Consider the following 57,671-nt stretch of genomic DNA (forward strand, 5'->3'; position numbering starts at 1 on the left):
ATCGCCTGGACGTGGAGCGCACATCCTGCCAGCGCCGCCTGCTCGCTCAGCCTCCCGACGACGTCCCGCACGAGCGCCGTCAAATCCACCGGTTCACGCGTCAGGACGAGCCGCCCCACCTGGACGCGCGAGAGGTCGAGCAGGCTGTCGATCAACACGTTGAGTCGACCGAGCTGACGCTTGAGCGACGTAAGCGAGGACGACAACCAGGACGAGGATACCGTCTCTTGATGCTTTATCGATCGCGAGAGCGCGTCGAGCTTGAGATGGACGCCTGTCAGCGGCGTCTTCAGCTCGTGGGCGAGGATCGCCGTGCGCCTCTCCGCGGCCTCTGCCGCCGCCCGCGCCCCTCGCTCCCTGGCGAGCAAGAGCGCGTGCTCGAGCGAGATGGCCGCTTGCGTCGCGAGCAGCTCGAGGGCGAGGAGCCGCTCGGGCGTGAACGCGTGCGTGGTGAGGTTGTTTTCGAGGTAAAGCAGGCCGATCACCTCGGCCTGCCGCAAGATTGGAACGCAGAGGATCGACCTCGGCTTCTGTCGGACGATGTGCTCGTCGTCCGAAAACCTGCCGGCCTTCGTGGCGGCATCATCGAGGAGCACCCGCTCTTTGGTGAGCCGCACGTAGTGGAGGAGCGAGGCGGGGACGAGCGGCGAGGAGGACACCGGCAACGAATGCAGGACCTTCGTCACGGTGCCTTGTCGCTCTTCGATCGCGGCTTCCGCTTCGATCGTCAGATCACTGCCCCGTACGAGGATGAGGCAGCCCTTCTGGGCACCTCCCTGCTCGAGGACGAACTCGAGCAGCGTTCGCAAGAGCTTCTCCAGGAGGATCTCGCTCGAGATGGTCTGCGACGCCTTGACGACCGAGAGCAGGTCGAGGTGCTCGGCGCGCGCCGCGAAGGTGGCGGTGGGCGCGAGCGGCCGTTGCTCCAGGAGCTGCGGATACAGCGTCTCGAGCTGCTTCACCTTGCCGTCCGCCCCCCAGCGCACGTAGCAGGACCGGGCCTCGCGCAGGTACGTATCGGCGATTCGCTCGAACCCTCGCGCTCGGTAGAACCGAGACGCGAGCTCGTAGGCGAGCGCTTCATTGTGGACGAAGCCGCTGTCGCGCGCCGAGCGGATGGCCTCTTCATAGAGGCGCATGCCGTCGAGGTCCCTGCCCTCGATGCGCGCGACCTCGGCTGACACCAGGGCGTAGCGGCTCTGGAAGTTCTCGGGGCAGTTGTCGGCCCAGAGCTTCAGCTTCCGCAGTTGCTCCTCGAGGGTCTGCGCGAATTGCCGCCGCTGCTCCTGAGGTGCCTGCGCGTGGAGCGCCGTCAGCGTGAGCGCGTGGTAGAAGTGATGCGCCGCCTCCATCGCCAGAGACGCCACCTGGTGCTGCATCAGCGCGGCGCTGGCTGCGGACTCCAGCGCTTCGGCGTGCCGTTCATGGGTAAATGCCGCGATCTGCTTCATGATATGAACAACGGCGATTCCGAGGCCGAAGCCCGCCTTGTTGAGGATCGCGATGCTGTTCTCCTCGTCGAAGGCGCCGTCGCAGAAGCTCGTGGCTGCCTGCGTCGCTCCCTTCAGGCTCGCCGCAAACTGCTCTTCGAGCCGGACTACATGGTACACCACGTCGTTGTGGGTCTGCCGGGCGAACGCGGTGTACTTCCGCGCGACGTCAATGACGCGATCGAGCGGGTCGCCGTTCTCCAGGAGAAGCCATACCATGTTGTACGTCAAGTAGCCGGCGCAGATGAGATCTCCAACGTTGAGGCAATCGAGGAAGGCCTGGTCCATGAGCGGGAGGCTCGTCGCGTAGTGCCTGCGCCAGAAATTGACGACGCCCGCGTGATGAAAGAGCAGCTTCCCCTTGAGCTTGGTCGTGACGCTCTTGAACCTTTCATTCAGCCTGAGCGCCATCTCAGAGAACTGGAACGCGCATGGAATGTCGTCCAGGATCGACACCACCACCATGGAGTAACAACTGTAGACGAACGAGGACTCTTCGGCGTGTCCGCACCGCAGGGAGACGTTCACTCCCTTGGCGGTGAGCAGGGCCCAGAGCGCCGGTCGCACGGAGTAGATGAGGGGGCTCGATTCGGCGACCAGACCGATGAGCGCCCGCACGCTTTCGTCCGTGGCTACGGGCGCGTCGACGAGATCGGCGATGCGACGCCCGCGCAGGTTGATCGGGACCTGGCGGATCTCGGCCTCCACGGCCGCCTGGATCTCCTCGTCGATATCCGGGAGCGTCACCCCGTAGAGCCGCAGGGCCTCGAGCATGACCGTCGCCGCGTCGCAGTGTCGTCCGGCCATCTGATAGAGCCGCATGCGCAGCCGGTAGGCCCTGGCTCGGTCGGGGGTCGCGTGGGCGTTCTGGAGAATCAGGTCGACCAGCTCGTCGGCCCGCTGGAAGTCGCCGGCGAGGTACTCGCATTCTGCGAGCTCCAGGTAGAGCGTGAACGTGTCCTCGTACCGTGCGCTCCAGGCGTCCGGGGGCAGCAGTGATGTCGCCTGGGCCAGGTAGCCGCGAGCCGAAGCGAAGGCGACCGAAGCCTTTGCCTTGAGCCCTGCCAGGAGGTTGAGCCGGCAGAGCGCCTCCCTCTCGCGTGGGTCGGTGAGGAGGTGGGCGCCGTAATTGAGCTGATTCGCGACGTCGAAAGCTCGCTCCTCGAGGGACTCTCTGGGCAGATGCGACACGAGGAGCCGGCCGATCTTGAGATGCACTACGGCCCGCTGCTCCTCCGGGATGAGCCAATAGGCCGCCTCCTGGACGCGGTCGTGGAGGAACTTGTACGTGCCTTCCTGGCGGAGGACGAGCCCCACGCAGACGGCCTCCCAGACATCCGCGTGCAGCTCCTCCTCCGAGCGGCCGTACGCTGTCGTCAAGAAGCCGACCTCCGCGGCGTGCCCGAGACAGGCGAGCTGCTTCAGCGCTTCCTGCGTGCCAGCAGGGAGCCGCGCGAGCTTGTCGACCATCAGGTCGACCACGTTGTCGGTGAAGCCTTTGGCGCGGATCTTCGCCATGTCCCACCGAAAGGCGCCCGCATGCGAATCGAATTCGATCAGCCGCTCTTCGTAAAGAGCGATGAGGAACTGGATCGCAAAGAAGGGGTTGCCGGCCGTCTTCTCGTGGACCAGGTCCGAGAGCGGCGCGGCGTCTTCATGCCGGCAGCGAAGCATGTCGCTGACGAGCGTGGCCAGGTGCTCGCGGGAGAGCGGGCCGAGCACGATGTCCCGGACGCGCCCGCCCTCCCTCCTCACGTTGTCCAGCGCCCTCATGAGCGGGTGCGAGGGGGGCACCTCATTGTCGCGATACGCACCGATGACGAGGAGGTGGCCCGTCTCGGGGTGCGTCATCAGATCCTGGAGGAGCTCGAGGCTCGCCGAATCGGCCCACTGGAGATCGTCGAGGAAGAGCGCGAGAGGGTGCTCCTTCTGGGCGAACACCCCGATGAAGTTCCGGAAGGCGATACGAAACCGGTTCTGCGCCTCGACCGGCGGCAATTCGGGAGCCGGCGGTTGCCGGCCGATGACGAGCTCGAGCTGCGGGATCAGCTCCACGATGAGCTGTCCGTTGACCGTAAGGGCCTCGAGCAATCGCTGCTTCCAGGCCGCGATTCCCCTGCTGTCGGCAAGGATCTCGAGCACGATCTCCTGAAGTGCTTGAACGATCGTGGAGTAAGGGATGCCGCGCTTGGACTGGTCGAATTTTCCCGAGGCGAACAATCCACGCCCCCGGATAACAGGCTTGTTCAGCTCGTGAACCAGCGTCGACTTGCCGATGCCGGAATAGCCGGATATTAGCACCAGCTCAGGAGATCCGGTGTCGAACACGCGCTCGAAGGCGCCCAGCAGCGCCGCGATCTCCTCGTCGCGCCCGTAGAGCTTCTGCGGGATCTCGAGGCGGCCCGACGCGTCCTGCTCGCCCAAGGGGAAGGGCTTGATGCTCCCACGGCAGGTCCATAGCTCGAAGCACCTTTCCAGGTCACAGCGAAGGCCGCGTGCGGTCTGGTAGCGCTCCTCGGGCATCTTCGCGAGGAGCTTGATCACGATGCGCGCGACCGCCTCGGGCACTTCGGGGACCACGTCGGACGGCGCCGCGAACGCGCGGGCGATGTGACCATGAATCCATTCCAGTGGATCGCGAGCCTGGATTGGGAGCTTTCCCGTGAGCATCTGGTAGAATGTGACACCCAGGGAATACAGATCGCTGCGGCTGTCAATCCCTCGGTTCATCCGCCCTGTCTGCTCGGGCGATATGTAAGGTAGTGAGCCCTCGATGAGGCGCGCTGGCTGCGCGGCCTGCTGGTCGCGGGGGAGCCGTGACGCGAGCCCGAGATCGGCAATCTTCACCTCGCCGGTGGTGGAATTGACGAGGATGTTGGCGGGCTTGAGATCTCTGTGGACTACGCCTCGCTGGTGAATGTCGGAGACGGCCCCTGCGACGCGAACAGCAATGTCGAGGAACCTGCCGATCGCCATCGGCGCCCCGAGCAGTCGATCGAGCGGCTCCGCGCCGGAGTCTTCCATGACGAGGGCGAGCCTCCCCTCGTACCTCTCGAGGGCGAGGGGCCTGACGACGGTCCCGACATCCAGCGTCTTGCCCGTCTCGTACTCCCTCTTGAGGCGATCGAGGTCCTTCGGCCGGCAGCTTCGTGGGTCGAGCACCTTGAGGACCACCGGGTGGCCATCGGCGTTTCGAACAGCGCGGTACACGGCAACCCCGCGGCCCTCGGCAACGGTTTCGCCGATCGTGTAGGGAAAGTGAGGGGGCGGGCTCGTCATGCGGGCGCTCGGTGAGGTAGCCGCGGCAGCGGCAGCATGAGCCCTCCCATGACGGAGTCTAACACTTTCTGACACCCACCATGGCGAGCCTTGCAGGCCAACACACCCGCTTTCGCCTCCAGCGGCGGCCTCGGCCGCGTGCCGTACCAGAGGCGCCGCCGCCGAGCAGCCGCCGCCAGATGCCACTCCTCTCATGATGCCAGGAGCTCCAACAATGTTCCGAAGGTCAAGAACCTCGTAACGATCGCCGGAGCCGGGCTCGGATCGAAGCCGGGCCGCACGCGCACGGCCCGACGTGCGGAGCTATGGATAGCTGACGGTGATCTCGGCGAGGAAGGTCCTGCCGTTCTGCCGGCTCGTGGCCGAGAGGTAGCTCTCCGCGGCCGGGTAGTCGTACCGCGTGTCCATCGCGTTGTAGATGCCGATCACATAGCGGCTGTGGAAGCGCTGGAGCTCCCCTGACACCGTGAGGTCCGCGACGATCGCGCCCGCTGTTTCGTCGGCCGAGCTGCGGCCGATGCGCCGGGGCGCCTCCAGGTTGATCCGGAGCGCCGCGGCGGCGAGCCGCTCCACCACCGGGACGACGCCGCGAAACGACGCGAGGTGCTCCGGCGCGTTGATCAGCCGCTCGCCGCGCCTGAGCTCGCCGCGCTGGTAGCCGTACGTCGCCGCGAGCATCCAGCCTTGGCGCCACTCGCGGCGGAGCTCGACGTCACACCCCGCCACGAACGCGTCTCGACGGCTGTTCACGTAGCGCACCACGCCGGGCACGCCGGGCCTGTCCTCGGCGGAGGTGATCCGGTCCGACAGCTTGCTCGCGTGAACGGCGCCGAGCGCCGTCCAGTCGTCGCCGAGGCGCTGCGAGTACTCGATCTCGGCGGAAGCGATGGACTCCGGCTTGAGCACGAGGCCCCGCTCGGGGTCGACGGCGGGCACCTGCGTCTTGCCGTCGGTGTAGAACTGCTCGGAGATGCTCGGGGCGCGGAAGGCGCGTCCGCCCATGATCTTCAGGACCCCTCCCGGCGCGGGCCGGAGGATGACCGCGGCGCGCGGCACGACGATCGGCGCGAACGTGCTGTAGACGTCGAGGCGCGCGCCCCACGAGAGGCGGACCCACGGGGCCGGCGAGCTGTCGAGGATCAGGTAGCCGGCGCCGAAGCGGTACGGCACGGGCTTCGTGTGCGCGCGGCCGTCCGCGAGCACGCTGCTCAGCGTCGCCTCGGAGTGCTCCTGCACCTCGCCGCCGCCGGTGACCCTCAGCCAGGGGAGCGGCGTCCACGCCGCCCTGAGCTCGCCGCCCAGCCAGGTGCCGTGCTGCTGCTCGAAGATCGTCCCCTCCTCGAACGCATAGGCGCCGTGCCAGACGAAGCGGTTCACGTGGGCGCGCGCCATGAGCTGAAGGTCGGGCGTGAGCCGCGGCTCGAAGCGCACCTCGGCCATCATGTGCGCGTCCTCGTAGCTCGTCCCGAGGTCGTTGAGCCGCGTGCCCACGTAGCCGATCGGGACGAGCTGCTCGCGCGCGTGGTACATCCACTGCGCCGTGAACGGCCCGTACCAGGCGCGCCCGGACGTGCCGCCGGCCCGGAAGGTCTCGGCGCGCTCGGCGATCTGCACGCGCGGGCCCTCGCCGGGATCCCGCAGCGCCACCGGGACGTCGAACCCGTCGGAGCGCGCCCCGGAGACGCTCGCCTGCACGCCCGCGTCCCTGCGGGCGTTGTAGTGGAACCCGGCGCGCGCGTGGCCCACGCCGTCGTAGTAGGTGCCGGCCGCCACGTGCGCGCTCGTGGGCTCGTCGCGCCCGCGCGGGACGAGGTTGACGATGCCCGAGAGCGCGCCCGTGCCGTAGAGCAGCGAGCCAGGGCCGCGGACGACCTCGATGTGATCCACGTCGTGGAGGTCGTCGCGCGCGTCGGAGCCCACGAACGAGGCGTTCAGCACGTTGTCGTTCGTCGAGTGGCCGTCGGAGAGGACGAGGAGCCGGTTGCCGTAGTCGAGCGGCTCGCCGAGCCCGCGGATCCCCGCCGAGTAGACGACGTGATCGTTCGAGAGGTAGATGCCCCGCGTGCCGCGCAGCGCCTCGGCGATGGTCGGGTACCCGAAGGCGCGCAGCTCGTGCTGCTCGATGACGCTGATGGATGCGGGCGCGTCCTCCAGGCGCTCGAGGACGCGCGAGGCCGACGACACCTCCCGGAGCGGCGCCAGCGTGACGTCGCGCAGCTCCGCCTGCTGGCCGGCCGTCACGTCGATGGTCCGCTCGACGGGGGCGAAGCCCCGCAGGCTGACGCGGACGCGGCGACGGCCCACGGGGACGCCCTGGATCACCGACGGCGTGAAGCCCATGGGGCGGCCGTCGATCTCGACGAGGGCGTCGGGCTCGTCGGCGCGCACGAGGATCGAGCCGGTGAGCGGGCTGAGCGTCGCCGTGATCGGCACCGTCTCGTGCGCGGCGACGGTCAGCGGCTGCGGCGCCGCCTCGAAGCCCGGGCGCGAGAAATGGAGCACGTGGCGGCCCGGCGGCAGATCGAGATCGCACGGGGCGGTGCAGGCGGGCGGGGCGCCGTCGTGATCGACGTGCACCGTGGCCTCGCTCGCGCCGCGCACGTCCACCCGCACGGTGCCGACGATGCGGCGGAGCACGATGAGGACCTCCTTGCTCTGCCCCAGCTTCACCGGGACGTCGTCCACGGCCACGGGCTCGTAGCCCGCGAGCTCGACGAGGATCCGGTAGCGCCCCTCGGACATGGCGAGCCGGCGCGGCGCGGTGCCGCGCGCGCCGAGGTCCTTGCGATCGACGTAGATCCTGGCCCCCGGCGGCGACGTGACGATCTGGAGCACGGCCACGCGCGGCGCGATCCGCTGGAGCGCGGCCTGGAGCTCGGCGACGACCTCCGGGTCGGCCTCGCCCTCGAGCGCGTCGTCGTAGTACCGGTGCGCGTCCGCGAAGCGGCCCAGCTCCTCGTAGGTGAGCGCGATGTTGAAGACGACGTTGCGGTTCGGCACGAGCCGGTTCGACGCGAGGAAGTGCTCGAGGGCCGTCTGGAACTGCCCCTGCTTGTAGAGGTCGCGGCCCAGGTCGAAGTGGAGGTCGGCCTCGTCGGCCTGGCCCTCGCCGTCGGCGCGGGCGGCGGGGGCCTGGAGCAGGGCGCCCGCGAGGAGGGGCACCGCGGCGAGCCTCCACCGGCGAGCGCGCGTGCTCGAGGGCGCTCGACGCATGCAGCTAGCGGTGCTCGCGCAGGCGCGTCGCCTTCGTCGGCGCCGGCTCGCTGCTGGCCGGGTACGGCGACGACGGCGCGAGCACCGCGCGCGGGCGGCCCGCCCTCGCCGAGCCGAGCGGCGCGAGCGCGGCGCCGGCCGTGGCGAACCCGCTCGCCGCGGCGGCCGCCGCTGTGGGCGGCGAGGCGACCTCCGACGGCGGGAGGGACGAAGGCCCGGGATCCTCGCTCGAGGGCGCGGGAGGCTCGCCCTGCGCCGGCGCGACCTGCGAGGCCGCCTCGCCGGCGGGCGGCGCGCCCGCGGCCGGCGCCGCGCCGCGCCCGAGCCACGCGGTCGCCGCCATGCCCCCGAGGAGCGCGACGAGCGCCGCCGCCGCGAGGGGCGCGATCAGGCTTCGCGGGCGCCGCCCCTGCGGATCCCCCGAGGCGACGCGCTCGCCCCGTCTGGACGGCGCCGCCGTCGGCGCCAGCGACTCGTCCGGGGGCAACGCGTGCACGGAGGGAGGTCCGGCAGCCGACGTCTGCGCGGGCGGCACCGACGGCGAGGCCGCCGCGGTGAGCGTGAGAGGAACGACCGACACCCGCGCGGGCGGCACCGACGGCGAGGCCGCCGCGGTGAGCGTGAGCGGCGCGACGGACACCCGCGCAGGCGGCATCGATGGCGAGGCCGCCGTCGCGAAGGAGGGTGGAGCGACGGACGCCTGCGTGGGCGGCATCGAGGAGGCGCGCTCCTTCGCCTGCTCGCTCAAGCTGTGCCGGGACCCGCGCGTGGGGCCGATCGGCCCGGTCAGGGTCTCGGCTTCCTCGTCGATGGCGCGCGGGCGATCCGGCGGCGGCGGCGCGTCGACGGCCTCGTTCCCCATCGCCCTGCGCAGGATGCGCGCCACCGTCTGGCGCGCGGACTCCGACGCGAGCGGCTCGAGCAGCGTGGCCAGCTCGGCGATCGTCTGGGGACGGCGCGCTGGATCCTTCTCGAGGCACATCAGGATGATCCACTCGAGCGCGAGCGGGATCTCCGGCCGGTGGCTGCGCGGGGGCACGGGCACGTCGGTCACGATGCTCACGAACAGCGCCGAGACGGACTCGGTCTCGAACGGCAGCCGTCCCGTCAGGAGCTGATAGAGCGTCATGCCGAGCGCCCAGATGTCGCTGCGGGCGTCCACCGTCCGGGTGCTGCGGATGTGCTCCGGGGACATGTAGCGGGGAGAGCCGAGCACCACGGCGGATGCGGTCAGCTGGGCGTTCAAGCCGAGCACGCCCTCCTCGGACGCCTTCGAGATGCCGAAGTCGAGCACCTTGATCAGGGTCGAGCCGTCCTTGCGGTTCGCGAGGAAGAGGTTGCCCGGCTTGAGGTCGCGGTGGACGATCCCGAGCGAGTGCGCCTCGGCGAGCGCCTCGCAGGCCTCGATCACGTAGCTGACCGCGTGCTCCACGGGCAGCGGGCCCCGCGATTCGAGCAGCGCCTCCAGATCGATGCCATTCAGGTACTCCATCACGAAATAGGGCAGATCGTCGTCGGTCTGCCCCACATCGATGACGCGGGCGATGTGCTCGCTGGCGATCGCCGCCGCGGCCTGCGCCTCCCGGAAGAAGCGCTCCGTGGCGCCGGGCGTGGTGCGCCCCTCGGGCAGCAGGAACTTCAGCGCGACGCGGTGGCGCAGCGAGATGTGGTGCGCCGCGACGACGATCCCCATGCCGCCGCGGCCGAGCACGCGCTCGACGCGGTACTTGCCGCCGACGACATCCCCGACGCGCGGAATCCTGCGCCATGAAGCCGGTTCCGCCGCGTCCGAGCCTGCGTGGGCCATCGGCCGTCAGTATACACCAGCACCTCTGGGACCCGGCACAATCTCGGCCGCCCGCCGGCGCCGTGTGTGATACGCCCGCTCCCAGCCCCACCCGCGCTGTCGGGCGGCGATCCAGGCGGGGTGTGGCGCCGCGCGCTCGCAGCAGCGGTGGCGCGGCGAGCGGTGGCGGACGCGGCAGGGGGCGCGCGAGCCGGCGGGGCCGGCCGAAATACGCCGAGCGGGCTCCGGCATTGCGCACCGCGTGGTGGTTCGTCTTCCGTGGATGACGCGCATTGCTATGGTGGCCACCGGTCTCTCAGCGAGGTCTCATCGTGAATGAATTCACCGTGATAGGCCCCCTCCTCGGCGGCGCGCTCATCGGCGTGGGGGCGTCTCTCCTGCTGCTCTTCAACGGGAGGGTCGCTGGCATCAGCGGCATCGTCGGAGGGCTGCTCTTCCGGAAGCCAGGAGATACCGCCTGGCGCGCGGCGTTCGTCGCGGGCCTCCTCCTCGGCGGCCTCGCGCTCGTCGCCGCGCATCCGGTCGCCTTCCCCTCGGCGGGGGGCGGCGGCTCGCTCGGCCTCGTGATCGTCGCGGGGTTGCTCGTCGGCTGGGGCGCGCGGCTCGGCAACGGGTGCACGAGCGGCCATGGAGTCTGCGGCCTCAGCCGTCTGTCGGTCCGGTCGCTCGTCGCCACGCTGACGTTCATCGCGACCGCGGCCATCACGGTGTACGTCAGCCGGCACCTGCTCGGGGGGGCGCGATGAAGCAGGGCGCAGCAGCGTTCCTCGCTGGCTTGCTGTTCGCCGTGGGGCTCGGCGTCTCCGGCATGACCCAGCCGTCCAGGGTCATCGGCTTCCTCGACGTGGCCGGCGGCTGGGACCCGAGCCTCGCGTTCGTGATGGCCGGCGCGGTATCCGTGCACTTCCTGGCCTACCGCGTCCTTCGCTGGCGGCGGCGCGGGGGCGGCGCCGACGCGGCCGGCCTTGCCCGCGCGCCGCTGTTTCCCCTCCTGGCCGACCGCGCGGACGTCCCGACCCGCGCCGACATCGACGCGCGCCTCGTGGCTGGCGCCGCGCTGTTCGGCGTCGGCTGGGGTCTCGCCGGGTACTGCCCGGGGCCGGCGCTCGTCTCGCTGGCGACCGGATCGCGCGCCGTGCTCGCGTTCGTCGCGGCGATGGCCGCCGGCATGGCGATCGAGCGTTTCGCCTCGGCCAGGGCGAGGGGCGAAACAAGCGAGCAGACGACGGAATGAACGGCACGTGAAACAACGCTTGTGACGGGCGGAACGGCGCACGACGCGTGTCGCGCCGGACGGAACATCGTGTGTCGCGCCGGGCGCCGAGCGTCACGGGTGCGCCGCGAGCCGATCGGGATCTGCAGGCCAGAGCAGGCGGCGCGCGTTGTCGCGGTAGATCTTCTGCAGCACGGGCGCGGGCAGGTGCATACCGTAGATCCTCCAGGACCCCTGGCGGCCGTTCGCGGCCTCGGTATCGAAGTAGTCGTCCTCGGTCTCGAGGAAGCGCGCATAGACCTCGTAGCCCGCCGTCTTGGCGCTCTTGAGGTCGGTGCCGAAGAGCACGCGATCCTGGTAGCGCACGAAGAAGCGGTGCGCAGCGCGCGGCTGCCGGCCCAGCTCGCTGATGCTGGCCGACATGTCGACCTGCAGATTGGGGAAGCGAGCGAGCCAGCCCGCGAGCTGCTTCAGGTCTTCGGACGAGCTGGCCATGTGCGCGCCCACGAAGGTGACGTCGGGGTGGCGTTCGATCACGCGGTTGCGCTCCTCGAAGAGCCGCGCGCGTGTTGGAAAGCGCGTCCGGTCTGCGAACGACCAGCTCGGGAACTCGTGCAGCTCGTGCCAGCGCTCGTTCTTCGCGTCCAGCGGGGCGAAGAACGCCGCCGGGTCGGCCACGTGCCAGAGCACGGGCCGGCGGTGGCGCGCGCACGTGCGCCAGACCGGCTCGAGCTCCGGGCTGTCGAGCGCGACGCGCCGGCCCTCGGGCGTGCGCACCGTGAGCCCGAGCTCCTTGAAGATCTTCAGTCCCTTGGCCCCGGCCTCGAAGTCGGTCGCGAGCTGCGCGGCCACGCGCTCGCCCCAGCCCGGCGCGCCCACGAGCGTGAGGTCGAGGTTGGCATAGGTCAGAAAGCGCCCCGGATAGGCGCGGTCGAAGCGCTCGAGCTCGCGCACCAGGCGCTTGCCCGAGGAGCCATCGAGGTTGACCAGGGTCTCGACGTGGAACGCGTCCATGCGCGCGACCTCGGCCGCCACGTCCACGACACGGTGCAAGTGCGTGTGGACATCGACGGCGGGCACGGCCAGGTGGGTGATCGCGGTGCGATCGAGCGCCAGAAGCGGTACGGGCTGCCAGTCCGCGAGCCGCAGCGCCCCGATGTCGGCGGGCCGCGACGGCGCCGCGCATGGCGCTGCCGGGCCGTGAGCGCACGCGGATTGCAGGAGGAGAACGAGCATGAGCGCTGCGATGTCCGCGCTGGACACGAGGCGGCCTCTGGACGCGAGCATGACCGAGCATAGCGCGCAGGAGGCCGCTCTCGGTGAGGAGCGCCTCGGGGCAGATCACCGAATTGACATGAGTTGCTGCGGGGCGCAGGCGGAACGGAAGGAGGCAACGTGAGTCGCCTTCACTTGGCTCTTGGTTGCGCGGTGTTCATGGTCGCAGCGTGCGGCAACGATGTGCACGAGGCGGGCCCGACGGGTGGTGGTGCCGGCAATGGCTCTGGAGGCAGCGGTGCCGGCGGATCCGTCGCGAACAGCTGGACGAGCGCGCCAGGCCAGACATCCTACCTGGTGGTGGACGGCTATGCCGGGGCCGAAGGCAGCTACACCCTCTCGGTCGACTGCGCGTGTCGATGATCTGACCGCTCCCATCGCGCCGGTCCTGCCCGTCGCGCAGCGATCCGCGAAGCGCTCCTCGGCTAGCGGGAGGGCGCTCCCCCGGCGGCCGCGTCGGCACGCACCGGCGAGAGCTGCCTCTCTGCGCTCATCTTGCGGATGCAATGGCCGAGGGCAGCTCGAAGGTTCTGCTGGGTGTTGATCTGCGAGAGGTCGAGCCCCAGCGCGACCATCGTCTGGGCGACGTTCGGCTTGATGCCCGCCACGATGCCCTCTGCGCCGAGGAGCCGGATCGCGGTGACGAGCTCGATGAGGTGGCTCGCGACCTGCGTGTCCACCATCTCGACGCCGGTGAGATCCAGGATGGCGAAACGCGCCTGCTTCTCGACGATGCGCCCGAGCAGGCTCTCCATGATATCGGCCGTCCGCACGCTGTCCATGATGCCCACCATCGGGAGCGTGAGCACGCCGCTCCACACCTCGATGATGGGCATCGACAAGGTGCGGATCACCTGCCGCTGGTTCTCGATCTGCTGGAGCTGCGACCGGAGCTCTGCCTCGGCGTTCTTCGCCTCCGTCACGTTGAGCGAGATCCCGAGCACCCCCTCGATCTCGCCGGCGTCCCCCCGGAACGGCACCACCCAGCTCTCCCAGTGATAGCCGTGCACCTCCTCGTAGGAGTGAGTCTGCTCTCCGACGAGTGAACGCCGCACGCTGTCGGTGATCGGGTAGCCTTTGTACAGCTCGAAGACGCTCATCCCGACGAACTGGTTCGGCTCGATGTTGCACTGCCTGAGGCCCTTGCCTTCGCTGAACAGCAGGACTCCCTCCCGGTCGGTCGTCCAGATGCCGATGGACACGTGCTCGGCGAGGTGGTCCAGGACGCGCGCCTTGAGGTTGTTGCGCGGGCTCGGCTCCGGGGTGCGGGTGAGGACGCCACGGAGCGAGCCGTACACCGCGTCGCCCGACGGCGACCGGGTCGCGCTGCACGCGAGCGTCCTGCGGCCGCCGTGCGCGTCGCGGAAGCACACGGCCAGCTGCACGGGATCGCCGGACGCCCGCAGCCGGCCCCAGGCGGCCTCGAACGAGCTGGCATCGGCCTCGTCGTCGACGAGCGATGCGAGCGTTGCCCCCCGCGCCGCGACCGGCCCCAGGGCGCGCTCCAAGGCGCCGCTGATCCGCCGCAGCCGGCCATCCAGCTCTGCCACGAACAGCATGTCGGGACAGGACGAGAAGAACGCCTGGAGCGAGTCTACAGGAGATTCCGGGTCTGCCACATGACCTCCCGCCCTATGGCCGGCAACATCCCATGGTACTTATCAGAGGCCCATCGCGCATGTGAAGCGCGTTCGAGCGAGCATGCCGCGAGCCCGCCTGCCCCTGTCGGTTGGGGCACAGTGTGCTTGTCGTACCATGAAGGCCCCCCTGCCTGCACCTCACGGCGCTCCTCGCTGGCGCCTGCGGAGGTGGCGAGGCACCTCGCTCGGGTCCCACCATCTCCCGCCGGGGCCGGCCCCACGCCATAGAAGTCGCGCAACGCGCTCGAAAGCGACCGGACGACCAGCTCGTTGCCGCCCTTCCGACGAACGGTCACACGCAGATCGAAGTCACCATAGGACGCAATCTCTTCGGCGAAATCCTCGACGTGCCGGCCAAATTTCCGCGCCTGACGTGCGTATACGGTCACGAGCGTCGCGTGGCTCTCCGCGTTTGTGCGCTTCAAGTACAGTCCAACGATGCCGAGCACCAGAAGCACCATCGTCGCTCCCCAGGCCAGATTGGGATTCACGGTGGCGACATCCTTGAATGCACCCTGAGTCGGCCCGGCGATGGAAGATCCCGGCGTCCGTCCCGGCGCCGCCTTGGCTCGTGCACCAGGCGCCGCGCGCTCCGAAGCTGGCCTCAACGCGCTGCATCCACGCGCAGGCGCGGACGTGAACGCCGCGGTGCGCCCACATCGTGCGGCGATCCACGCTCATGACAGCGACAGAAGCGCCGATCCCGGTGTCACGCGATCGATTCAATGAAGTGGTTGACAGCGACCGACCTCTTCTGATTTAGCACATCGGGGGCATCGTTCACATAGGGAGGGCGGGACGTGCTATTGAAAATTGACACGGCGCTGCGGACGGACGCCGGCGCGGTGGCCGCCGATGACGGCTATGATGCCGTGATCGTGGGCTCCGGGATCGCCGGCGCGATCGTGGCCAACGAGCTAAGCCGAGCAGGAAAGCGGGTGCTGCTGCTGGAGGCGGGGGCGGGGACGAACCGGTCGATCTCCGGCTATGAGTCCTATCTTGCCAACTTCTTCGCGGCGTCGTCGAAGGACAACCAGGCGCCGTTTCCCGAGAACCCCAACGCGCGGATGCCGCGCAGCCCGGAGCTCCGCAAGCTCCAGCCCGGCGAAACCGACGCGGCTCCCTACGTCGTGCAATCGGGACCCTACGTCACCGACACCAACTACACGCGCGTGTTCGGCGGGACGACCATGCACTGGGAGGCGAAGACCCCCCGCATGTTGCCGGACGACTTCAAGGTCCGCACGCTGTTCGGACAGGGCATCGACTGGCCGCTGAGCTACGAGGACATCGAGCCCGACTACCAGGTCGCCGAGCGCGAGGTCGGCGTCTCCGCCGACGTCGGGGAGCAGACGTACCTGGGGCTCCGCTTCCCCGAAGGCTACGTGTACCCGATGAAGGGCTTGCCGCTGTCCTACCTCGATCAGAGGGTCGGCAAGGGCATCGACGGCACCGAGGTCAAGCTGCACGACCAGGCGTATTCCATCCGGATCCGCGCGTACCCGCAGGCCCGCAACGGAGTTCCCAACCCCGCCTACGACGGCGGCAAGGGCTACGTGCCGGTGGGCGCCGTCAACACCCATCAGGTGGAGGAGGGGGAGCGCTGCCAGGGCAACACCAACTGCGTGCCGCTCTGCCCGGTGCAGGCGCGGTATCACGCCGGCAAGACGCTGGCGAAGGCGCTGGAGACAGGGCGGGTCGACCTGATGGTCCAGGCGGTCGCCTCGAAGGTGGTGATCGATCCCGAGAGCGGGCGCGTCACCGCGCTGGAGGTCAAGGTCTACAAGGACCCGCAGTCGTCAGAGCACGAGACGGTGACCGTCAAGGGCAAGATCTTCGTGCTCGCCGCCGGCGCCATCGAGACGCCGCGGCTCCTGCTGGCCTCCGGCGTCCGGAGCAGCAGCGGGCTGATGGGCCGCAACCTGATGGACCACTCCTACCTGCTGAGCTGGGGGCTGATGCCCGAGGTCTGCGGGACCACGCGCGGCACGAGCTGCACCGGCGGCATCATCGACCTGCGCACGGGGCCATTCCGGCGGAGTCAGGCGGCCTTCAGCGTGGACATCCACAACGACGGCTGGGGGTGGGCGACGGGCTCGCCCTTCACGGATCTGGCCGAGCTCGTGGACCAGCACAACCACTTCGGGGACGAGCTGCGCCGCGGGCTCGTCGACCGCATCTCGCGCCAGCTCCTGTTCGCGTTCATGCTCGAGGTGCTGCCGAGCGAGAGCAATCGCGTCACCGTCGATCCGCGCTACACAGACCGCCTCGGCAACATGCGCCCGGTGGTCTCCTTCACGGTGCCGGAGTACACGATGCGCGGCGCCGCCTACGCGCGGCAGTTCGCCAGGACCATGTTCGCGCGCCTGGGCGTCGTGGATTTCTCCCGGTACGACCCCGGCGACTACGGCTATGTCGCCTACGAGGGCGAGGGCTACGCCATCCGGGGGGGCAACCACCTGGCCGGCACACACATCATGGGATTGGACAAGCGCACTTCGGTCGTCGACACCGACCAGCGCTCCTGGGATCATGAAAACCTCTACCTGGTCGGCGCCGGCAGCATGCCTTCGGTCGGCACCGCCAACGTGACCCTCACCCTCGCCGCGCTCTGCTACCGGAGCACGCGCGCGATGCTCAAGCAGCTCCACTGACGCGAGGTCCGCCCATGATCAACTCCAGACGATCCGAACCTCCCGCGCCGCGCAACAAGATCGAGACCCTCACCGAGCTGCACCATTACCTGCAGCACGCGCTCCAGCTGGAGCACGCGACGATCCCGCCGTACCTCGCGGCGCTCTACTCGATCAAGCCGGGGACCAACCCGGATGCCGTCCACATCCTGCGCGTGGTGGCGGTGGAGGAGATGCTCCACCTGACCCTCGCGGCGAACCTGCTGAACGCCGTCAAGGGCGCGCCCGATCTGACGGTCAAGGGCTTCGTGCCCAGCTACCCCGCCTACCTGCCGGACGGCGAGACCGACTTCCAGGTCCACATCGCCCCCTTCGGCATCGAGGCCATCGAGACCTTCAAGAAGATCGAGCGGCCGAAGAAGGCAGGCGGGCGGCTCGTCCGCAAGGCCGCCCCGGCCGGCGCCACGGTGCTGGGCGCGCACCCCGAGGACTCCGAGATGCAGTACTACAGCATCGGCGAGTTCTACGCAGCGATCGAGGACGGCCTCGTGCGCCTGGAGGCGGAGGCGCAGGCTCGGGGCGAGACGATCTTCACCGGCGATCGCGGGCGGCAGATCACCCCGGAGTACTACTATTCCGGCGGCGGCGAGCTGCTGCCCGTGATCGATCTGGCGAGCGCGCGCCGGGCCATCCGCCTTATCATGGAGCAGGGCGAGGGCACCGAGTCCAGCATCTACGACCGGGAAAAGGAGCTGTCGCACTATTACCGCTTCGAACAGCTCACCCAGGGGCGCTACTACCAGCCAGGGGACCAGCCGGGCCAGCCGACCGGGCCGGCGTTCACCGTCGACTGGAAGGGCGCATATCCCATCAAGACGGACGTCAAGCTGGCCGAGCTGCCGGCCGGCTCCGAGCTGCACGACATGGCGGTGGCCTTCAACCGCGCTTACGCGAAGTTCCTCGAGACCCTGACGCGGGCCTACAACGGCGAGCCGGCGCTGCTGATGAGCGCCGTGCCGCAGATGTTCGAGTTCCGCAACCTGATCACCCAGCTGATCCGCAACCCGCTGCCGAACAGCGAGTTCACCGCCGCGCCGACCTTCGAGCTCCACCCTGACGCGGACGCCCCTGCCGCGGTCGCCGGCGCGAGCGCGGCGTCGAGCCGCCTCGATCGATTCCTCGCCTTCTCCGCGGAGGTGACCGCCTTTGCCGTGTTCGATCTGCATGGGACAGGACAGGCCGAGGCGTATCTGAAGTCCGCCGATGATGTCGTCGGCGCCGCCGTGGTGGACGAGCTGCTCGCGATCCACGGCGGGGCGGGGCAGGGGAGCGACCGCCAGGCGCGTGACGCCTTCCTGCGCCGGGAGATCTTCGGCCACGAGAAGCTCGGGCCCATCGCCCGCAACATCATCAAGATGTGGTATTCGGGCGTCTGGTACGAGCTGCCCACGGCCTGGACCGAGGCCTACGGCCCCGCGCCGAAGGACGTGACGTTCGTTGTCTCGCCGTCCTCGTACGTGGAGGGGCTGCTGTGGACGGCGATCGGCGGTCACCCCGCCGGAGCCAAGCCGCAGGGGTTCGGGTCGTGGGCCGATCCGCCGCGCATCCCGTCCTCCGAGGACACGCCGGCGCGCAGGTCGCTGCCTGTCGTCGGCGAGCGATAGCGCGCCGCGGGGGGGCAACGTGGTGTCGGGAGGGATCGGCCGAGTCCGAGGCCGACCGAGGGCCCGTCGGCGAATTCGAGGGTTGCGTCGAGCCGGTTCGGTAGGCGATAGAAGTCCCGGAGGAGGAGCGCATGGTCGGGATGGGGAGGGAGATCTGCGGCGACCTGAGGATCGCCGAAGACCGCGAGTGGCTCGTCACCAACGGCATCGGCGGCTATGGCTCCGGGACGGTGGCCGGCTCGCTCACGCGCGGCTACCACGGGCTGCTCGTCGCCGCCCTGCGGCCGCCCGTCGATCGGCGGCTGATGCTGGTCAAGGTCGACGAGACCGTCACCTACCGCGACGCGGCCTGGGACCTCGCGACCAACCGCTGGGCGAGCGGCGCCGTCGCGCCGAGCGGCTTCGTCAACATCGAGCACTTCGCGCTCGAGGGCTCGATCCCTTGCTGGCGCTACGCCTGCGCCGACGCGCTGCTCGAGAAGCGCGTCTGGATGGAGCACGGCAAGAACACCACCTACGTCGCCTACACCGCGCTCCAGGCCCGCGAGCCGTTGCGCCTCACCGCGCGCGCCATCGCCAACAACCGCGTCTTCCACAACACAGGCACCGTCGCGTGGCCGGCCGAGGTCAGCGCCGCTTCGGGCGGCGTCCGCGTCGTCACGGCCGGCGACGCGCTGCCGCTGTTCCTCAAGCTGGAAGGCGGCGCGGCCACCCCCGCGACGGAGCTCTACCGCGGCTTCGCGCTCCCGGCCGAGACGGCGCGCGGGCTCCTCGATCGCGACGACCACCTCCACGTCGCGACCTTCGAGGCGACCCTCCTGCCGGGCGAGACGGTGGTGTTCCTCGCCGCCGCCGGAGACGGCACCACCGCTGTCGATCCGGAGGCCCTCCCGCGCCGCCGCGCGCGCGATCGGGCCCTCCTCTCGGCGTGGAGCGGGGCGCGGCCGCCGGGCGCGGCCGCCGCCCCCGGCTGGGTCTCGCAGCTCGTCCTCGCCGCCGACCAGTTCATCGTGGACCGCGCGCAGGCCCCCGGCGGCAGCCCCGGCAAGAGCGTCATCGCCGGTTATCCCTGGTTCGAGGACTGGGGCCGCGACACGATGATCAGCCTCCCCGGCCTCGCGCTCTCGACAGGACAGGCGAGCATCGCCGCGCCGATCCTCCGCACGTTCGCCGCCTTCGTGGATCAGGGGATGTTGCCCAACCGGTTCCCCGACGGCGCCGCGCACCCCGAATACAACACGATGGATGCCACGCTCTGGTACTTCCAGGCCATCCGCGCCTGTCACGAGGCGACAGGCGACGACGGGCTCCTGCGCGATCTGTTCCCGGTGCTGCGGGAGATCGTCGACTGGCATATCCGGGGCACGCGTTATGGGATCCAGGTTGACCCGGGCGACGGCCTGCTCCGCGGCGGACAGGACGGCGTCCAGCTCACCTGGATGGATGCCAAGGTTGGCGATCGCGTGATCACGCCGCGCATCGGCAAGCCGGTCGAGATCAACGCCCTCTGGTACAACGCGCTGCGGGCGATGGTCGCCTTCGCCGCCCGCCTCGGCGAGCCCGCCGAGCCGTATCAGGGGATGGCGGCGAGGGCCCTCGCGTCCTTCGAGCGCTTCTGGAACGAAGCTGCAGGCTATTGCTACGACGTCCTCGATGGGCCCGGCGGCGCCGAAGCGGCGCTCCGGCCGAACCAGATCTTCGCCGTGTCGCTCCCCGAGAGCCTGCTCTCCCCCGAGCGACAGCGCGCCGTTGTCGACGCGTGCGCGCGGGCGCTCCTGACCTCGTATGGGCTGCGCTCGCTCGCCCCGTCGGATCCGGCGTATCAGGGGGTCTACGGCGGCGATCAGGAGCGCCGCGACGCCGCTTACCACCAGGGCATGGTCTGGGCCTGGCTCATCGGCCCGTTCATCGAGGCGCACCTCCGCGTTTATGGCGATCCCGACGCAGCCCGCCGGCTGCTCGCGCCGATGGGCGACCACATCAACGCCGCCGGCCTCGGCTCGATCAGCGAGATCTTCGATGGTGACGCCCCCTTCGCGCCGCGCGGCTGCATCGCTCAGGCGTGGAGCGTCGCCGAGGTGCTCCGCGCCTTCACGCTCCTCGACCAGGCGGCGTTGCCCGGAGCTCTATCGCCGTGAGATCCTGATCATCACTCGCCCTTGCAGACGTCTGCGCAGGTGCTTGTCGCATCACTGCACGCGAAGGACGCGCAGTCCGAATCGGCGGAGCAGGGCGCGCCGGCGGCGCCGAGCGGCGCGCACGAATCGCCCTCGCACGCCGTGCCGTCCGCGCAGTCCTCGTCCGACGCGCATGGGCCGCCCGCCTGCTCGCGCGCCTGGCACGTCCCGTCCTGGCTACAGCGAAGCTCCTCCTGGCAGTCAAGGCTTCCCTTGCACGATTCGCCCATGGCGAGCCGTGGCGCGCACGTCCCCGCGTCGGGCGGTGAGGGCTGGTCGCACCGGAGCGCCTCGTCGCAGTCGAACCTCGACGAGCATGGCTCTCCGGCCGCAGCGCTCGCTTTGCACGCCGACGTCGCCTGCCCGCTCGCGTCGACGGTGCGCACGCAGCGGTCCCGGGCGCAGTCCCAGTCGTTGCCGCACGTCCCGCCCTCCGGCACGGCGCCGTCCCACGCCTCGCGGCAGGACGGCGTGAACTTGGCGTTCACCCCCAGAAGCACGCCCAGTACTTCAATCTCGGCGCAGGGGGCCGCGTCCACCTCGGCGAGGCACGCCCCCGCCTTCTCCGGGACGAAGGTGCCCTTCACCTCGCCTCCGTTGCTGACGGCGACGAGGATCGCCTCGAGCTGCGAGGCGCACGCGTCGGCGGAGCTCGCGTCCAGGCCATGCGCGGCCCGGGTCGCGGCGTCGCAGCACGTGAACGTGCGGTCGCAGAGGGCCTTCGCATAGCTGGAGAGGAAATCGCCGCCTGTCCGCGCCGGCGCATCGTCGTCCCCGCATCCGGGCACGGCGGACATCGCGGCGGCGACGGCCGATAGGAGCGTCGCGAACAAGGCAGATCGATGCATGCGCATGAAGAACCTCCTTGGCCCGATCGTAAAGGGATCGCCGGAGCCAAACCAGCGTGAGCACCATGACGAGCTTCGGAATCTTCTCGCTGGTGGGTGTCGAGATGGTTGGCTGTTACACGAGACCCAGCTGAGCCGGCGCCGGGCGAGCGCGTCTGTTGCGCCCCTTCAGTCGTCGTCCGCTCCTCCGGGCTGATCGCCGCCCCGCGCGGGCGAAAGCGGCCCGTCGCGGAGCTCTTCCAGCACCTCCGCGAGGCTCGACGCGACGTCGGCGAGCGCCGCGTTCACCCGGTCCGCGTGTGTCCTGAAGCTCAGGATGCACATCCGCAGCAGGAACCGCCGCCCGGCCACCACCCCCGTGAGCAGCACCCGCTGCTTCGCGTTCACCCGCGCGAGGAGGCGCCGGTTCAGCGCGTCGAGCGCCGGCCCGTCGTCGACGCCGGGCGGGCGCGCCCTGAAGGCGAGGAGCGACAGCTCGGGCTCTGCCACGACCTCGAGATGCGCCATCTGCCGGAGCGCGTCGGCCGCGCCGCGCGCGAGCGTGAGCTTCTCGTCGAGCTCGGCCCGGAAGACGGAGGCCCCATGCATCTTCAGCGGCAGCCACACGCGCAGCCCGCGCGCGTCGCGCGACAGCTCGGGGCTGATCGCGCAGAAGTCCACGAGATCGTCCTCTGCCTGCATCGGCGGCATGTACGACGCGGAGAGCGCGTGCGCGCGCCGCAGCGCCTCGCGATCGCGCACCGCGAGGCAGCCCGTCCCGTACGGCAAGAAGAGGCTCTTGTGCGGGTCCAGCGTCACCGAATCGGCGCGCTCGATCCCCCGCATCGCCGCGCGCCCTCGCTCGGTGAGCGCGAAGAAGCCGCCGTACGCCGCGTCGACGTGCAGCCAGAGGCGCTCGGCCTCGGCGAGGCCGGCGAGGGCGGGCAGATCGTCGATCGCGCCGGTGCCCGTCGTGCCCGCGGAGGCGACGAGGAGGAAAGGCGAGAGGCCGCGCGCCCGGTCGCGCGCGACCGCCTCCGCCGCCGCGTCGGCCCGCATGCGAAAGCGCCCGTCCACCGGGATCTCGCGCACGGCCTCCGGCGGAAAGCCGGCGAGGAGCGCGGCCTTCGTCACCGAGTGGTGCGCTTCCTCCGAGGCATAGAGGGTCCCTCGCAGGAAGTCCGGCGGGAGGCGCTCGCGGCGCGCGGTGATCACCGCGACGAGGTTCGCGAGCGAGCCGCCCGTCGTGAGAATCCCCCCGGAGCCCTCGGGCAGGCCGAGCATGGCGCAGAACCAGGCGATCACGTTCGCCTCGATCTGCACGAGCAGGGGGGCGGCCTGGAAGACGCCCACATACCTGTTCACCGCGTCCGCGATCAGATCGGCCACGGCCGCGTGAAAGAGCCCGCCGCCCGGGATGTACCCCATGTAACCGGGGGACGCCGTGTTCAGGCTCATCGGGATGAGCTTGCCGAAGAGCTTCCGGAGGAGCTTTTCATAAGGCACGCCGCGCTCCGGCAGCGGCTCGCGGAGCGAGCGCGCGACCCGCTTGCCTCCCCGCGTCGCGTGCATCGGCTGCTCCGGCAGGCTCTCGATGTGCTGGACGATGCGGTCCATCGCGAGCTCGACCATCTCGCGCATGGCGTCGCCCGGCAGCTCGAGCGGGTGGGGACCTGACGGCGGGCGTTTCGGGCGGGCCAACGCGCGCCATCCTACGTCATCGCGCGCTCCACGGCGGGCGGCGTTCGGGGCGAAGACGTCGCGAAAACGTCCGGCGAGGCGAGCCGGCTCGTCAGGAGGGCGCCGGCCTGCGATCGACGCCCGAGCTGGATCCTCCGCGAGCTCGCCGGAGCGTCACGCGCGTCCGTACCCTCGTTGTCCATGAACCACCACGGCGCGCATCTCGCGCTCGGCGTCTTGCTCCTTGATGGTCTCGCGCTTGTCGTGGCTCTTCTTCCCCCTCGCCAGCGCGATCTCGACCTTGGCCAGGCCGCTCTTGAAGTAGAGCCGGGTCGCGACGGCGGTCATCCCCTCGCGGGCGATCGAGAGGTCGATGCGCTCGATCTCGCGCCGGTGGAGGAGCAGCTTGCGCGCGCCCTTCGGCACGTGGCCGAAGGCGGCGCTGGCCATCGCGGCGATGCTCACGCCCTGCAAGAACACCTCGCCCCGGAGGACCGTGCAGAACGAGTCGGTCAAGTCGGCCTTGCCGGCGCGAAGCATCTTCACCTCGCTCCCCTTGAGGACGATGCCCGCCTCGAACCGGTCGCCGAGGTCGTAATTGAAGCCTGCGCGCTTGTTGCGCGCGATCAGCGTCTCGCCAGGCCTGGCCTTTTCCTTCGGCACGACGGCATCTTAGCACGACACCGCCCGCGCCCCGGCGACCACGGTTCCCGCCGGCCTCTGTCAATCGCAGCGGCAGTAGAGGCACCCAGGGTGGTGCGGACCGGTTCCGCAATATCCAGCCCACCCGGTATTACTGCACGTGCAGGGGTCATGAGGGCGGAGACAGTTGTCCAGCTTGCACGACTGGTCTGGCGCTTCGAACGGCGAATCGACGCTCGAGGTGTCCGCCGATGCGCCGTTCGCCGGAGCTTCGGCGGATGCCAGATTGTTCGTCGCAGGCTCCTCCACGTGTGCCGCGCGGCCCGCGGCGCCAATCCCTATCGAGGAGAGAAGCGCCACAATCGAGATGATCCATCGCGTGTTCATGGTCAGTTCTCCTGCGCACGGCGTTTGTCGCTCATCGGTGCGCGCGATGGGAAACGTTGATAATCGCCGCGTTTCAGCGGCGAGCGCGCCTCATCGACGCTGAACAAGTTGAGCGATGGGCCCCTGATCGCAAGTGGCCGCGCGAGCGCGGAGGGCGTCCGAGGGCGGATCGAGAGGGCAAAAGGGCTCCGCCGGGAAGACAGGGAGGATCCACGCGGACGATGGGTCGCGAACTGGCGATGCCACAGCGCAGCCGGGCCTGTTCACTCACCCTTCGATGCCCAGCGCGGCGAAGCGCCGGGCGAACGAGAGGCCCGACGGGAGCAGCGGGCGGGCCTCGGCGAAGGCCGCGCGCGCATCGGCCTCCCGGCCGGCGCGGCGGGCGCCGCGCGCCAGGAAGTAGAGCGCCTCGAGCCGCTCGATCGGGAGCAGGCCGCGCGACAGCGCGAGCGTCTCCTCCCAGCTCGCGCCGCCGGGCGCGCCGATCGCGAGCGCCACGGCGTCCAGCAAGGCCTGCGCGTTCGGCGCCGCCGGGCCGGGCGGGCAGCTCGCGCGGATCCACGCGACCGCCGCCGCGGCCTCGGCGTCCTCGCCGCGCGCGGCGTGGAGCCGGGCGAGCATCAGCGAGAGCTCGACCACCGGGCGCTCCATGAAGCGCTCCTCGAGCGCGCGGCCCCGGCGGGCCAGCTCGAGCGCCTCGTCGTCGCTCCCGTTCCAGAAGAGCTGCTCGGCGAGGTTGCCGGTCGCCGCGCGCTCGGGCCACGGGTTGCCCACCTCGCGCGCCAGATCGACCGCGCGCCGGAGATCGTCGATCGCGCGGTCCAGCGCCTCCATCGCGGTCCACAGGAAGAACCGGTTGCAGTACGCGACGCAGAGGTGGACGCTGTCCTTCGCCCCGGCCGCGAGCGCGATCACCTCGTCGAAGCGGGCCTCGGCCTCCGCGAGCCGACCGGCCACCACCAGCGCGCACGCGAGCAGGAGGAGCGCGACGACGCGCGCCTCGTAGTCCCCGTCCGCCTCGGCCATCGCCGCGCCGCGGCCGAGCTGCTCGACCGCCTCGGGCACGCGCGCGTGGCGCCAGGCGCAGCGCCCCTCGGCCACGAGGAAGCGGCGCGAGAGCCGGCGGTCGCCGAGGCGCGCGACGATCGGCCGCGCCTCCTCGACGCGCGCCGCCGAGCCGGCGAAGTCGTTGTCCCAATCGAGCGCCGCGGCCTCCTCGAGCAGGGCCTCGCAGAGCAGCGCCTCGGCGCCCATCGCGCGCGCGGAGGTGGCCGCCGCGGCGAGGTCCTCGAGCGCCTCGCGCGTGCGCGAGATCGGGTAGCGCGCCGCGCCCCGCAGCGTGAGCGCGCGCGCCCTGACCAGGCCGCCCGAGCCGCCGAGCGCCTCGCCGGGCACACCTCCCGGTGCTTCTCCTGGCGCCTCGCGCGCGTCGATCACGTCGATCGCGCGCGTTGCATGGGCGTCCGCGGCCACGTGCTCGTGCGCCGCGAGCGCGGCCTCGGCGAGCCGGATCGACGCCGCCGCGGCCTCCGCGCGCGCGCCCACCGCCGCGGCGTGCAGGGCGAGGCGCTCGAGCGCGTCCGCGCCTCGATCCCGCGCGTCCCGCCACACCTCGAGCGCGGCCTGGTGGACGCGATCCCGGTGCGACGGGTCGAGCATCCCGTAGAGCGCGTCGCGGAGCGCGGCGCTCCGGAAGGCGAACCGATCGGGCGCGCGCTGCTCGAGCAGGCCGTGGTCGCGGAGCGCGCGCAGGCCGGCGCGCGCGTCGACGGGCGTGGTCGCGCCGCCACCGCGCTCGAGCGCGCGCTGGACGCGCTCGATCTCGGCGGCGCTGAAGGTGACGCCGAGGACCGCGCACAGCCGGGCGCACGCCGAGATCTCCCGCGGCAGGAGGTCGAGCTGGCGGGTGGCGAGCCACTGCCACGCGGGGGAGGGCGGGATGCGGTCGAGCGCCGCGGTGGCGAGGTAGAAGCTGCCCGTCCGCGCGCGGCGCACCATGCCGGCCTCCTTGAGCGCGGCCGCGAGCTCCACGAGCGCCGCGGGGTTGCCGCCGGCCCACCCGTGGAGCCGCTCGAGCGCGGCCGCGGGCGGGTACTCCGCGGGCGCGAGGAGCGCGGCGGCGAGCCGGACGCCGGCGGCCGCGTCGAGCGGGGCCAGGGTGAGCGCGTCGCTCCGGGCGGCGCGCGCGCCGAACCCCCGGCGCGCGGCGGCGAGCCGCGGATCCGCGGCGACGAGCACCCAGCAGGGCCCGCGCTCGCCGTCCAGGGTGGCGACCTCGAGCGCGTCGAGGAGGCCGTCGGGCGCCCAGTGCGCGTCGTCGAGGACGACCGCGATCGGCCCGCCGCGCGCCCGCGCGCGCAGCGCGGCGGCGAGCGCGCGCGGGCCGTGCTCGTCGCCCGGCGGCGCCCCGGCGAGCGCCTGGCGCAGGAGCTCTTGCAGCGGCCGCGCCGGGTCCCCCGCAGCGGGCGGCTCCGCGGCGGCGGCGATCACCGCCGCGTCGGGCCGGAGCCGGCGCACCAGCGCGGCCGCCTCGGCGAGGAGGCGGGACTTGCCGAGGCCGCGCTCGCCGAGGAGCGTGAACAGCCCCGGCGCGCCGCGCGCGAAGCAGGCGCCGGCGCTGCCGGCGAGCGCGTCGAGGACGTCGTCGCGGCCGACGAGAACGAGCGGCGGTCCCGCGCGCGGCCGCAGGAGGTCCACCTCCGCGCCAGCGCCGGCGCGGGCCGGCGGGAGCGCGCGGGCGGCTGCCTCGGTGAGCACCACGAGATCCCCCGAGCCCCCCGGGATCCAGGTCTCGGGCTGCTCCACCGCCGCGCCGTAGACGGCGGGGGGGCCGTCGCTGCGCGGGCGGCTGCGGAGCGGGGCGAGGTGGACTGCGGCGCGCGCTTCCCCGCCGCGGGTGAGGTCCTCGGCGGCGGCGAGCGCGGCCGCGAGCGGCGCCTCGACGTCGGCGCCCGAGAAGACCGCGACGAAGCGCCGACCGCGGCGCCGCGCCACGAAGCCCGCGCGCCGCGCGACGGCGGCGCTCACCTGCGCGGCGTCGGCGGTGGTCTCGACGGCGACGAGCGCCATCAGCCGGCGGCCCTCCGCGATGAGCGCCGCGGCCGGCGCCTTCGCTGTGGCCGCGGCGAGAGTCTCGGCCGGCGCGGGCGCGGCAGCGGCCACGGGCGCGGTGGCGGCCACGGGCGCGGCGGCGGCCACCGGCGCGGCGCCCGGCGCGAGGCGGCGCGCATCGTCCAGCCCGCGCAGGCGCGCGGCTTCCAGCGCACGCCGGAGGGCGTCTGCGCTCGGCGGGCGCTCGGCCGGATCCTTGGCCAGGCAGGCGAGGACGAGCGCCTGCACCGCGTCGGGGACGCCCGCCTCCTCCGGCAGGCGCGGCGGGCGCAGGTGGAGGTGGCCGTGCTCGATCGCGCTGCGATCGCCGACGAAGGGCGGCCTCAGCGCGAGGAGCTCGCGGAGGATCACGCCGAACGCATAGAGATCCGTCCGCGCGTCCGCCGCCGCCTCGCCGCGGATCAGCTCGGGTGCCATGTACTCGGGCGTCCCCACCGCGAAGCTCGCGCCGGTCCGCTCGGCGCCGGCCCACGCCGCGCCGTCGCCCGTCGCGGAGGCGGCGCCGCCGCCGAGCGCGCAGGCCCGGCCGAAGTCGAGCAGCGTCGCGCGCACGGCGGGCCCGGTCGCGTCGATCGCCACGTTGTCCGGCGTGAGATCGCGGTGCACGACGCCGCGCGCGTGGACGGCGGCGAGCGCCTCGAGCACCGCCGCGGCCACGGCGAGCGCGCCGTCGGGGTCGGCCGCCGCGCCTGGGCGCGCGGCGCGCTCCTCGATCCATCGGGCGAGCGTCGGCGCCCGCACCCGCTCCATCGCGAGGTAGGGCCGCCCGTCGTCGAGCTGCCCGCGCGCGTGGAGCGCGGGCGCGGGCGGCGCGCCGGCGCGCGACATCGCCGCTGCCTCCCGCGCGAAGCGCGCCCGCGCGAGCTCGGTGCTGGCGCGCGCCACCTTGATGGCGGCGGCCGCGCCGTCGTCGCGGCGCGTCGCCTCCCAGACCACCGAGAACCCGCCGCGGCCGAGCTCGCCGCCCACGGCGAAGCCCTCGATGCGCGACGGCGCCCCGGCGCCCGCCTCCGTGACCGCGGCCGCGGGCGCCGTGAAGCCGTCGCGGGGACACGGGCGCGAGGCGGACACCCGGATGTGGCAACGTGGGCAGCGAGGCAAAGGACCTCTCGAGCGGCGGCGTCCAGCGCGGCGAGGGGCGAGGGGCGAGGGGCGAGGGGCGAGGGGCGAGGGCGAGGGCGAGGGCGAGGGCGGCGAGCGATGAGATGAGCAGGAGAAGCGGAGTCCGGAGCGCGCCCGGCGGTGCTCCGCGCGCCCCGGCCGCGGCCCGCATGCTACGCTGCATCTCTTGTGAAGTGCGACGCCGCCGAGCCTGTGCCGATCACCACGGTCGTGGCGCGGGGGTGCTCCTCCGGGGACCGGCGCGCGCTCTCGCCGGGGGATCGCGTCGGCGGCTACATCGTCGTGTCGTTGCTCGGCCACGGCGGCGCGGGCGCGGTGTATCGCGTGGTCCCGGCGGAGGGGGGCGGCGCCGCGCGCGCGCTCAAGGTGCTCCACGCCGATCTCGTCTCCAGCCGCGAGGCGGCGCTCCGCTTCGCGCGCGAGGTGCGCGCGATCGGCCGCATCCGGCACCCCAACGTGGTCGCCGTCCACGACGTCGGCGAGCTCCCGGACGGGAACCCGTACTTCGCGATGGATCTGCTCGACGGCGTGGACCTCCGGTCGCACCTCGCGGCCGCCGGGCGCCTGTCGCTCGACGAGACGCTCTCGATCCTCGAGCCGCTCGCGGCCGCGCTCTCGGCGGCGCACGCGCAGGCGATCGTGCACCGCGACATCAAGCCCTCGAACGTGTTCCTCGCGGACGAAGGCGGCGCGCGTCGCGTCGTGCTCCTCGACTTCGGCGTGGCCAAGCTGCTCGACGAGCCGGGCCCGGGGATCACCGGCTCGCGGCAGATGGTCGGGACGCCGGCGTTCATGGCGCCCGAGCAGATCCGCGGCCTGCCGACGGATCAGCGCACCGACGTCTACGCGCTCGGCGCGCTCCTCTACGCCCTGCTCACCGGCGAGCCGCCCTTTCCGGCGAAGTCGACGCTGCTCCCGCAGCTGCACCTCCACGCCCGCCCGGCGCGCCCGAGCGCGCGCGCGCCGGTCGCGCCCGCGATCGACGAGGTGCTGCTGCGGGCGCTCAGCAAGGACCCGGGGCGGCGCCAGCAGGGCGCGGCGGCGCTGCTCGCCGAGCTCCGGGACGCGGCGGGCCGCGCTGGCCTCCCGTCCGGCGCCGAGCGGCTCGCGATCGCCCTCCACGTCGAGGCGCGCGCCGACGCGGCGGCGCTGGAGGACGCGGATCCGGGCCTGCTCGACGACCTGGAGACGATCCTCCCCGCCGCCCAGGCGTGCCTCGCCGAGCATGGCTTCCGCGCCGCGGTCGAGGCCGGCCACGCCGCGCTCTACGTCGCCGAGCCGGGCGCGCTCCCCGGCGGCGATCGCGCCGCGCGGCGGTCGGCGATCGACGCGGCGCGCGCGCTCCTCGGCGCGCTCGAGGCGCGGTCCGCGCGCGATCCGCGGGTGCATGTCGCGCTGTGCCTTCACGCCGCCCCGGCGCGCTTCGACGGCGCCGCGCCGGCAGGGGGTCCGCTGCTCGACGTCGCGGCGTGGCTCCCGGACGGCCTGCCCGCCGGCCTCTTCGCGACGCCGGCGCTGCTCGACGGGCTCGGGATCGAGGCGGCGCCGGCCGGGGCCGTGGCGCGGCTCTACGCGCGCGCCCTCCCCGCGGTCACCAACTCCCGGTGATGGGGACGTCGCCGGGAAGGCCGAACTGGAGGGCGCGGTCAGCGCCGTCCCAGCCGTTGCCGTTCATGTCGAGGAGCCACATCCCGTCCGACGGCCGCCATGCGCCGACGAGGCTCCGTCGGGTGCCGCTCCAGCGCCCGACGACGGGGATATCGCCGGCCTGGCCGAGGTAGATGGGCACCTCGCCGTCGTATCCGTTGCCGTTGAGATCGAGGTGGAATTCCCCGTTGCGGAAGACGCCGACACGCGTCTTGCCGGAGCCGGTCCAGTCGCCGACGAGGGGCACGTCGCCGCGCAGGCCGAACTGGAGCACGCGGTAGGAGCCGTCCAGTCCATCGCTGCTCAGGTTGAGGAACCAGTACATCATGCCATCGGGCAGCACGCGGACGACGCCGGGGCGCGTCTTGCCGCTGCCGTCCCAGCTCCCGACGACCGGGGTGTCCCCTGGATTGCCCCATTGGAGGACGCGATCGGACGGGTCGTAGCCGTCGCCGTCGAGATCGAAGTACCAGACGCCGGCCCGGAAGACACCGACGCGTGTCTGGCCTTCGCCGGTCCAGTCGCCGACCACGGGCACGTCGCCGGGGAGCCCGAACTGGATCTGCCGATCGGCGCGGGGCGACCAGCCGTCGCCGTCGAGATCGAGGAACCACATCCCGTCGGCGTCGCGGAACACGCCGGGCTTCGCGTGACCGTCTCCGGTCCAGTCGCCCACGACAGGCGTGTTGCCGGCGACGGAGAAGCTGATTGCGGCGTCGCCGTCCCACCCGTTGCCGTTGCGATCGAGCACGAAGCTGTTCAGCCCCCGGAAGACCCCGACGCCGGTCCGAACGCGCGAGATGGGCGGCAAGATCGGGCTGTCGCTGCCGTCATCGCTCTCGCCCTCGAGCGCGCCGTCCGCCTCGCCGACGGAGCCCTCGATCGCATCGCCGCCGTCGATCGGCGCTTCCCCGCAGCCCGCCGCGGCGGTGACAGCGGCGATCAGAAGAAGCAGGGTAGTGGACTTGGCCGACATCGAATTCATAAATTTCATCCTCATCTCCAATGTTCCATCGGTCATGGGCGCGGATCGTCGCCATGACGACACACGCCTATCTGCGAACAGCGATCGCCTCGCGTCACCGCGGCCCCGAGATCAGCTGTCCCACGTCCGTTGTCCTAAAGCGTCTATCTCTCCGCCCAGCCACCCTGCGTCACAGAGCGGCGGTCACCCGCACAGGAGACGGGTCCAGATCGGCGTTTTCGGCGCGCAGGCGTACTCCGGTACGCCGAGCACCGAAAACGTCGAGATGGGCCCGTATCCGAAGCGGGTGCCCGCCGCTCTCGATCACCAGGAGCCGGTGAGGGGGACGTCGCCGGGGAGGCCGAACTGGAGGGCGCGGTCAGCGCCGTCCCAGCCGTTGCCGTTCATGTCGAGGAGCCATGTCCCGTTCGATGGCCGAAAGGCGCCGACGAGGCTGCGTGCGGTGCCGCTCCAGCGCCCGACCACGGGGATATCGCCTGCCTGGCCGAGGCGGATGGGCAGCTCGCCGTCGTACCCATTGCCGTTGAGATCGAGGTGGAACTCCCCGTTGCGGAAGACGCCGACGCGGGTCTGGCCGGTGCCGGTCCAGTCGCCGACGAGGGGCACGTCGCCGCGCAGTCCGAACTGGAGCGCGCGGTAGGTGCCGTTCAGCCCTTTGCCGCTCGCGTCGAGGTACCAGTACATCAATCCATCGGGCAGCACGCGGACGAGGCCGGGGCGCGTCTTGCCCCTGCCGTCCCAGCTCCCCACGACCGGGGTGTCCCCCGGACTGCCCCAGTGGAGGACGTGATCGGACGCGTCGTAGCCGTCGCCGTCGAGATCGAAGACCCAGACGCCGGCCCGGAAGACGCCGACGCGCGTCTGCCCGGAGCCGGTCCAGTCGCCGACCACGGGCACGTCGCCGGGCAGCCCGAACTGGATCTGCCGATCGACGCCGGGCGACCAGCCGTTGCCGTCCAGATCGAGGAACCACATCCCGTCGGCGTCGCGGAACACGCCGGGCTTCGAGTGACCGTTGCCGGTCCAGTCGCCCACGACAGGCGTGTTGCCGGTGACGGCGAAGCTGATCCCGGCGTCGCCGTCGTATCCATTGCCGTTGCGATCGAGCGCCCAGGCGCCTGCGCGAAAGATCCCGACGCCGGTTGCCCCAGGCGTGGTCGGGGGGCGATCGTTCTTCGATAGGTTGTGGACCGTGACGACCTCCCGGTACGTGACGTCGTCGTCCCAGCACTGCCCGAAGATGTCCCCGTCGCTGGAGCAATTATCGGCGCAGGGGCCAAGGACGTGGAACTCGCACTCCTCGTTGGACTCGTGGCAAGTCCGCCCTCCCTCTATCGCCGTCTGGTTGATCGTCGCGCCGATGCACGCGAACCTCTTCGGCTCCAGGCCGAAGAGGTCGCCGAAGTACGTGGCTTCCTGGGCTGTGTAGTCGATCGCTTCCTCGGGGGTGATGGTCCCGCGCGGCGCGCGCAGCGAGAAGCGGACCGGTCTGCCGAGTTTGTTGGCGTGCGCGAGCAGGCACGCGCTCACCCAGCGCTGCTCTTGATCGGTGAGCGCGCTGTCGCTCCAGGACGGGGCAAGGCCGTGGAGACCGTCGAACTGATAGCGCGCGTTCTGTCGCAGATCCTCTACGACGAGCTTTTGCCCCTCGCTCAGGGCGCAAGACGCCACGTACGCCATCGCTCTGCTGAGCAGCTCGCCCTTCTCGCCGGTCACGCTCTCGAGGATCAACTCGGACCCGTCGGCGAGGCGGGCGCGCTTGAGGCGGTCGAGAAGGCGGAGGAAGTCGGGGTCCCGCGTGACGCTGGCTTTGAGGCCGTTCAGCGAGATGACGTCACGCTCCGGGGCGCTGCCGCCCGGCTCCGGATCGGGGGCCGGCGCCGGAGCCGGCGGCTCATCGCCGCTGAGCACGGCTTGCGCCGCTTCGCCGAGCGCGGGGAAGTCTTCGTCCGCCGCCGCGACGCAGCCGAGCGCAGCGGGGCTCGATCCGAGGAGTGCCAGGAGCAGGTACCGGGGCGTGCCTTGCATCGTCATGGTGTCGCGGATCTCCATTGCAGCGCCCGTGCCGGGCGGCGGGCCTCGCGGATCCCCGGCGCTTCCGGCGGCGCTCTCCGCGCATCGCGCCCCTTTCCCTGTAGGGGCGCGCCCACAGGTGTAGGCGCGCGCCTACGCGCCTACTCCTCGCGCCCCGACAGATCGTGCCGGCGGAGCAGCTCGTGGAGGTGGCTCCGGTCCATGCGCGCCGCGCGCGCGGCCGCCGAGAGGTTGCCCCCGTGGGCCCGCAGCAGCCCCCGGAGGTACGCGCGCTCCCAGCGCGACGTGGCCTTCTCCTTGGCGGCGCGGAACGAGAGCGCCGGGTCGAAGGCGTCCTCGGCTGCGGGCGGCGCGGCGCTGTCCGGCGCGCCGCCCTCGTCGTCCGCCCCGTCGCGCCACGGCGCCGCGTCGCCGAGGAGGACCGCGCGCTCCACGGCGGCCCGCAGCTCGCGCACGTTGCCGGGCCAGTCCTGCTGCGCGAGCGCCTGGAGGAGCTCGGCGGGCGGGCTCGGATCGCCGTCCGTGACCAGCTGCTCGTAGAAATGGGCGACGAGCAGCGGGATGTCCTCGATCCGCTCGCGCAGCGGCGGGATGCGGATCCGAACCACGTTGAGGCGGTAGAAGAGGTCGGCCCGGAAGCGGCCGCGGTTGACCTCCTTCCGGAGGTCCCGGTGGGTCGCCGCCACGACGCGCATGTCGAGCGGCACCGGATCGAGGCTGCCGACGCGCTTGACGACGCGCTCCTCGAGCGCGCGGAGCAGCTTGGGCTGCATGTCGAGCGGCAGCTCGCCGATCTCGTCGAGGAAGACGGTGCCGCCGCGCGCCGCCTCGAAGGCGCCCGGGCGCGACGCGACCGCGCCGGTGAAGGCGCCCTTCACGTGCCCGAAGAGCTCGGCCTCGATGAGGTTCGGCGGGATCGCGGAGCAGTCGACGACGACGAAGGGCCCGCCCGCGCGCGGGCTGCTCTGGTGGATGGCCTCGGCGACAAGGCCCTTGCCGGTGCCGGTCTCGCCCTCGATCAGCACGGTGGAGGTGCTCCCGGCGATCCTGGGCAGGAGGGCGAACAGGCGGCGCATGGCGGCGCTCTGCCCGAGGGCGCGGCCGTAGCGCTCCTCGTCGCTGAGCGGCTGGCGGACCTCCTCGTCGAGGTGGTCGAAGCGCAGCGAGGTCTCGCCGACGCCGAGCACGGTCCCGGCCTTGAGGTAGGCGGAGCGGACGCGGTACCCGGCCATGGTCGTGCCGTTCTTGCTGTCGAGGTCGCGGAGCTGGAACCCCTCGGCCGTGGCGGTGATGGCGCAGTGATGGCGGGAGACGGTCGGATCGGTGAGCGTGAGGTGCGTGCCCGGCGCGGTGCCGATCACGAGCTCCGGCTCGTCCGAGTCCCGCGTGAGGCCGCGCTCCGGGCCCTCCAGGACCTTGAGCCGGAAGCGCCTGAACACGAGCTCCGTGGAGCGAGACACGAGCGCGCGGGTCTCGTCGGGCGAGGAGGGCGATGGCTGGCCGTGCGACATCGGGTCGAGGCTACCACGGCGCCGAGCGGCGGCTCGCCGCGGCGGACCCGCCTTGTACGCCGCGACCACCCGCTCGCGGAGATCGTTCGAGATCGGCGCCGCCGTCTCCCGGCCTGGACGGGCGCGAAGGAGAGGAACGAATAACGGTCGGTCAGGGCGCCTCGGAGAGCCACGGCGTACACCTGCCCTCCGAGCACGCCGCCGTCATTCCTTCCGGAATCACGGGCGCGCAGGGAGGGCACGCGACGACCTCTTCGGGGCAAACGAGGGCGCCGAGATCCCCGCTCTGGTTGAGGGCGACGATGCCTTTCCCGTCGCACGACTCGCAGCACCCGACGCCGTCGCGCAGGGCGCAGTCCGCGTCTTTCGTGCATTCCGTCAGCGGGGATTCGCGCACGTCGACGACGACGCAGCGCCCGCCATCGCATGTGGCCGCGAAGTACTGGGAGGTGCTCTCGGCCTCGCCGACCTCCGGGCATCGCTCGCACTGCGTGTCTCCGCACCCGCTGGCATTCCAGAAATCCGCCACCGCGTCGCGGTGGAGGGCGACGAACGCGCTGGCGTCGACCGGGTCGCAGGAGGCGCAGCAGCGCGGCGGCGCGAGGACGCAATCGCCCGGCGCCGCGCATGCATCCATGTCCGTTGTGGTGCCCTGACAGGTCTCCAGGCACGCCGCGAGCGACTCGAAGCGGTTCTCGTTGCCCTCGCAACCACCATAGGTGAAAGGAACACACTCGCCGGTGCTGGGGTCGTGCCAGTAGCTCGGGATCGCCGCGTCGCAGGGCCCGGTCTCCTGCGGCAGCGTACAGCGGTCCGGCGATTCGCCGCCGGCGCCGCTGCTCGCGACCGAGCCGCCTCCGCTGCCAGCGACCGAGCTGCTCGAGCCGCCGCCGCTGCCAGCGACCGGGCCCCCGCCGCCCGGGCCTCCGCCGCCCGATCCGCCGTCGTTCCCCGCGCCGCTGCAGCCCGCCGCGAGCAGGAGAGACGTGAGCAAGCCCAGACCGAGGGACAAGCGCCGGTACATTCCAAGGACATCGCGATCGGCGCGCCGTCGTTCACCTGAGCAGAAGACAATCGATCGTAGGAGTTGCATCCGGAGTCGATGGCATGTCAGGCGGCGGTGTGCCAGGCGACGCTGCGCGTCGTGACGACGAGATCGAGGCGCTGCGCGCCCCTCTCCCGAGCGCCGCCTACGTGGAGGTGCCGTGTCCCACCTGTCGACCGACCCGCCGGCCGGAGGGCTCGCTCGTGGTGAGCCAGAGATCGCTTCCCTCTGCTGCTCACTTCTTCGGCGCGACGGCGATGGTGCCCTTGATCATCCCCATGCCGCACTCGAACTTCAGCTCCCCTGCCTTCAGCTCGGGGAGGTCGATGGTCACCGGCTGTCCGGTCGGCCCTCGTCGGGGAGATTGACTTTCGGATCGCGTTTGGATTTCTTAGCCCCATAGCCGGGCGACACCGTCCGACCCAGGGGGAGGCGACGTCTTGCCGTACCGCGACAAGCTGGATGCTGCTTCGGGCACGGGGAAGCTGATCACGGTCCGCCGCTACCTCGATCCGGTCGCGGCCCAGATGGACCGCACGCTGCTCTCGGCCAACGGCATCGAGTCCCACGTGTTCGAGGCGGCGAGCTATAACCCGATGCTGAGCGGCGCCGCCGGCGGCACGCAGCTGCAGGTGCGCGAGGGCGATCTCCGGCGCGTGGAGAGGCTCCTCGAGGTCCACCCAGGGGAGGCGGCCACCAACGACGACGAGGAGGCTGCCGCGGTCCGCTGCCCGCGCTGTGAGCTGCCCTACTGCTTTCACGAGCGCCTGCGCCTCGAGGGATCGAGCGCCGGCACCGCGCTCGCGATCCTCGCCGCGCCGCTCATGCCGTTCCTGCCGAGGCGCTGGCACTGCCACAAGTGCGGCCATGTCTGGGACGATCCGAAGGAGGGGCCTGCCGCGATGACGAAGCTCGAGGAGGGCGATCCGCGGCCGGTCTTCCGCCTGCGGCGCGCGCACTCGGGCATGGGCCTGTTCCTCGGCCTGCTCGCGGGCTTCTGCGGGGCGATCCTGGTCGGGGCCGCCCTGCCGCGCGGCGCCGATGAGGGGCTCGCCTTCGCCGTGCTCGTCGGGGCGCCCTTCGTCGGCTGGGCCGTCGGTCATTGGTGGCAATACGATCTCTGCTCCGAGCCGGGCTGCCGCACGGCGCTGGCGTCCGATCGGAGCGAGTGCCCGCGCTGCGGCGGCGCCATCGCCGGCGTCGTTCGGTCGGCTGACGCGCACCACGCGGCGGCCGCGGATTTCCGGCGCGAGCTCAGCGCGCTGCGGGCGGCGGACCTGGCGCGCGAGGGCGAGAAGAAGAAGAGAAGGAAGAACCGGCCAGCCGGCGCTGCCGGTTGAGGGCGAATGGCCCTTGCCCCTTGAACGCCTTGGCCGCTTGGAGGATGTCGCCCGCATGCCTGACAGCGCTCTCACCGCCGTAGTCGACGACAGGATCTGGACCCTGGACCGCCCTGTGTGGTTCAGCGGGGTACGGATGCGCGCCCGCACCACGGTCGTACGCCTCGACGACGGCAGTTTGCTCCTGCACACCCCGGCTCCTCCCAACGATGCATTGACAGAGCAGCTACGAGCCCTGGGCCCCGTGCGCTGGCTTTTGGTACCCAACTGCTGGCATCATCTCGGGACACCCGCGGCGGCGGCCCATTTCCCCGAGGCGCGGGTGGTGGGGCCGGCGTCGGCGCTGAACAGGAACAAGGCGTTGAGACTCCACATGGATATCCACGACGCCCATTTCGGCGAGCAGGTCCCCGAGCTCGAGGCCTTGCCGCTTCGGGGCGTGCCGTTCTGGGACGAGACGGTGCTCTACCATCGGCCGACGCAAACCCTGCTTGGCGCAGACATCGTCCTTTGCGCCTGCGCCAAGGACCACTGGACCTTGCGTTACGCCGCGCGCCTCACTGGCTTCTACGAGCGGGTGCGTGTGCCCCCCGACGCCAGAAAGAAGATTCCGGACAAGACCGCGGCCGCGCGCTCCATCCGCGCCATGCTGGAGCGACCGGCCCAGCGTCTCATCGTGGGGCATGCCGAGGTCATCGAAGAAGGTTGGCGCGACGGCCTCGCACACGCCTGGCGACTGGAGGGCGTGGAGGTGTAGGCTGACGGCGCCGCTCCGTTAGCGAGCCCACGCGCGGACGATTGGCGCCCGAGGCGGCTCGGTCATCCCTTGACAAGGTGCCGCTCGATCACGCCCACTGGCGTGACGTCCGCGCCGTCGTGGGGGTGTTGCGTGGACGTGAGGCGCATGGTCACCGGTCTCGACCTTCATGCAACGCTGCATCGCATCGTGACGGACGCCGTGAGCGCCGTGCCGTCCGCGCAGCGAGCGAGCCTCCTGGCCCGTGACGGGGAGCAGCTGGTCCACAAGGCCTCTGTTGGCCTCGCTGGCGTGCTGGCGAGCCCGCAGGAGGTCGCCGGCGGCGCGGTGCCGGCCACCGTGATCGAGACGCTCTCGACGCTCTCGACGCTCTCAACGCCTGATTCCGCGGACAGCCCTCGGGTCATGGCGGCGGCCGACTGGTACCGCGAGCATCTGCCGGGCGCGTCGGCGCTGCACCTCGTGCCCGCGGGCGCGGTCGTGATCCTCACCCCGGTGCACGTGCAGGGACAGACGATCGGCGTGCTCGCCGTCGAGCAGCCGGGCGGGCAGGCGCCTTCCGGCGAGGTCTGGGCGCGGCTCCGCGCGCTGGCCGCGAGCGCCGGCGCGGCGCTGGAGCGGCGAGAGCTCTACAACGACAAGGCGCGGTCGGCCCAGGAGGTGCGCGTGCTCGAGGGGGTGCTGAACGCGGTGGCCGCGCGGACCAGCACGCATGAGCTCGTCGAGATGATCTCGAAAGGCATCAAGAGCGTGCAGCTCGGGCCGCAATGGCGCTCCGTGCACCTCGTCCTGCTGAGCGACGCTCCCTCCGGGGGCGCGCGCGGCGACGCCGCGGCCCGCGAGATCCGCGTCTACCACGTCCCGCACCGATCGCCGCTCGCGTTCTGGAACAACGTGCGTGACGGCGCCCTCATCGCTGGGCGCAGCGTCGGCATCCACGTGGACGTCCGCAACGCCCCCGCCCACAGCGCCGTCGAGCAGCGCGGGATCCTCGAGGACGCCATCGACCGGGGCGTGCACGGTATCGCCGTGGCGCCGATCACCCCGGAGGTCCTCGAGCCGGCGATCCGCCGGGCGGCGCGGGCCGGGGTCCCGGTGGTCACGATCGACACGCCGCCCGCCGAGGGCAGCTGCGCTCAGGCCTATATCGGCACCGACAACGTGGCGGCAGGGCGGCTCGCCGCCGAGATGATGGCCCGGCTGCTCCCGGGCGGAGGCAAGATCGGCGCGCTGACGTTCTGGCTCAGCGCCATGAACAGCCGCGAGCGCATCGAGGCGTTCCGTGCGGCGCTTTCGGGCACGCGCGCGCCCTTCGACCTGCAGCCGCCGGCCGAGGACCGGTTCGACATCGAGCTCGGGATGCGGATCGCCCGGGAGGCCGTGCAGACCGGCGAAATCGCCGGCGCCTTCGGCGTCTGCGCCGAGAACGGCCTGTCGTGGGGCGCGGCCGCGAGGGCGCTGGGGCGGGCGGGGGAGCTCAAGATCGTCGCCTTCGATCTGCTCACGGACACCCTCGAGATGCTCCGGGAAGGGACCATCCACGCCGTCCTGGTCCAGCGCGAGCACGAGATGGGCTATCGCGCGGTGCGGGTGCTCCACGACATGGTATCGAAGGGCATCGACGCGACCCTGGCCGGGCTGCCCACGCGCGCCGGCTCCGGGGGAGGGGCCGCGCTGCGCTTCATCGACACCGGCATCGACGTCGTGACCATCGAGCGCACGCCCTGGTCGCTCCCCCTCTCCGACTACCTGCCTCTGGACGCCAACCGCAAGGCGGCGAAGCGGAGGGAGCAGCTCCCCTACGAGAGCCGCTCGAAGGAGCTCCTCCTCGTCACCGTGGACGCGGGGAGCGAGGGGTACCGCGACGAGCGAGCCCCCCTCGACGCGAGGTCGATGGTCGGGCGGGTGCTGAGCGCCGCCCGGCCGCTCATCGTCGACACGCACTCGAGCGAGCTCCACGACGCGCCCGATGTCGTCGAGGCGCGCGGGAAGGGGGCGCATACCCTGGTCGGCGTCCCGCTGCTCGCCGGCGGGTCCGCCTTCGGCGCCCTGGTCCTGGAGAGCGGGCGCCGGGCGGCGTGCTCGCTCGACGATCTCACGATGATCGAGCGCATCGTCGACACGATGGCCGTGGCGATCGAGAACACGCGGCTCGTCCACCGGATCACCGAGCGGACCCATGAGCTCGAGCGCGCGAACCGGCACCAGGAGTCGCTGCTCGACACGATCCGCGAGCTCTCGAGCCCTGTCGTGCCCATCGCGCGGGACATCCTCGTGATGCCGATCGTCGGGACGATGGACGCGCAGCGGTCCGGCCGCTTCATCGAGTCGATGCTGCAAGACATCACCGAGCACCACGCGCGCGTGGTGCTGGTCGACGTCACGGGGATGGCGGTCGTCGACGCCCCGTCGGTGGAGCACCTCCTGCGGGCGGCGCGGGCGGCGCGGCTGCTCGGCGCCGAGGTCGTGCTCGTCGGCGTCACGCCGGCGGCGGCGCGGCTGATGGTGGAGCAGGGCGTGGACCTCGGGAGCGTCATCACCCGCTCGACCCTGGAGCTCGGGTTCGCTTACGCGCTGTCGAAGACCGGCGGCCAGATCGTCTATCGCCGCTCACCGCACCCCCAGCCCTTCTGAGCCGAGCCGATACGGGGCGACCAGGCGTCGGACCGCCGGGGGAGCGGGCTACTTCTTCATCTCGGCGAGCGTGGCCTTGAACTGCGCGACGTTGTCCTTGTTGATCACGTCGACCCCGGTGTCGATCACCTTGCTCGGGGGGATGGCGGCGATGGCCGCGTCGCCCTCGGTCGCGAGGCGGTGGAGCCACTTGCTCCCCAGGTAGCCGAACTGGAACGGCTTCTGCACGACGGTGCAGGCGACAGTGCCGTTCTCGATGCCGGCGAGCGTCGCGTCCTCCTCGTCGAACACGGCCGGCTTGACCTTGCCCTTCTTCCCGAGCGCCTCGACGGCGGCGACGATGGCCGGCCCGTTGTACGACCAGAGGCCGGTCGCGACGTCGAGGTCGGGGTGGGCGTTGATGATGTCCTCCACGTTCGTGCGCGCCTTGGCGAGGTCGGTGTTGTCCTCGCGCTTGTCGACGAGCTGGATGTCGTGGGGAGTGACCACGTCCTGAATGCCCTTGAGGCGCTGGGCCGCGTTGTCGACCGCGAACATGCCGACGAAGGCGGCCATCTTCCCGCCGTTCGGCAGGAGCTTCACGATCTCGTTGCCGAGCACCTTCCCGGCCTCGTAGTTGTTCGTGCCGATGTAGAGTAGCCGGTTCGATTTCGGGGCGTCGGAGTCGAACGTGATCAGCTTGACCTTCTGCGCGACCTTGTTGAGCACGGTCACCTGATCGTCCGGCGCCAGGACGCTCACGCCGACAGCGTCGTAGCCCTGGCTGGCGAGGCTCTCGAGGATCTGGTTCTGCTCCGTGGGCGTGCTGTTCTGCGGCACCTTGAGGTCAACTTGAATCTTGGCCTCTTGCTCGTACTTGCGCACACCGGCGAACGCGATCTTCCAGAAGTCGCTGGAGCCGTTCGTCACGAACGCGACCTTGATGACCTTGGCCGTGGCTTCTTTGCCGTTGTCTTTGCTGCTGACCTCGCCCCCACCTCCCTGATCGCAGCCTGCGATCAACGCCATCGACAGCATGGTGAACGCCGCACATGCGAGCTCCCAGAGACCCTTCTGATGGTTCACGGCGGTTCTCCTCCGTTCGTCCGCGCGAAGCGTGCGTCGAGACGACGTCGCTGCTCCGCGACAGCGGTGATGCCCCAGAGCGATGCTAGCGACTCACCTCGCCGATGTCGCGCCTCGCGTGAACGACCCGGGCTGATCATCGAGGTGACGCGCAGGTTCATCTGTTCCGGCAGGGGCCGAGCGTGTGCGAGCCCACCTGATCTGGAGAACAAGTGAGGCGAGGCACATGCGATGTGCGGTGTGAACCTCATGACTGCGGGGCTCCTGCTGAGGATGTGTCCGCAAGGCGGCGACGTGGTGCGCGGGAGGCGCACTGACGGCCAGCTCGGGAGCGCGCGGAGCGGCGGCGGAGAGCTGGTGTCCGAGCCCGGACTCGGCTGCTCGGAGGCTCGGGCTGCCCGTCCGCCGGCGACCCCTATCTGTTCTTTTTTGCGGCTTTGCGGCTTTGCGGCTTTGCGTTGAAATCTCTCCCCAGCTCGCTGGCCGGGCTTCTGGCGGGCGGAACTAGCCGGAGCGCCGGAACAGGCCCAGCAACCGCCTGAGCAGCCCCGGCTTCGGGGTCGGCGCGTCTGCCGCCGGCGCCGGCGCCGCCTGGTCGCGGCGTGCTGACCTTGGCGCCGCGTCGCGGCGCTTCGTCACGGCGGCGTCACGGGGCTTTGCTGCAGCGGGGGGCGCTCCGGGCTCCTCACGGGCGGCCTCCACGCCCTGGTCCGCGGTGGGCTCGGCCGCGCGGCTCGGCGCCTGCTTCGCTGCCTTCTTTTCGGCCCGCGCCTGGACTCTGGCCTTCATTGCCTCCTTGGCGGTGAGCGCGGGCTTCTTCTTCCGCGGGAATGCGGCGCTCGGCGGAGGCACCCACACGGCGTCCCGGCGCGGCTCGGGGGTCGCCGTCGTCTCCGGCGCCGGAGCCGGCGCCACGCCGCGCGTCTCGGCGGGCTGCGGCTGCCGCGACGCCTTGGAGGCGTTCGCCTCTCCCGCGGCGGGCGCGCGCTTCGCCTCGGCGAGCGCGGCGTTGCGCTCCGCCTCGCTCTGCGCGGGGTCCGCGGCGGGGGCCGCGCGCTGCTCTCGCGTGGCGGCGCCCGGCGCTGGATGGGCCGCGGGCGCGCGGGTCTGGGCAGCGCCCCCGGCGCCTGTCCGGCCGCGCGGCGTCGCCCCATCCCGCGCCCCCCTGGCCTTGTCCGGCGAGCGGCGCTCGGCCGCGTCGCCGTCGCGCGCCCCGCGCCCGGCCGCGTTGCCGTCGCGCGCCCCGCGCTCGGCCGGGCCGCTGTCGCGTCCTGCGCGCGCCGCCGGCCCGCGCTCGCGCGCTCCACGGTCGGCAGGTCCACGCTCCGCTGGCCACGCCGGGCGCCGCGGCGGCGGCTCCTGCGCGGGCGCTGGCGTGCGCGGCCGGCGCATGTCGATGACCCGCGGCGGCCGCGATCGAGCCGGCGAAGCGGCGGCGGGCGCAGGGGCGGCCGGCGAATCGGCGGCCGGCGCCACCGCGGCGTCTGCCGCGCTCGCTGCGCCCGCCGTCGTGGTGGTCGTCGTGCCGCCGGAAGAGGCCTCCGCGCCCGCCTCCGCCGGCCCTCCGGCGGCTTCCGTCGCGCGCTCCTCGACGGGCCCCGCGCTCTCCGGTTGCCCCTCCCCGTTTTCCGCTGTGCTTTGCTCGACCATGGGGCTCCTCCATAGCGTTGTCGGGCGCTCCGCGAAACCGGATCTCACCGCCTCCCACGCGCGGCCCGCGCGGTGCGTATCGTTCGAAGAGGGAAAAGAGGGATGAGGCGGCCGCGCCGGGCGGAGCTGCGCGCCGCGCGCCATTGCGGCAAGCCGGCCCGGTGCGCTCGGCCCCGGCCGGCTTGCCCAGCGGCCCGGCTACTCGCCCAGGTAGGGGACGAGGTTGACGGTCTCGCGATCGAGCTGGTGAATCCCGAAGCGGCGGGCGGCGAACAGGACCTCCTCGCCGCTGGTCACGAACGTCTCGGGCCAGCCCCAGAGCGGGAAGAACGCCTGTGCCTTCGGCGCCTCGGGCTCCTCGAGGGAGATCGCCAGGGCGCCGCCCGGCACCTCGAAGAGCGCCCGCATGTCGGCCGTGTGGCGCAGCGACGCCCACGAGGCGAGTCGGACGGTGGAGAGCACGTCGAACTCGGGGATCGCGGGGTTCTCGTTCTCCGGCTCGGGCGGCGGCGCCTCACCCGCCGGCGAGAGCGTTGTCAGCTTCTGGTTGGGATCCCAGCCGGCGTACCACCAGCTGCTCGGGCGCCAGATCAGGCTGTGGGACAGGACGGGCAGCCCGCGGCCGTCGATGGAGATCGCGTTGACCTGGCGGTCCGGGAACTTCTGGTACTCCTGCAGGTACGCGAGCCCCTCGTGCACCTCGAGCCGCGCGATCGCCGTCTCGATGAACTGCTGGCCCCACACCCTGTCCCTCGCGAAGATCGACGCGCCCTGGATCGCGAGCACCTCGCCGGGCACGTTGATCCCCGGATCGAGCGCCGGCTGCGACGGGTTGGTCAGGTCGAGGTGCGTGAGGAAGTACTGCGTGCGCGGGCGCGGATCGTCCGGCGCGAGCCCGCTGATCGAGCGCTTGATGTTGAAGTAGAGCTCCCCGTCGTCGTTGAGGACGTTCACGGTCTCGTTGTCGTCCGGCAGCGCGACGGCCGGCGCCACGGCCGGGTGGTCCGGGTCGGAGAGGTCGACAACGTGGACCTCGATTTGTGCCCAGCTGCGGCGCGGGACGTACTCATAACAATACGTCGACGTGATCCCCACGATGTCGTTCCGGTCGACCTCGACCGGCGTGCAGCTCGTGTCCGCGCCGGGGTGGTCCGTGCACTCGGCGAACCCGCCGTTGCAGTACTCCTCGCCGCCGATGTTGCGGCACGTCCGCTCTCCGGCCATGTACGTGCAGCCTTCCTGCCCGAAGCAGCCCGGATCCTCGACCGAGCTGGTCCGGCACGCCCAGCCGACCCCGAGGTCCTCGGAGTGGCCGATGACGCGCAGGAAGGCGAGGGCATCGCGCGCGGGGTGCACGGTCGAGAACGAGCTCGCCCCGCCGTGGTAGCCGCCCGTGGCGGGGAGATCGCTCGTGTCGAGCGTGCCCGCCCGCCGCGGCGCGGTCGGATCGGACAGGTCGATCACCTCGAGGTGGGTCACCTTGCCCACCCAGTTCTCGAAGGTGGTGGTCAGCGACACGAGCAGATCGCCCACCTGATGGAGCTCCGCGTCGGCCGGCAGATCGAAGGTGGCGATCGGCTGCGCGAGCTGCGTGAGCCCGGCGCTCGGCACGACCTCCGCCTTGACCTTCCGGTTCTCGGAGGGGGTCCAGTAGAGATCGTAAGGCATCTTCACGCGGACGCGGTGCTCGCCGAACGCGAAGACCTTCACATAATCCGGGGCGAGATCGAGGTGTCCGAGCTTCTCGGGCGTGTCGAGCTTGTCCTGCGCGTAGAGGGTGAGCTCCTCATCGGAGACGTTCGCGGTGGCGATGTCCTCGGCGCGGAACGTGCGGCGCGCGGGGGTCCCGTGCTCCATCACGCCGCGGCGGGTCAGCGTGGTGTCCGAGAAGGTGAAGATCTGCACGCCGGAGAACGGCCGCGGGTAGTTGTCCACGACCCTGTTCGCGGAGAACGGGAGCAGCACGAGGCCCGTCTCGGGCTCTCCGGTCGCCGCCACGGCGTCCACCGCGTCGTCGAGCACCGTGAACGCGCGGTGATCCCAGTCGGCCTCGGACCAGCTCCAGCCCTGCGCGCCGCCGTCGATCTCGGCGCGCGCCACCAGGGGATCCTGGCTCGTCAGATCGGTGATGTCGTAGAGGCTGGCCGCGAGCTGCCGGCCGTTCTGATCGTTCACGCCGATGCCGATCAGGCGGGTCGCGCCGAAGACCGGGCGGAAGAAGTTGTTCCACCCGGACACGATGAACTCGCTCTCCTCGGTGACGTTCCCGCTCGGATCGATGGAGAAGGCGTGGAAGGGATCCTGGCGCCGGTAGGTGACCGCGAACGCCCTGTCGTCCAGGAAGATGGCGCCGTAGAGCGACTGTTCGGCGCCGAACTCCTCGCTGTCGATCGGCACGATGTTGTCGGGATCGGCCGCGTTCCACGTCTCGAGGTAGCTGGGCTTCCCGTCGGCCCACTGCGGACCGGAGAAGACCCGCAGCATGTTGTCGCGGAAGTCCATGTGGAACTGGGAGCGCACGTAGCTGGCCGTGCCCACGCTGTCGCGCAGCACCATGGACCCGTCGCGGTTCGAGATGTCGATGATCGAGATCTCGCTGGGATGCTGCGACCATCTCCCGCCGTTGCGCGCCACGAGGAGCACGTCCGCCTCCGCGTGGATGGCGGTCACGGCGTCGCCGAGCTCGATCTCGCCGCGCTCGATGAGCGCGTCGGCGCCGACATCGAAGCTCTGGACGAGGGTCTTGTTGACCCACTGGAACTGCCCGGGGTTGATCTCCTCGAGCTCCGAGCCGTTCGAGGCGATGTAGAGCGAGCTCGCGCTGTCGCCGCGCGCGAGGCGGCTCGTCATGATGGCGCCGGTGACCGGGTATTGCGACAGGAGCTTCGGCGCGGCGCGGTCGGCGATGTCGATGAACAGCACGGTCCCGCCGGTCCGCCGCTCCACGGTCAGGCCGTCGGCCTTGAGCTGGTAGCCGGCCCAGTCGTTCAGGAGCACGACCGCGCGGTCACCGACGACGTACATCTCGACCGGGGTGCCGGCGATCTGCATCTGGCCCAGGAACTTCGGGTCCGACGGGTCCTGGATGTCGATGACCTGAAGGCCGCGGAAGGTGTTGAGGTTGAGGAGCTGCCCGCCGCCGAGGACGCGGTAGATGTCGCCTTCCTCGAGCTCGCGGCTCTCTTCTTCTTCCTCCTCCTCTTCTTCCTCTTCTTCTTCCTCCTCGCCGAGGTACCCCTCGGTGAACGGATCATCGGCCGACACGAAGTCGGTGGGCCCCTCCGGGGTCTCTGGCTCCTCGGGCTCTTCGGGCTCTTCGGGCTCTTCCTTGGGAGGATCGGGCTCCTCCTCCTCGGGCGGAGGGTTCTCGTTCTCTTCTTCGGGTGGGGTCTGCTCCTGGGGCTCGGGCTTGTTGTCGTCGCTCCCGCATCCCTGTCCGAGCAGCAAGAGGAGCGCGGCCATCACGCTGGCCTGCGCTGACAGCACACCTCTGAATAGTGCTCTTCTCTTCGCCACAGCTACTCCTCCCTGGCACCTCGCATGAGGTGCGGAGACTGCGCACATCGATGTGTCCTACACGGTTCAACGTGGTCGGAACGTCGCGGTCCGAGGGCGGCGGTGCGGCGAGTCCCCGGCGAGCGATCGAGGACGCGTCCGGCACGGCGCATCCCGCGATCGAGCCGGTCTTCGCGGCTTCGCACTACCGCGGACCGTGAGCTTGCATCCAGCGGAGTATCCACCTTCTGGAGGAGCCGCTCAACGTGGAATGCTGTGACGGAACGGAGGCAGAGCGGATCGCTCTGCGCGGCGCAGGATGGGTTCTTGGGTGGAGCGGAGCGCCGAGCGCTCACACGTGGCGGCGTCTGCCCACACAACGGTTCGGACAGCGCTGGTTGCCGTCGGCTCGTGCCGGTCTGCGGGGCACTCGACGCCTTCTATCGTGACGTCGAGCGGCGCGGGCGCGCTCGCCCGCGCCCCCGTCACGCAGCCTCTTCCTTCTCCTCCGCCCGCGCCACCGGCAGCGCCACGAAGAACGTCGACCCCTTCGAGACCACGCTCTCCACCCAGATCCGCCCGCCATGGCCCTCGACGATCCGCTGCGCGATCGCCAGCCCGAGGCCCGTCGAGCGCTCCCCCCCGGTGCTGACCGTCCTCGCCCGCCCGAACGGCCGGAAGAGCTTCCCGAGGTCCTCCGCCGCGATCCCGGGCCCTTCGTCCTTCACCGACAGGAGCACCTCGGCCCCTCCGCCGACATCCCCCCCGCGGCTCCCCTCGACCCGGACGCGGATGGTCGTGCCCGGAGGCGAGTAGTGGATGGCGTTGCTGATGAGGTTGTTGAGCACCTGCTCCAGCTTGTGGACGTCGACCTCGACCCGCGGGACGCCCTCGTCGCTCTCGACGACGAGCTTCATGTTCTTCTGCCCCGCCAGCACCAGGTTGAGCGCCACGTTGGACTCGACGAGCTGGACGATATCGGTGCTCTTCCTGTCGAGGTTCAGCTTGCCGAGCTCGATCATCGACACGTCGAGCAGATCGTTGATGAGCGAGAGCATGAACTTGCTCGAGCTCCTGATCATGTTGACGATCTCGACGCCACCCTCCTTGAGCAGCGACGACGGCTCCCCGCGCCGGTGGCTCATCAGCATGAAATCGCTGTAGCCCAGGATGACGCCGAGCGGGTTCCTGAGGTCGTGGGCCGCCATGCCGACGAAGCGGTTCTTCTCCTCGTTCAGCCGGACCAGCTCCGCGTTCTTCGCCGCGAGCTCCTCGTGCATCTGGACGAGCTGCCGGTTGCTCTCCTCCAGCGTGTCGGCGTACTGCTTGAGCTTGAGCTGGCTCCGCTTGTGCTCGATGGCGTAGCGGATCGTGCGCTCGAGGATCTGCGCGTCGAACCTGCCCTTCACCAGGTAATCCGCGACGCCCGCGCTCATCGCGGCCATGTCGATCTCCTCGTCGCCGACCCCCGTCAGCATGATGATGGGGATCGCGCAGCCGAGGTGGTTGGCCTCACGCACGACGTCGAGGCCCGTCCGGGCGTCGAGCCGGAAGTCGAGGAGGCAGACGTCGTAGCCGCCGGCGCGCAGCGCCCGGATCGCCTCGTCCGAGCTGCTCAGCCACGTCACGTCGTACCGGGTGCGGGGAGCGTCGCGGAGGAGCCGCCGCGTGACGAGGTGGTCGACCTCGTCGTCATCCACAAGAAGGACCTTCATCTCGCTGTCGTTCATCGGGAGCCTCGACCACGCCGGACATCGGCGCTCTCCCGCCGGCAAGCTTCGCGCCACGCCGCCTGCTCCACCCCCGCCGCGGCGGAGGTCAGGGTCTTCGCCCCGCCCCTCATGGCCGGCGCTTCTGCTCTTCGGCGACGCCCACGAGCGCGCGCGCCAGGGTGATGAGCTGCCCCGCGTCGAACGGCTTGACGAGGAACGCCGACGCGCCGAGGCGCGACAGGCACTGCCAGTCGGCCGCGCCCCCGGTCCCTGTCGCCACGATGATCGGGAAATCCCCTTGTGGGAGCTTGCGCACCGCCGCCGTGAGCGCGATGCCGTCCAGCCCGGGCATGTCGAGGTCGAACACGCCGAGCGACGGGCGGTTCGCCTCGATGGCCGAGAGCGCCGCGGCGCCGTCGGGCGCGGTCTCGATGGCCGCGCCGGGCAGCGCCTCCGCGAGGACGCTGGCGAGGAAGCTGCGGAACGACGGGCTGTCGTCGGCGACCAGGACGCGCGTCGTGCGCGCGTACGCCGGCAGGGCGCCGCGCGCGTCGAGCAGCGCCTCACGCAGCGCCTCCGCGCTCGCCGTGCGCTCGTCGGGCTCCTTGGCCAGCGCCGCGAGCACCGGCGCGTCGAACGACGGCGGCAGATCAGGGCAGATCTCGCTCGGCGGGATCGGGGGCTGATACGCGTGCTGCATGACCAGATCCACCGTGCTCGTGCTCTGGAACGGCAGGCGGCCGGCGAGCAGGTAGTACGCGACCACCCCGAGGGCGTAGACGTCGATGCGCGGCAGCAGCGCGGGATCGAGCTGCCGGCCCAGCGCCACCTCCGGCGCCAGGTACGCCGGGGTGCCGGAGAAGGCGAGCTCGATCCGATCGCCGCGGGGGATCCGCTTCGCGAGCCCGAGATCGGCCACCACCACGCGGAGGGCCTGGCCGACGAGGATGTTGCTCGGCTTCACGTCGCGGTGAGCGATGCCCGAGGCGTGGATCGCCGAGACGCCGAGGCAGACCTGGTCGAGGACGCTCAGCGCCTCGTCGAGGCCGAGCCGGCCCCCCTTGCTGTGGACATGGGTGTCGAGCGTGACCCCCGGCACGTACTGCATGACGAAATACGGCGCGTTCTCGTACTCGCCGAACGCATAGATCTCGACGACGTTCGGGTGGTGGACGCGCGCCATCGCCCGCGCCTCCGCCAGCAGGCGGGCCTGCATCTGCGCGTTGTCGAGCTGCTCCGGCCGGAGCAGCTTGATGGCGACGTCCCGCTGGAGCTGCTCGTCGCGCGCCAGGAGGATGACGCCCATCGCCCCCTCTCCGAGGCGACCGACGACGCGGTAGACCCCTCCGAGCAACGTGCCCTCGGGCGGCACCTGAACCGAGCTGCCTCCCTCGTGCAGGCTCGAGCGCGCCGCGGCCTGCCAGAGGTCCTCGTCGCTCAGCGTCGAGCCGTCGCCGTTCCGCTCGGCCGGCGGCTCCGCCCGCGTGGGGGGACGGTCGCGCACCACGGTGTCGACGCCCTGCAGCGTATCCGCGGCGTCGGGCGCGAGCGGCGCGGGGGGATCGCCGCCGTTCGCGCTTCCAGAGCTGAAGCTGGGCGAGCCGTCCGCCGCGTCTGCCATGGTGCGCATGATACGTGCCCTGCGCATGCCTATCAACGGAGAGCGACACGCGCTCCAGCTGCGAAGCGCGGTGCACGCGGCGGTCTGACGGCGCCTCGCGGGCGCGTCACGGTCAGGCGGGATGTCGCTGCTGTGGCAGGATGCCACGCTGCGCGGCGAGCGTGGCTTTGCGCCGCGCTCGCCGGCCGGCCAGGCCGTCGCGCGCTCAGAGGACGCCGATCCCTGGGAGGTACGGGCGACGGCCTTGTGCTCGATCTCCCCGGCGGGTGGCCGAGAGCCGCGGCTCGGGAGAGCAGAGGCGCTCGATACCGCCGTACGCGATGCGCGCAGGCGCGGAGGAGCCGGTCGATCTCGTAACCCTGCCCGCGGAGCAGATCGAAGAACCGCTGGTGCGCCTTCGCGTGCGCGGGGCCTTGGGAGCCCGTCCCCGGCGCGCGGAAGCGCCGCGCGGGGGGCCGGGCGGGCGGCTGGCTCACGCTGCTCGGGGCACGCCGAAGAAGCGATGGCCTTGACGCGTGTCGCCGGCCTCGATTGTTTCAGCCGTCCAGCAGCTATCCCTCTCGTCAATCCATGGCGAGCTTCGCCTTTTCCCCGCCGAGCATGGCGACGGGCGAGCCAACACGGCGGCAGGGTCGTCACGATCACCTCGGTCGTGGGCTTGCAGGCAGAGCCAGGCCGCATGCCCGCCGTCGGACCTGCCTGTCCGCGGAAAGGCGGTTGCCGAGGGAGTAACCGTCCGGCGATGAGGGGTTTTGTGAAGGCCGACGTGAATCGGAATGGCTATACTCGAATGGCCATGAGGATGCTCTCGGTCGAGTCCGTCTGTGCCGGCGCGCCAGGAGCGAGGAACGGCTGTGCAGTACAGTGAAGTACAGTATAGAAAATGAGTGTTGATGGCCAACGGCTAGCGGATCGATATTGAAGAGAGCTCGACGGAGTCATCGGGCTCCCGCGCTGAGTGAACGGAAAGGTGGCCTGAGCCCTATCGGTCACTCTGGGGGCCATGGAGATCGAGGTGACGATGAATATTCTCGTTGCGGAAGATGACGACGACCTGCGCGAGCTCGTGGCAATGACGCTCTCGGTGGAGGGATTTCATGTGCAGACAGCGCGGCACGGACAAGAGGCTCTGGAGAGGATAGGTGAACACATGCCCGACCTCATCCTGCTCGACATGAAGATGCCGGTCATGGACGGCCGGACGTTCGCGCGGGAGTTCCAGATCCGATACGGCCGGTCGGTGCCCATCATGGTCCTGACCGCGGCCGAGCACGCCGCCCTTCGAGCCCAGGAGATCGGCGCCGCAGGGTGGATCGCGAAGCCCTTTCACTGCGACCAGCTGGTCAGGATGGTACGGTCGCACCTTCGCACGTGAGGGGCAGGCGGACGTGAAACGTGCTGCCACGGCCTTCCTCACTCTCGAACCACAGCTCTCCTCCGTGGCGCACCACGATCGCGCGCGACAGGTACAGCCCCGTCCCCATCCCTCCGTAATCGTGGGGCGTATCGGTGTGGGCGCGATGGAAGCGCTCGAAGATCCGCGCCCGCTTCTCCACGGGGATCCCCACCCCCTGATCGCGCACGGACACCAGGGCGTCGAGCGCGTCCGCCATCCGCACGTCCAGCTCCACCTCGCCGCCGTCCGGTGAGTACCGCAGGGCGTTGTCGAGCAGGTGCGCCACGACCCGCTCCAAGAGCTCGCGGTCCCCTTGGAGCACCACGGGCTCGGCGCACGTGATCCGGATGCGGCGCGACCGCGCCCCCTGCTCCAGGCGCGCCGCCATGCGTTCGGCCAACTCCCCGAGATCCACGCGCTCGAGCACCAGATCCAGCCGGCCGAGCTGGACTTGCGAGAGGAACAGCAGATCGGCCACGATCCGCTCGATCCGGTCGGCGCCCCGCAGCAGCCCGTCCAGGATCCGGCGCTGACCCGGCGGCAGCTCCGTCGCCGTGCGCAAGAGCATCTCGGCGTAGCCCATGATCACCGTCACGGGCGTCTTGAGCTCGTGCGCGGCCACGCGGAGAAACTGGTCCTTGAGCCGGTCGAGCTCCACGAGCTCGGTGACGTCCCGCACGACCGCCACCGCGCCCACCACCTGCCCCCCCGCATCGCGCATGGGCGACGCGCTCGTGTGCACGTAGCGGGTCCGCTCCGCGCCGGGGAGCGAGATCGTCCCCTCATCCAGGGCCACCGTCTCGCCGCCGAGCGCGCGCATGAGCGGCGTTTGCTCCGCTTCGTAGGGCGTCCCGTTCGGGCGGTCGAAGCGGAGCCGCCGCACCAGCTCCGCGATGGGCCCGCGCGCCTCGTCCGGGCTCGCGAGCCCGGCGAGGCGCGCCGCCGCATGGTTGGCCAGGGTGACGCGCCCGTTCCGGTCGACGACGAAGACGCTGTCGACCATGTTGTCGAGCACCGCTTTGATCTCCAGCTGGCTCCGCTCGAGGTCGGCGTAGAGCATGGCATTGTCGAGCGAGATGGCCGTCTGGGCGCCGAGCAGCTCGAGCACCCGGATCGTGCCGGCCGTGAACGCCCCCGTCGCGACGTTGTTCTCCAGGTAGACAAGGCCGCTCAGGCGCGCCTGCCGTACGATGGGGAGGCACAGCAGCGAGTGCGGCCGTCTCCGGGTGAGGTGCTCGTCCGAAGCGAACCGCGTCGCCGCGGCGGCCTCGTCCAGGATGACGGGCTCACGCGTCCGCGCGACGTAGTGGAGGATCGACATCGGGAACGCCGCCGCCGAGGCCGGGACGCCCTTGTGGCGCGCGACGCGGATCTCCGTCCCGTCGGTCGTGGCCTCGGCGTAGACGGCGAGCTCGCCGTCGCGGACCAGGATCAGCGCCCCTCTCTGCCCGCCCGCCTGCTGGAGCACGATCTGCAGCAGCGTCTCGCTGAGCTTCGGCAAGAGGATCTCGGACGAGATGCTCTGCAAGGCTTTGACCACCGAGAACAGGTCGAGCTGCTCGGGCGCGGCCACGAACGTGGCGGTGAGCGCGACCGATGGTCGCTCGACGAGCTCGGGGTAGCATCGGTCGAGGCTCTGTACTTTGCCATCGGCGCCCCAGCGGACATAGCAGGAGCGGGCCTCGCGCAAGTAGGTGTCGGCGAAGCGCACGAACCCTCGCGCCCGGTAAAACCGAGATGCGAGCTCGAAGGCAAGCGCTTCGACGTGGACGAAGCCGCTGTCGCGCGCCGAGTGGACGGCCTCTTCATAGAAGCGCATGGCGTCGAGGTCCCGCCCCTCGGTGCGGGCGACCTCGGCTGATACCAGGGCGTAGCGGGTCCGGAAGTTGTCGGGGCAGTTGTCGGCCCAGAGCTCCAGCTTCTGCAATTGCTTCTCGAGCGTCTGCGCGAACTGCCGCTGCTGCTCGGCAGGGGCCTGCGCATAGAGCGCCGTCAGCGTGAGCGCGTGGTAGAAGTGATGCATCGCCTCGATCGCCATCGATGCCACCTGGTGCAGCATCGACGTGGCGCTGGTCGCGGACTCAAGCGCTTCGGCATAGCGTTCATGGGTAAATGTCGCGATCTGCTTCATGACGTGGTAGTATGTAATACCAAGGCCGAAGCCCGCCTTCTTGAGGGCCGCGATACAGCTCTCCTCGTCGAAGGTGCCGTCGCTGAAGCTCGTGGGCGCCTGCGTCGCTCCCTTCAGGCTCGCTGCAAACTGCTCTTCGAGCCGGAGGACATGGTACACCACGTCATTGTGGGTCTGCCGGGCGAACGCGATCTGCTTCCGCGCGACGTCGATGACATGAGCGAGCGGCTCTCCGCTCTCCAGGACGAGCCATGTCATGTTGTAGGTCAAGTAGCCGGCAAAGACGAGATCTCCGATGTCGAGGCAAGCGAGAAAGGCCTGCTCCATGAGCGGGAGGCTCGCTGCGAAGCGCCTGCACCAGACTCTGATGAAGCTTGCATTCTGGAAGAGCAGCTTCCCTTTCAGCTTTGCCGTGGCACTCTTGAATTTTTCATTCAGCCTGAGCGCCATCTCGGAGAACTGAAGCGCGCGCGGGATGTCGCGGTAGAACGAGATCAGCACCATGCCGTAATTACTATAGATGAAAGAGGACTCTTCGGCGTGCCCGCGCTGCAGGGAGACGCTCACCCCCTTGGCGGTGAGCAGGACCCAGAGCGCCGGTCGCGAGGTGTATACGATGGGGAACGATTCGGCGATCAGGCCGATGAGCGCGCGCACGCTCTCGTCGGTGGCTACAGGCGCATCGACGAGGTCGGCGATGGGACGCCCCTGCAGGTTGATCGAGACCTGCCGGATCTCGGCCTTCGCGGCCATCTGGATCTCCTCGTCGGACTCCGGGAGCATCACCCCGTAGAGCTGCAGGGCCTGGATCATGACCGCCACGGCGTCGCGGTGCCGTCCGGCGATCTGGTAGAGCCGCAGGCGCGATCGGTACGCCCTGGATCGGTCGGGCTTGGAGCGGGCGTTCTGGAGAATCAGGTCGAACAGCTCGTCGGCCTGCTGGAAGCGGCCGACGAGGTACTCGCATTCGGCGAGCTCCAGGTGGAGCGTGAACGCATCCTCGTACCGTGCGCGCCAGGCGTCCGGTGGCAGGAGGGATGTCGCCTGGGCCAGGTAGCTGCGAGCCGACGCGTAGGCCACCGAGGCTTTTGCCTTGGTCCCCGCCAGGAAGTTGAGCCGGCAGAGCGCCTCCTTCTCGCGCGGGTCGGTGAGGAGGTGGGCGCCGTGATTGAGCTGGTTTGCGACATCGAAGACCCGCTCTGCGATCCCCTGCTCTGGCAACCGAGACAGGAGGAGCCGGCCGAGCTGAAGATGCATCTCGGCGCGCAGCTCCGCCGGGATGAGCGAATAGGCCGCTTCCTGGATGCGGTCGTGGAGGAACTTGTATGTGCTGTCCACGCGGATGACGAGGCCCGCGCGGGCGGCCTCCCAGAGGTCCGCGTGCACGTCGTGCTCCACGCTGCCGCGAACCATCGCCAGGAGGGCGACCTCGGCGGTATTTCCCAGACAGGCGAGCTGCTTCAGCGCTTCCTGGGTCTTCGCGGGCAGCCGCCTGAGCTTGCCGACCATCAGGTCGACCACGTTGTCGGTGTAGCCCTTTTCGCGGATCTTCGCGACGTCCCACCGAAAGGCTTCGGTGCGCTCGTCGAACTCGATCAGGCGCTCTTCGTGGAGCGAGAGGAGGAACTGAATGGCGAAGAAGGGGTTGCCGGCCGTCTTCTCGTAGGCGAGATCGGAGAGCGGCGCGCCGTCTTCGAGGCGGCAGCGAAGCGCCTCGCCGACGAACGCGGCGAGGTGCTCGTGCGGTATCGGGCCGAGCACGATGTTCGAGACGCGCGCGCCGTCTCTCCGCACCTCGTCCGACGTCACCAGGAGCGGGTGGGTGGGGGGCACCTCGTTGTCGCGGTAGGCGCCGATGACGAGGAGATAGCGCATCTCAGGGTGGGCCAAGAGGTCCTTGAGCAGCCCGAGGCTGGCCGCGTCGACCCACTGGAGATCGTCGAGAAAGAGCGCGAGGGGGTGCTCCTTCTGGGCGAACACCCCGATGAAGTGCCGGAGCACCATGCGGAAGCGGTTCTGCGCCTCGGTCGGCGGCAGCTCGGGGACCGGCGGTTGCCGTCCGATGATCAGCTCGACCTGCGGGATCACCTCGACGATGAGCTGGGCGTTGACCCCGAGGACGTCGAGCAGCTGCCGTCTCCACGCCGCGATCCGCTCCTCGCTCTCGGCGAGGAGCTCGATCGCGAGCTCCTGGAAGGCCTGGACGAGCGTGGCGTAGGGGATGTCGCGCTTGTATTGATCGAACTTGCCCGAGAGAAAGAAGGCCCGCTCCCGAATGATCGGCTTATGCAGCTCATGGACGAGCGCGCTCTTGCCGATCCCGGAGTATCCGGAGATGAGCAGGAGCTCCGGCGTCCCCGTGGCGACCACGCGGCCGAAGGCCTGCAGCAATGTGGCGACCTCCGCCTCTCTGCCATAGAGCTTCTGCGGGATCTGGAGCCGGCCTGTCGTGTCTCGCTCGCCCAGCGCAAACGGCTCCACCCGCCCGCTCGCGCTCCACTCTGCGAGGCACCTCTCCAGGTCGCGCTGGAGTCCGCGAGCGCTCTGGTAGCGATCCTCGGGCATCTTGGAGAGGAGCTTCAGGGTGATGCGCGAGATCGTCTCGGGCACCTCGGGGACGAGCTCCGACGGCGACGTGGGAACGCGGGCCACGTGGCAATGGACCCATTCGACCGGGTCGCGCGCCTCGAAGGGGAGCCTGCCGGTGAGCATTTGATTGAACGTCACGCCGAGCGAGTAGAGATCGGTGCGGTTGTCGATGGCCCGGCTCGTCCGACCTGTCTGCTCCGGCGATAGATAGGGCAAGGAGCCCTCGATGAGCCTGGGGGGCTGCGCGCGCTGCTGCTCGCGGGGGAGGCGGGAGGCGAACCCGAAGTCGGCGATCCTGACCTCGCCGGAGGCGGGGTTGACGAGGATGTTGCCGGGTTTCAGGTCCTTGTGGATGATGTCCTGCTGGTGAACGTCCGCGACCGCCGCCGCGATGCGGATCGCGAGGGGGAGGAAGCGCTCGATCCCCATGGGCGTCCCGAGCAGATGATCGAGGGACTGGCCGCCGAAGTCCTCCAGGATGAGGGCCGGCATGCCCTGGTACGTCTCGAGGGCGAGCGGCTTGATGACGGCCCGTGCGTCGAGCAGCTGTCCGAGCTCATACTCGTGCTTCAGCCGCTCGCGGTCCTTCGGGCGGCTGCGCCGCGGATCGAGCACCTTGAGGATGACCGGGCAGCGATCGGCGCTCCTGACCGCACGATAGACGACGGCTCTGCCATCGAGGGAGAGAGGCATGGTGATCGTGTACGGGGAGGCGAGGGGCATGGAGAGGGTTCCTGATGCGCGACACGCTCGGCGAGGGCGATGAGGCCGCGTGCGCGGTGCTCCACGGGGCTCGGGCATCGTCGGCCGGGCCGCCGAGCCGGACGGAGAACGTGATTGAGCGCATCACGCGGGCTCGAATCCATACCAGCCGGGCTCAGCGCCTCGTGCCGGCAGGACCCTGTGAAGACGTGACGGACCGTGATTCGATGCGCTGTCGACATGAGTGTGGATCTTGTGCCTCACGTCGCAGGCGTCATGAGTCTGCGTTCCAAAAAAGGAAATGCAGCCAACCAGGCAAGGCGGGTCCGGCCACGCTTGCCGTCTGGTCGTACGCGTCCACGAGCAGGGTGAACGCGCGCGCCCGCCTGTCCGCGGCCTCGCTCGGGCCCGGGGCGGCGCCGTGCTCCCTCACGCCGAGGGCGGCGAGGAGCTCAGGCCCGAACTCGCCGGCGCGCCTCACCTCCGCCTCGGTCGCGGCGCTCTTCCCCGCGATCGCGGGCCAGCTGCCGCTGAACAGCGCCGAGAGCGCCGCGAGGTCGTTGGCCGTGTCCGTGTGACCGTTCCCCGTCCGGATGTCCGCGACCGTCTCGGCGTCGACCGGGCCGCGGCGGGCCAGGGCCTCCGCGTCGCCGAGGAGGTTCGCGCGCATCGGCACCGCCTCCTCGAGGAGCTGCTTCAGCCCGTTCTGCGCTCCTCCGCTGGACAGCCACGCCAGGTGCGCCATGAGGGGAACACCTCTCGTTGATGTCCGACGCGGAGAGGTGGAGAGCACCCTGTCGTGCCTAAGGGCAGAGGCGGCGAGGCAGGAATTAAGCGAGTCAATTGGCTCACGGCGCCGGGGGAACAGTGGGTCGTGGAGATGGGAGGAGCCGACAAAGTAGAGGCCGAACCGCACGCGCTAAGCGGAGCGAAGCAGGGCTCCGGCGCTTCGACGATCGCTGAGCACGGAGGAGCGATGGAGATCAAGACCGCGCAGTCTCCGCGCCTCCCCAGGACGGTGCAGGCGTCGGGGGTGGCGGCGCGCGGCGGCCGGGATCAGGGGTTGTAGCGGCGGCCGCTGCGGTAGCTCGCGATGGCCAGCTCCACCGGGCGGAACAGCGGGCTGGGCAGCGCGTCGAGCGGGTACCAGCCCCAGCCGGCGATCTTGTGGGGCTCGCGCTCCTCGGGCTCGCCGTC

Annotated in this window: 32 protein-coding genes and 1 pseudogene (2 of these 33 only partly in view); 11 read left to right on the forward strand and 22 right to left on the reverse strand. The window is 70.9% G+C overall.

What is annotated here, in order from left to right:
* The 3 genes from WME97_RS12320 to WME97_RS12330 form a co-directional block, all read right to left on the reverse strand.
* Positions 1-4,769 carry the 5' portion of an AAA family ATPase gene (locus WME97_RS12320; RefSeq protein WP_437552096.1) on the reverse strand. Its footprint begins 382 nt before the window's first position, so 4,769 of the gene's 5,151 nt are visible here — the first part of the coding sequence; its start codon is at positions 4,767-4,769; the stop codon falls past the left edge of the window.
* 303 nt (positions 4,770-5,072) lie between these two features.
* The gene (locus WME97_RS12325; RefSeq protein WP_437552097.1) at positions 5,073-7,931 is read right to left on the reverse strand and encodes a TonB-dependent receptor domain-containing protein; all 2,859 of its coding nucleotides are present in this window, start codon (positions 7,929-7,931) and stop codon (positions 5,073-5,075) included.
* A gap of 55 nt (positions 7,932-7,986) precedes the next feature.
* Positions 7,987-9,789 (reverse strand): protein kinase domain-containing protein, encoded by a 1,803-nt coding sequence (locus WME97_RS12330; RefSeq protein WP_437552098.1) that lies wholly within the window; start codon positions 9,787-9,789, stop codon positions 7,987-7,989.
* Positions 9,790-10,100: 311 nt separating this feature from the next.
* On the opposite strand from WME97_RS12330, the gene WME97_RS12335 reads away from it, so the two are divergent.
* On the forward strand, positions 10,101-10,535 hold the full coding sequence (locus tag WME97_RS12335) for a YeeE/YedE family protein (protein WP_437552099.1): 435 nt from the start codon (positions 10,101-10,103) through the stop codon (positions 10,533-10,535).
* Entirely contained in the window at positions 10,532-11,023 is a 492-nt protein-coding gene (locus WME97_RS12340; protein WP_437552100.1) for a DUF6691 family protein, read from the forward strand. Before WME97_RS12335 ends, WME97_RS12340 begins: the two co-directional genes overlap by 4 nt.
* Positions 11,024-11,116: 93 nt before the next feature.
* Here WME97_RS12340 and WME97_RS12345 read toward each other — a convergent pair whose 3' ends face one another.
* Positions 11,117-12,289 (reverse strand): amidohydrolase family protein, encoded by a 1,173-nt coding sequence (locus WME97_RS12345; protein WP_437552101.1) that lies wholly within the window; start codon positions 12,287-12,289, stop codon positions 11,117-11,119.
* A 108-nt stretch (positions 12,290-12,397) separates the two neighbouring features.
* Here WME97_RS12345 and WME97_RS12350 point away from each other — a divergent pair, with 108 nt between their 5' ends.
* A complete protein-coding gene (locus WME97_RS12350) occupies positions 12,398-12,640 on the forward strand; it encodes a hypothetical protein (protein ID WP_437552102.1) in 243 nt (80 codons plus the stop codon).
* A 62-nt stretch (positions 12,641-12,702) separates the two neighbouring features.
* On the opposite strand, the gene WME97_RS12355 is transcribed toward WME97_RS12350, so the two are convergent.
* Together WME97_RS12355 and WME97_RS12360 are read right to left on the reverse strand one after the other, a co-directional pair.
* On the reverse strand, positions 12,703-13,896 hold the full coding sequence (locus tag WME97_RS12355; RefSeq protein WP_437552103.1) for a PAS domain-containing protein: 1,194 nt from the start codon (positions 13,894-13,896) through the stop codon (positions 12,703-12,705).
* Positions 13,872-14,408 carry a hypothetical protein gene (locus tag WME97_RS12360; protein WP_437552104.1) on the reverse strand — a complete coding sequence of 179 codons (537 nt, stop codon included), beginning with the start codon at positions 14,406-14,408 and terminating at the stop codon, positions 13,872-13,874. The genes WME97_RS12355 and WME97_RS12360 overlap by 25 nt, the downstream gene beginning before the upstream one ends.
* Positions 14,409-14,723: 315 nt before the next feature.
* Here WME97_RS12360 and WME97_RS12365 point away from each other — a divergent pair, with 315 nt between their 5' ends.
* From WME97_RS12365 to WME97_RS12375, 3 genes and pseudogenes are all read left to right on the forward strand, one after another.
* On the forward strand, positions 14,724-16,571 hold the full coding sequence (locus tag WME97_RS12365; protein ID WP_437555368.1) for a GMC family oxidoreductase: 1,848 nt from the start codon (positions 14,724-14,726) through the stop codon (positions 16,569-16,571).
* Positions 16,572-16,585: 14 nt separating this feature from the next.
* Positions 16,586-17,695, forward strand: a pseudogene (locus WME97_RS12370) (ferritin-like domain-containing protein); the annotation flags it as partial.
* A 650-nt stretch (positions 17,696-18,345) separates the two neighbouring features.
* Entirely contained in the window at positions 18,346-20,352 is a 2,007-nt protein-coding gene (locus WME97_RS12375; protein WP_437552105.1) for an amylo-alpha-1,6-glucosidase, read from the forward strand.
* Between the two features lie 11 nt (positions 20,353-20,363).
* Here WME97_RS12375 and WME97_RS12380 read toward each other — a convergent pair whose 3' ends face one another.
* From WME97_RS12380 to WME97_RS12395, 4 genes are all read right to left on the reverse strand, one after another.
* Positions 20,364-21,245: a hypothetical protein gene (locus WME97_RS12380; RefSeq protein WP_437552106.1), complete on the reverse strand. Its 882-nt coding sequence runs from the start codon at positions 21,243-21,245 to the stop codon at positions 20,364-20,366.
* 162 nt (positions 21,246-21,407) lie between these two features.
* Positions 21,408-22,919, reverse strand: a complete 1,512-nt coding sequence (locus WME97_RS12385; protein ID WP_437552107.1) for a pyridoxal phosphate-dependent decarboxylase family protein — start codon at positions 22,917-22,919, stop codon at positions 21,408-21,410.
* 153 nt (positions 22,920-23,072) lie between these two features.
* Positions 23,073-23,561 carry an SsrA-binding protein SmpB gene (gene smpB / locus WME97_RS12390; RefSeq protein WP_437552108.1) on the reverse strand — a complete coding sequence of 163 codons (489 nt, stop codon included), beginning with the start codon at positions 23,559-23,561 and terminating at the stop codon, positions 23,073-23,075.
* A 633-nt stretch (positions 23,562-24,194) separates the two neighbouring features.
* Positions 24,195-28,109 (reverse strand): protein kinase domain-containing protein, encoded by a 3,915-nt coding sequence (locus WME97_RS12395; protein WP_437552109.1) that lies wholly within the window; start codon positions 28,107-28,109, stop codon positions 24,195-24,197.
* A 219-nt stretch (positions 28,110-28,328) separates the two neighbouring features.
* Here WME97_RS12395 and WME97_RS12400 point away from each other — a divergent pair, with 219 nt between their 5' ends.
* Positions 28,329-29,768 (forward strand): serine/threonine-protein kinase, encoded by a 1,440-nt coding sequence (locus WME97_RS12400; RefSeq protein WP_437552110.1) that lies wholly within the window; start codon positions 28,329-28,331, stop codon positions 29,766-29,768.
* Here WME97_RS12400 and WME97_RS12405 read toward each other — a convergent pair.
* The 4 genes from WME97_RS12405 to WME97_RS12420 form a co-directional block, all read right to left on the reverse strand.
* Positions 29,752-30,792, reverse strand: coding sequence for a hypothetical protein (locus tag WME97_RS12405; protein ID WP_437552111.1), 1,041 nt, complete (start codon positions 30,790-30,792; stop codon positions 29,752-29,754). The two genes, WME97_RS12400 and WME97_RS12405, sit on opposite strands and share 17 nt — an antisense overlap.
* Before the next feature lie 303 nt (positions 30,793-31,095).
* Positions 31,096-32,826, reverse strand: coding sequence for a hypothetical protein (locus WME97_RS12410; protein ID WP_437552112.1), 1,731 nt, complete (start codon positions 32,824-32,826; stop codon positions 31,096-31,098).
* Positions 32,827-32,966: 140 nt separating this feature from the next.
* On the reverse strand, positions 32,967-34,337 hold the full coding sequence (locus WME97_RS12415; RefSeq protein WP_437552113.1) for a sigma 54-interacting transcriptional regulator: 1,371 nt from the start codon (positions 34,335-34,337) through the stop codon (positions 32,967-32,969).
* Between the two features lie 151 nt (positions 34,338-34,488).
* On the reverse strand, positions 34,489-35,349 hold the full coding sequence (locus WME97_RS12420) for a BPTI/Kunitz domain-containing protein (protein WP_437552114.1): 861 nt from the start codon (positions 35,347-35,349) through the stop codon (positions 34,489-34,491).
* A gap of 473 nt (positions 35,350-35,822) precedes the next feature.
* Between WME97_RS12420 and WME97_RS12425 the strand changes: the two genes are divergently transcribed.
* The 3 genes from WME97_RS12425 (at position 35,823) to WME97_RS12435 (ending at position 40,113) form a co-directional block, all read left to right on the forward strand.
* On the forward strand, positions 35,823-36,722 hold the full coding sequence (locus tag WME97_RS12425; protein WP_437552115.1) for a hypothetical protein: 900 nt from the start codon (positions 35,823-35,825) through the stop codon (positions 36,720-36,722).
* Positions 36,723-36,777: 55 nt separating this feature from the next.
* A complete protein-coding gene (locus tag WME97_RS12430) occupies positions 36,778-37,479 on the forward strand; it encodes a DUF4336 domain-containing protein (RefSeq protein WP_437552116.1) in 702 nt (233 codons plus the stop codon).
* A gap of 147 nt (positions 37,480-37,626) precedes the next feature.
* Positions 37,627-40,113: a substrate-binding domain-containing protein gene (locus tag WME97_RS12435; protein WP_437552117.1), complete on the forward strand. Its 2,487-nt coding sequence runs from the start codon at positions 37,627-37,629 to the stop codon at positions 40,111-40,113.
* Between the two features lie 48 nt (positions 40,114-40,161).
* Here the strand turns inward: WME97_RS12435 and WME97_RS12440 are convergent, their stop codons facing one another.
* From WME97_RS12440 to WME97_RS12460, 5 genes are all read right to left on the reverse strand, one after another.
* Positions 40,162-41,178 (reverse strand): sugar-binding protein, encoded by a 1,017-nt coding sequence (locus tag WME97_RS12440; RefSeq protein ID WP_437552118.1) that lies wholly within the window; start codon positions 41,176-41,178, stop codon positions 40,162-40,164.
* A 504-nt stretch (positions 41,179-41,682) separates the two neighbouring features.
* Positions 41,683-42,828 (reverse strand): hypothetical protein, encoded by a 1,146-nt coding sequence (locus tag WME97_RS12445; RefSeq protein WP_437552119.1) that lies wholly within the window; start codon positions 42,826-42,828, stop codon positions 41,683-41,685.
* Positions 42,829-43,026: 198 nt separating this feature from the next.
* On the reverse strand, positions 43,027-46,314 hold the full coding sequence (locus WME97_RS12450; RefSeq protein WP_437552120.1) for a beta-propeller domain-containing protein: 3,288 nt from the start codon (positions 46,312-46,314) through the stop codon (positions 43,027-43,029).
* A gap of 494 nt (positions 46,315-46,808) precedes the next feature.
* A complete protein-coding gene (locus tag WME97_RS12455; RefSeq protein WP_437552121.1) occupies positions 46,809-48,053 on the reverse strand; it encodes an ATP-binding protein in 1,245 nt (414 codons plus the stop codon).
* Between the two features lie 109 nt (positions 48,054-48,162).
* Positions 48,163-49,656, reverse strand: a complete 1,494-nt coding sequence (locus WME97_RS12460; RefSeq protein ID WP_437552122.1) for a protein kinase domain-containing protein — start codon at positions 49,654-49,656, stop codon at positions 48,163-48,165.
* Between the two features lie 1,003 nt (positions 49,657-50,659).
* On the opposite strand from WME97_RS12460, the gene WME97_RS12465 reads away from it, so the two are divergent.
* Positions 50,660-51,031, forward strand: coding sequence for a response regulator (locus WME97_RS12465; protein ID WP_437552123.1), 372 nt, complete (start codon positions 50,660-50,662; stop codon positions 51,029-51,031).
* Here the strand turns inward: WME97_RS12465 and WME97_RS12470 are convergent.
* From WME97_RS12470 to WME97_RS12480, 3 genes are all read right to left on the reverse strand, one after another.
* A complete protein-coding gene (locus tag WME97_RS12470; protein WP_437552124.1) occupies positions 51,000-56,465 on the reverse strand; it encodes an AAA family ATPase in 5,466 nt (1,821 codons plus the stop codon). The two genes, WME97_RS12465 and WME97_RS12470, sit on opposite strands and share 32 nt — an antisense overlap.
* Before the next feature lie 283 nt (positions 56,466-56,748).
* Complete coding sequence (locus tag WME97_RS12475) at positions 56,749-57,219, reverse strand: hypothetical protein (RefSeq protein WP_437552125.1); 471 nt, start codon at positions 57,217-57,219, stop codon at positions 56,749-56,751.
* Positions 57,220-57,530: 311 nt separating this feature from the next.
* Positions 57,531-57,671, reverse strand: the end of a protein-coding gene (locus WME97_RS12480; RefSeq protein WP_437552126.1) for a nucleotide triphosphate diphosphatase NUDT15. It continues 267 nt past the right edge of the window; only the last 141 of its 408 coding nucleotides appear in the window; its start codon lies beyond the right edge, outside the window; the stop codon is at positions 57,531-57,533.

Origin of the sequence: Sorangium sp. So ce367 (genome assembly GCF_051520455.1) — a bacterium.
Lineage (GTDB): Bacteria > Myxococcota_A > Polyangia > Polyangiales > Polyangiaceae > Sorangium > Sorangium cellulosum_B.

Coding starts and splice junctions, on each gene's coding strand:
- WME97_RS12330 (WP_437552098.1), bottom strand. CDS start 9,789: ATGGCCCACGCAGGCTCGGACGCGGCGGAACCGGCTTCATGGCGCAGG.
- WME97_RS12340 (WP_437552100.1), top strand. CDS start 10,532: ATGAAGCAGGGCGCAGCAGCGTTCCTCGCTGGCTTGCTGTTCGCCGTG.
- WME97_RS12345 (WP_437552101.1), bottom strand. CDS start 12,289: ATGCTCGCGTCCAGAGGCCGCCTCGTGTCCAGCGCGGACATCGCAGCG.
- WME97_RS12375 (WP_437552105.1), top strand. CDS start 18,346: ATGGTCGGGATGGGGAGGGAGATCTGCGGCGACCTGAGGATCGCCGAA.
- WME97_RS12380 (WP_437552106.1), bottom strand. CDS start 21,245: ATGCGCATGCATCGATCTGCCTTGTTCGCGACGCTCCTATCGGCCGTC.
- WME97_RS12405 (WP_437552111.1), bottom strand. CDS start 30,792: ATGAATTCGATGTCGGCCAAGTCCACTACCCTGCTTCTTCTGATCGCC.
- WME97_RS12410 (WP_437552112.1), bottom strand. CDS start 32,826: ATGACGATGCAAGGCACGCCCCGGTACCTGCTCCTGGCACTCCTCGGA.
- WME97_RS12415 (WP_437552113.1), bottom strand. CDS start 34,337: ATGTCGCACGGCCAGCCATCGCCCTCCTCGCCCGACGAGACCCGCGCG.
- WME97_RS12430 (WP_437552116.1), top strand. CDS start 36,778: ATGCCTGACAGCGCTCTCACCGCCGTAGTCGACGACAGGATCTGGACC.
- WME97_RS12435 (WP_437552117.1), top strand. CDS start 37,627: ATGGTCACCGGTCTCGACCTTCATGCAACGCTGCATCGCATCGTGACG.
- WME97_RS12445 (WP_437552119.1), bottom strand. CDS start 42,828: ATGGTCGAGCAAAGCACAGCGGAAAACGGGGAGGGGCAACCGGAGAGC.
- WME97_RS12455 (WP_437552121.1), bottom strand. CDS start 48,053: ATGAACGACAGCGAGATGAAGGTCCTTCTTGTGGATGACGACGAGGTC.
- WME97_RS12460 (WP_437552122.1), bottom strand. CDS start 49,656: ATGGCAGACGCGGCGGACGGCTCGCCCAGCTTCAGCTCTGGAAGCGCG.
- WME97_RS12465 (WP_437552123.1), top strand. CDS start 50,660: ATGGAGATCGAGGTGACGATGAATATTCTCGTTGCGGAAGATGACGAC.
- WME97_RS12470 (WP_437552124.1), bottom strand. CDS start 56,465: ATGCCTCTCTCCCTCGATGGCAGAGCCGTCGTCTATCGTGCGGTCAGG.
- WME97_RS12475 (WP_437552125.1), bottom strand. CDS start 57,219: ATGGCGCACCTGGCGTGGCTGTCCAGCGGAGGAGCGCAGAACGGGCTG.